The organism is Roseobacter sp. GAI101, from assembly GCF_000156335.1.
In the GTDB taxonomy this organism is placed as follows: Bacteria; Pseudomonadota; Alphaproteobacteria; order Rhodobacterales; family Rhodobacteraceae; genus Sulfitobacter.
Map to the genome: position 1 here is coordinate 1,862,830 of NZ_DS999213.1, position 57,671 is coordinate 1,920,500.

Annotated in this window: 44 protein-coding genes and 1 tRNA gene (1 of these 45 running past the window's edge); 12 read left to right on the forward strand and 33 right to left on the reverse strand. The window is 57.1% G+C overall.

The features are described 5' to 3' along the window. Positions 1–287: 287 nt before the first annotated feature. Complete coding sequence (gene lepA / locus RGAI101_RS08710; RefSeq protein WP_008226905.1) at positions 288–2,087, reverse strand: translation elongation factor 4; 1,800 nt, start codon at positions 2,085–2,087, stop codon at positions 288–290. Positions 2,088–2,443: 356 nt separating this feature from the next. Between lepA and RGAI101_RS08715 the strand changes: the two genes are divergently transcribed. Both RGAI101_RS08715 and RGAI101_RS08720 read left to right on the forward strand, forming a co-directional pair. Next, positions 2,444–3,541 (forward strand): porin, encoded by a 1,098-nt coding sequence (locus RGAI101_RS08715; RefSeq protein ID WP_008226856.1) that lies wholly within the window; start codon positions 2,444–2,446, stop codon positions 3,539–3,541. 141 nt (positions 3,542–3,682) lie between these two features. Then, positions 3,683–4,042, forward strand: coding sequence for a hypothetical protein (locus tag RGAI101_RS08720; protein WP_037227804.1), 360 nt, complete (start codon positions 3,683–3,685; stop codon positions 4,040–4,042). A gap of 19 nt (positions 4,043–4,061) precedes the next feature. On the opposite strand, the gene RGAI101_RS08725 is transcribed toward RGAI101_RS08720, so the two are convergent. From RGAI101_RS08725 to RGAI101_RS22245, 8 genes are all read right to left on the reverse strand, one after another. Continuing rightward, positions 4,062–4,643: a GNAT family N-acetyltransferase gene (locus tag RGAI101_RS08725; RefSeq protein ID WP_008227692.1), complete on the reverse strand. Its 582-nt coding sequence runs from the start codon at positions 4,641–4,643 to the stop codon at positions 4,062–4,064. After that, a complete protein-coding gene (locus RGAI101_RS08730) occupies positions 4,640–5,032 on the reverse strand; it encodes a ketosteroid isomerase-related protein (RefSeq protein ID WP_008229436.1) in 393 nt (130 codons plus the stop codon). Before RGAI101_RS08730 ends, RGAI101_RS08725 begins: the two co-directional genes overlap by 4 nt. 9 nt (positions 5,033–5,041) lie before the next feature. Continuing rightward, the gene (locus RGAI101_RS08735) at positions 5,042–5,506 is read right to left on the reverse strand and encodes an arsenate-mycothiol transferase ArsC (RefSeq protein ID WP_037227805.1); all 465 of its coding nucleotides are present in this window, start codon (positions 5,504–5,506) and stop codon (positions 5,042–5,044) included. Continuing rightward, positions 5,507–5,986 carry a UPF0262 family protein gene (locus RGAI101_RS08740; protein WP_008227280.1) on the reverse strand — a complete coding sequence of 160 codons (480 nt, stop codon included), beginning with the start codon at positions 5,984–5,986 and terminating at the stop codon, positions 5,507–5,509. A 75-nt stretch (positions 5,987–6,061) separates the two neighbouring features. Continuing rightward, positions 6,062–7,363: a histidinol dehydrogenase gene (gene hisD / locus RGAI101_RS08745; protein WP_037227807.1), complete on the reverse strand. Its 1,302-nt coding sequence runs from the start codon at positions 7,361–7,363 to the stop codon at positions 6,062–6,064. Positions 7,364–7,464: 101 nt separating this feature from the next. Further along, positions 7,465–7,935 (reverse strand): DUF2948 family protein, encoded by a 471-nt coding sequence (locus RGAI101_RS08750; RefSeq protein ID WP_008226256.1) that lies wholly within the window; start codon positions 7,933–7,935, stop codon positions 7,465–7,467. Further along, a complete protein-coding gene (gene murA / locus RGAI101_RS08755) occupies positions 7,932–9,203 on the reverse strand; it encodes a UDP-N-acetylglucosamine 1-carboxyvinyltransferase (protein WP_008226450.1) in 1,272 nt (423 codons plus the stop codon). The genes RGAI101_RS08750 and murA overlap by 4 nt, the downstream gene beginning before the upstream one ends. 3 nt (positions 9,204–9,206) lie before the next feature. Then, a complete protein-coding gene (locus tag RGAI101_RS22245; RefSeq protein ID WP_037229317.1) occupies positions 9,207–9,407 on the reverse strand; it encodes a hypothetical protein in 201 nt (66 codons plus the stop codon). An 84-nt stretch (positions 9,408–9,491) separates the two neighbouring features. Between RGAI101_RS22245 and RGAI101_RS08765 the strand changes: the two genes are divergently transcribed. Beyond that, positions 9,492–9,566: transfer RNA gene (locus RGAI101_RS08765), tRNA-Thr, on the forward strand. On the opposite strand, the gene RGAI101_RS21535 is transcribed toward RGAI101_RS08765, so the two are convergent. Together RGAI101_RS21535 and RGAI101_RS08775 are read right to left on the reverse strand one after the other, a co-directional pair. Continuing rightward, a complete protein-coding gene (locus RGAI101_RS21535) occupies positions 9,545–11,089 on the reverse strand; it encodes a recombinase family protein (RefSeq protein ID WP_008228004.1) in 1,545 nt (514 codons plus the stop codon). The two genes, RGAI101_RS08765 and RGAI101_RS21535, sit on opposite strands and share 22 nt — an antisense overlap. Further along, the gene (locus RGAI101_RS08775) at positions 11,074–11,370 is read right to left on the reverse strand and encodes a hypothetical protein (RefSeq protein ID WP_037227812.1); all 297 of its coding nucleotides are present in this window, start codon (positions 11,368–11,370) and stop codon (positions 11,074–11,076) included. Before RGAI101_RS08775 ends, RGAI101_RS21535 begins: the two co-directional genes overlap by 16 nt. 209 nt (positions 11,371–11,579) lie before the next feature. Between RGAI101_RS08775 and RGAI101_RS08780 the strand changes: the two genes are divergently transcribed. Beyond that, positions 11,580–12,335, forward strand: coding sequence for a hypothetical protein (locus tag RGAI101_RS08780; RefSeq protein ID WP_008229329.1), 756 nt, complete (start codon positions 11,580–11,582; stop codon positions 12,333–12,335). A gap of 19 nt (positions 12,336–12,354) precedes the next feature. Here the strand turns inward: RGAI101_RS08780 and RGAI101_RS08785 are convergent, their stop codons facing one another. Beyond that, positions 12,355–13,362: a hypothetical protein gene (locus RGAI101_RS08785; protein WP_008225442.1), complete on the reverse strand. Its 1,008-nt coding sequence runs from the start codon at positions 13,360–13,362 to the stop codon at positions 12,355–12,357. A gap of 648 nt (positions 13,363–14,010) precedes the next feature. Here RGAI101_RS08785 and RGAI101_RS08790 point away from each other — a divergent pair. From RGAI101_RS08790 to RGAI101_RS08805, 4 genes are all read left to right on the forward strand, one after another. Beyond that, complete coding sequence (locus RGAI101_RS08790) at positions 14,011–18,159, forward strand: Eco57I restriction-modification methylase domain-containing protein (protein WP_008227318.1); 4,149 nt, start codon at positions 14,011–14,013, stop codon at positions 18,157–18,159. Positions 18,160–18,282: 123 nt separating this feature from the next. Further along, a complete protein-coding gene (locus RGAI101_RS08795) occupies positions 18,283–20,361 on the forward strand; it encodes an ATP-dependent nuclease (protein WP_008227827.1) in 2,079 nt (692 codons plus the stop codon). Next, complete coding sequence (locus RGAI101_RS08800; RefSeq protein ID WP_008229449.1) at positions 20,354–22,195, forward strand: UvrD-helicase domain-containing protein; 1,842 nt, start codon at positions 20,354–20,356, stop codon at positions 22,193–22,195. The genes RGAI101_RS08795 and RGAI101_RS08800 overlap by 8 nt, the downstream gene beginning before the upstream one ends. Before the next feature lie 380 nt (positions 22,196–22,575). Next, positions 22,576–23,478, forward strand: coding sequence for an ArdC family protein (locus tag RGAI101_RS08805; protein ID WP_008225985.1), 903 nt, complete (start codon positions 22,576–22,578; stop codon positions 23,476–23,478). 496 nt (positions 23,479–23,974) lie between these two features. Here RGAI101_RS08805 and RGAI101_RS08810 read toward each other — a convergent pair whose 3' ends face one another. The 9 genes from RGAI101_RS08810 to RGAI101_RS08850 all read right to left on the reverse strand — a co-directional run bounded on the left by RGAI101_RS08810 (position 23,975) and on the right by RGAI101_RS08850 (position 33,519). Further along, positions 23,975–24,574 (reverse strand): DUF7678 domain-containing protein, encoded by a 600-nt coding sequence (locus tag RGAI101_RS08810; protein ID WP_008228912.1) that lies wholly within the window; start codon positions 24,572–24,574, stop codon positions 23,975–23,977. A gap of 92 nt (positions 24,575–24,666) precedes the next feature. Then, on the reverse strand, positions 24,667–26,454 hold the full coding sequence (locus tag RGAI101_RS08815) for a type IV secretory system conjugative DNA transfer family protein (protein ID WP_008228738.1): 1,788 nt from the start codon (positions 26,452–26,454) through the stop codon (positions 24,667–24,669). A 98-nt stretch (positions 26,455–26,552) separates the two neighbouring features. Then, positions 26,553–27,848 carry a relaxase/mobilization nuclease domain-containing protein gene (locus RGAI101_RS08820; protein ID WP_008226295.1) on the reverse strand — a complete coding sequence of 432 codons (1,296 nt, stop codon included), beginning with the start codon at positions 27,846–27,848 and terminating at the stop codon, positions 26,553–26,555. Further along, positions 27,845–28,201: a plasmid mobilization relaxosome protein MobC gene (locus tag RGAI101_RS08825; RefSeq protein WP_037227815.1), complete on the reverse strand. Its 357-nt coding sequence runs from the start codon at positions 28,199–28,201 to the stop codon at positions 27,845–27,847. The genes RGAI101_RS08820 and RGAI101_RS08825 overlap by 4 nt, the downstream gene beginning before the upstream one ends. Before the next feature lie 474 nt (positions 28,202–28,675). Beyond that, entirely contained in the window at positions 28,676–29,644 is a 969-nt protein-coding gene (locus RGAI101_RS08830; protein ID WP_008227866.1) for a Gfo/Idh/MocA family oxidoreductase, read from the reverse strand. A 208-nt stretch (positions 29,645–29,852) separates the two neighbouring features. Beyond that, a complete protein-coding gene (locus RGAI101_RS08835) occupies positions 29,853–31,253 on the reverse strand; it encodes a M20 family metallopeptidase (RefSeq protein WP_037229319.1) in 1,401 nt (466 codons plus the stop codon). Positions 31,254–31,383: 130 nt separating this feature from the next. Further along, a complete protein-coding gene (locus RGAI101_RS08840) occupies positions 31,384–31,902 on the reverse strand; it encodes a DUF421 domain-containing protein (protein WP_008228064.1) in 519 nt (172 codons plus the stop codon). Positions 31,903–31,927: 25 nt separating this feature from the next. Then, a complete protein-coding gene (locus RGAI101_RS08845; protein ID WP_008225744.1) occupies positions 31,928–32,575 on the reverse strand; it encodes a DUF998 domain-containing protein in 648 nt (215 codons plus the stop codon). Continuing rightward, positions 32,572–33,519 carry a mechanosensitive ion channel family protein gene (locus RGAI101_RS08850; RefSeq protein WP_008225911.1) on the reverse strand — a complete coding sequence of 316 codons (948 nt, stop codon included), beginning with the start codon at positions 33,517–33,519 and terminating at the stop codon, positions 32,572–32,574. Before RGAI101_RS08850 ends, RGAI101_RS08845 begins: the two co-directional genes overlap by 4 nt. Positions 33,520–33,860: 341 nt before the next feature. Here RGAI101_RS08850 and RGAI101_RS08860 point away from each other — a divergent pair, with 341 nt between their 5' ends. Genes RGAI101_RS08860 through RGAI101_RS08870 form a run of 3 tightly spaced genes read left to right on the forward strand, consistent with a single transcriptional unit; the run spans position 33,861 to position 40,460 of the window. Next, on the forward strand, positions 33,861–37,175 hold the full coding sequence (locus RGAI101_RS08860; RefSeq protein WP_008228027.1) for a transglutaminase family protein: 3,315 nt from the start codon (positions 33,861–33,863) through the stop codon (positions 37,173–37,175). A 3-nt stretch (positions 37,176–37,178) separates the two neighbouring features. Further along, positions 37,179–39,578 carry a circularly permuted type 2 ATP-grasp protein gene (locus RGAI101_RS08865; protein ID WP_008226714.1) on the forward strand — a complete coding sequence of 800 codons (2,400 nt, stop codon included), beginning with the start codon at positions 37,179–37,181 and terminating at the stop codon, positions 39,576–39,578. A 3-nt stretch (positions 39,579–39,581) separates the two neighbouring features. Then, positions 39,582–40,460: a transglutaminase family protein gene (locus RGAI101_RS08870; protein ID WP_008225198.1), complete on the forward strand. Its 879-nt coding sequence runs from the start codon at positions 39,582–39,584 to the stop codon at positions 40,458–40,460. 171 nt (positions 40,461–40,631) lie between these two features. Here the strand turns inward: RGAI101_RS08870 and urtE are convergent, their stop codons facing one another. The 9 genes from urtE to RGAI101_RS08915 form a co-directional block, all read right to left on the reverse strand. After that, entirely contained in the window at positions 40,632–41,327 is a 696-nt protein-coding gene (gene urtE / locus RGAI101_RS08875) for an urea ABC transporter ATP-binding subunit UrtE (protein WP_008228961.1), read from the reverse strand. After that, the gene (gene urtD, locus RGAI101_RS08880; protein ID WP_008228089.1) at positions 41,320–42,072 is read right to left on the reverse strand and encodes an urea ABC transporter ATP-binding protein UrtD; all 753 of its coding nucleotides are present in this window, start codon (positions 42,070–42,072) and stop codon (positions 41,320–41,322) included. Before urtD ends, urtE begins: the two co-directional genes overlap by 8 nt. Next, positions 42,069–43,235 carry an urea ABC transporter permease subunit UrtC gene (urtC, locus tag RGAI101_RS08885; RefSeq protein ID WP_008228626.1) on the reverse strand — a complete coding sequence of 389 codons (1,167 nt, stop codon included), beginning with the start codon at positions 43,233–43,235 and terminating at the stop codon, positions 42,069–42,071. Before urtC ends, urtD begins: the two co-directional genes overlap by 4 nt. Before the next feature lie 3 nt (positions 43,236–43,238). Next, a complete protein-coding gene (urtB, locus tag RGAI101_RS08890) occupies positions 43,239–45,173 on the reverse strand; it encodes an urea ABC transporter permease subunit UrtB (RefSeq protein ID WP_008229008.1) in 1,935 nt (644 codons plus the stop codon). A 61-nt stretch (positions 45,174–45,234) separates the two neighbouring features. Next, entirely contained in the window at positions 45,235–46,524 is a 1,290-nt protein-coding gene (gene urtA / locus RGAI101_RS08895) for an urea ABC transporter substrate-binding protein (RefSeq protein ID WP_008226024.1), read from the reverse strand. Between the two features lie 775 nt (positions 46,525–47,299). Further along, entirely contained in the window at positions 47,300–50,071 is a 2,772-nt protein-coding gene (locus RGAI101_RS21250) for a methyl-accepting chemotaxis protein (protein WP_083792036.1), read from the reverse strand. A gap of 76 nt (positions 50,072–50,147) precedes the next feature. Then, positions 50,148–51,302, reverse strand: a complete 1,155-nt coding sequence (locus RGAI101_RS08905; protein ID WP_008225193.1) for an ABC transporter substrate-binding protein — start codon at positions 51,300–51,302, stop codon at positions 50,148–50,150. A 384-nt stretch (positions 51,303–51,686) separates the two neighbouring features. After that, on the reverse strand, positions 51,687–52,790 hold the full coding sequence (locus RGAI101_RS08910; RefSeq protein WP_008228215.1) for a mandelate racemase/muconate lactonizing enzyme family protein: 1,104 nt from the start codon (positions 52,788–52,790) through the stop codon (positions 51,687–51,689). A gap of 11 nt (positions 52,791–52,801) precedes the next feature. Continuing rightward, a complete protein-coding gene (locus tag RGAI101_RS08915) occupies positions 52,802–54,418 on the reverse strand; it encodes a GMC family oxidoreductase (RefSeq protein ID WP_008228577.1) in 1,617 nt (538 codons plus the stop codon). 266 nt (positions 54,419–54,684) lie between these two features. Between RGAI101_RS08915 and RGAI101_RS08920 the strand changes: the two genes are divergently transcribed. Beyond that, a complete protein-coding gene (locus tag RGAI101_RS08920; protein ID WP_008227228.1) occupies positions 54,685–55,662 on the forward strand; it encodes an MBL fold metallo-hydrolase in 978 nt (325 codons plus the stop codon). Positions 55,663–55,701: 39 nt separating this feature from the next. On the opposite strand, the gene RGAI101_RS21540 is transcribed toward RGAI101_RS08920, so the two are convergent. The 3 genes in view from RGAI101_RS21540 to RGAI101_RS08930 are tightly spaced (at most 11 nt apart) and all read right to left on the reverse strand, a layout consistent with a single transcriptional unit that may run on beyond the window. Beyond that, positions 55,702–55,812: a DUF2474 family protein gene (locus RGAI101_RS21540; RefSeq protein ID WP_083792037.1), complete on the reverse strand. Its 111-nt coding sequence runs from the start codon at positions 55,810–55,812 to the stop codon at positions 55,702–55,704. Continuing rightward, positions 55,812–56,813, reverse strand: a complete 1,002-nt coding sequence (gene cydB / locus RGAI101_RS08925; protein ID WP_008227415.1) for a cytochrome d ubiquinol oxidase subunit II — start codon at positions 56,811–56,813, stop codon at positions 55,812–55,814. The genes RGAI101_RS21540 and cydB overlap by 1 nt, the downstream gene beginning before the upstream one ends. Positions 56,814–56,824: 11 nt before the next feature. Beyond that, on the reverse strand, positions 56,825–57,671 hold the 3' portion of the coding sequence (locus RGAI101_RS08930) for a cytochrome ubiquinol oxidase subunit I (protein ID WP_008227440.1). It continues 563 nt past the right edge of the window; the window shows 847 of its 1,410 coding nt (coding positions 564–1,410); the start codon falls outside the window, past its right edge; the stop codon is at positions 56,825–56,827.

Genomic DNA, 57,671 nt, shown 5'->3' on the forward strand with positions numbered 1-57,671 from the left:
CAGAGCAATCGCCGTAAAGGCGACGCAGGCATCTGGCAACGGCGGTTTTGGGAGCGTTCCATCATCTGCTCCGTCGTTTCCATTTTGCTGGACGCATTGAGCCAATGGTCTAAGACAATTCGGCAAATGGAGACCCGCGAATAACCATTCGAGCAGAGGGCCTAGGCTTTGCCTAACTTCTGCATCGGGTTCATAAACACAGTTCTTATCCGCACTGGAAGGGACCGCATCCCAGTGCGCAGGACGCTCACCCCACCGCGCTTTATATCAACCCGAGATGGACCGCGTTAGCCATCCATCTTCAGCGCGGAAATGAACGCTTCCTGAGGGATATCCACCTTACCGAACTGGCGCATCTTCTTCTTACCAGCCTTCTGCTTGTCCAGCAGCTTGCGCTTGCGCGAGGCGTCGCCGCCGTAACATTTTGCAGTCACGTCCTTGCGCATCGCAGACAATGTTTCGCGAGCGATGACCTTGCCGCCGATGGCCGCCTGGATCGGGATTTTGAACATGTGGCGCGGGATCAGGTCTTTGAGCTTTTCGACCATTGCACGGCCTCGCGTTTCGGCGCGGTCGCGGTGGACCATCGTTGACAGGGCATCAACCGGCTCGTCGTTCACAAGGATCGACATTTTCACCAGATTGTCCTGACGGTAGCCGATCATCTGATAGTCAAAGGACGCATAGCCCTTGGTCACCGATTTCAGGCGGTCGTAGAAGTCGAACACCACTTCGTTCAGCGGCAGGTCATAGACCACCATCGCGCGGCTGCCCGCATAGGTCAGGTCCAACTGGATGCCACGGCGGTCCTGGCACAGCTTCAGCACGTCGCCCAGATAGTCATCGGGCACAAGGATCGTCGCCTTGATGCGCGGCTCTTCGATGTGGTCCACAAAGGTCAGGTCGACCATATCCGCAGGGTTGTGCAACTGCGTGACGGTGCCGTCTTTCATGTGGATGTCGTAAATAACCGACGGGGCCGTGGTGATCAGGTCAATGTCATATTCGCGCTCGATCCGGTCGCGGATCACCTCGAGGTGCAGCAGGCCAAGGAACCCGCAGCGGAAACCGAAACCAAGCGCGGCCGAGGTTTCCATCTCGAAGCTGAAGGACGCATCATTCAGCGCCAGTTTTTCGATACTGTCGCGCAGGTCTTCGAATTCGGCGGCGTCCACGGGGAACAGGCCGCAGAAGACCACAGGCTGTGCAGGCTTGAAGCCCGGCAATGCCTTGTCGCAGCCTTTTTTCTCGTGGGTGATGGTATCGCCGACGCGGGTGTCGCGGACCTGTTTGATCGACGCGGTCAGGAACCCGATATCGCCCGGCCCCAGCACGTCAATTTCGGTCATTGCGGGACGGAACACGCCGATGCGGTCAACGTGATGCACGGACCCGTTCTGCATCATGCGGATGCGGTCGCCCTTTTTCAGCTGACCATCCATGATGCGCACCAGAACGATCACGCCCAGATAGCTGTCGTACCACGAATCAACCAGCATCGCTTTGAGCGGTGCGTCCAGCGTGCCTTTGGGCGGCGGCAGACGGTGCACCACAGCCTCGAGGGTTTCGATGATGCCGACGCCGGTCTTGGCAGATACGCGGATCGCTTCGGAGGCGTCGATGCCGATCACGTCCTCAATCTGTTCCGCGACGCGGTCGCAATCGGTGGCGGGCAGGTCAATCTTGTTCAGGACGGGCACGATCTCGTGATCCGCATCCAGCGCGTGATAGACGTTGGCCAATGTTTGCGCTTCGACGCCCTGGGTGCTGTCGACAACCAGCAGCGACCCTTCGACGGCGCGCATGGAACGTGACACCTCATAGGCGAAATCGACGTGGCCGGGCGTGTCGATCAGGTTGAGAACGTAATTCTCGCCATTGAGCGCGGTATAGTCGATCCGCACGGTTTGTGCCTTGATCGTGATGCCGCGTTCGCGTTCGATGTCCATGCTGTCGAGCATCTGCTCTTTCATATCGCGCAAGGCGACTGTGTTCGTCTCTTGAATAAGACGATCAGCGAGCGTGGATTTACCATGGTCGATATGGGCGACGATGGAGAAATTGCGGATGTGTGAAAGTGCTGTCATGGATAGGGATATGGTGCGGATTCGGGCGCTGGTCAATGGGGCGGATGGCCTGCCGGCGTTGATGTTTGCGCCATGTTTAACGGCGGCCCTGCCCTGACGTCGTAATTCCCTTTGTCCCCGGTCGATCAATACAAGGGCTGGATGCGGGAAACACTTATGCAAAAACTGCATATCACCCTGAAATCCCAAGAAAATAAGGACCAATATCCTGCTCACTTTTGTTTGAGCAGGGCCTAGATGCAACACATCATCTTAGTTCGGCTACCTTATGGTTTCGTCGGCACGATCGGCGTTCTAGGTCCAGGGTCTCTAATGGCCTGCGACACTGTGGGCCGGGTGAAAAAAGGAATTTAGAGATGAAGATCAAACAACAGCTGGGAACTGTAACCGTCGCCGCGCTTGGCCTTGCGGTCGTACCTGCGCTGGCACAAGCCCAATCAGCCGGGCCGGTTTGGGACTTTTACGGTCAGTTGAACTTGGGCGTGGTCAGCGTTGACGATGGCGTCGACAGCAATTCCGCATTCACGGACAATGACAACTCCAACAGCCGCATCGGTCTGACGATGACGCAGGCGCTGCAAAACGGCTCCGAACTCAAGCTGACGCTCGAAACCGGCTTGGGCCTGACAGGGTCTTCCAGTCTGAACGGTCAGGACAACGATTTTGACGGCGAATACCGCCGGACCGAGTTGCGCAAGCTTGACCTGTCATACCGGACGCCGACCATGGGCACGTTCTCTTTCGGTCAGGGCAGCACGTCGACGGACGGTTCCGCCGAAGCCGATTTCTCGGGGACAGGCGTTGCCGCATATGTCGGCATCAGCGACATCGCGGGCGGTCAGTCCTTGCGGTTTGCCGATGGCACGCTGTCGGCTGTCAGCATCGGCAACACGAACAGCTCTTTCGACGGAAGCCGCCGCTTGCGCGTTCGCTATGACACGCCAGTCTTCAGCGGTTTCTCTGCATCGGTATCGGCGGGTCAGGAGGTCCTGAAATCGGGGGATGACAACGACTATTACGATATCGGGACGCGCTATGCGAACGACTACGGCGATTACAAGGTCGACGCACGTCTGGGCTATTCCTTCCGCGACAGCACGAATGATCTGGTCATGGGATCCACTGCCGTTCTGCACGAACCAACCGGCCTTAGCCTGGCTGTTTCGGCAGGTCGTCGCGTTGGCGGAGAAGGTGATTACGCCTACATCAAAGCGGGTTTGACGCGCGATTATCTCGCCATCGGCTCGACTTGGTTCTCGATTGATTACTACGACGGCAATGATTTCGTCGTGGCCGGGTCCAGCACGTCGTCTGTCGGCGTCGCGGTTGTTCAGCGCCTTGATCAGTACAACACTGAACTGTTCGCAACGCACCGCACCTATGAATTCGACAGCGCCTCTGCGTCCTATCAGGACATGGACGTGACATTTGTCGGTGCCCGCTGGAAGTTCTGAAAAACGCCTTTGCCCGATCATTTCGGGCAAAGGCATTTCATTATCGTGAATTGCCCCATCTTGCATTTTACGGCATAGTCGCGCCCAAGCAGCAGGGGCAGCAAACGGGATCAACCCGACGCGCCGAAGATGAGGCATCAAATGTTACGACTTTTAACCATGATCTGTGCGCTATCCGCGTTGGCCGCATGTGGCGGTTCGCGCGGATATAACCCCAGCGGAAACTATGGCGGCGGGGTGATCCTCTTCGCGACCGGCCCGATCAATTCGGCCTGCCTGCAAACCGGCCGCAAGCAGGCCAGCCGGGCACGGTGTGGCTGCATTCAGGCGGTCGCGGATCGGGAATTGTCGTCGGCCCAGCAGCGGCGCGGCGTTTCCGTGTTCAAGGACCCGCACAAGCTGCAGCAGGCACGCCAGTCAGATCGCTCAAGCGACAACGCGTTCTGGAGCGCGTGGAAAGCCTATGGCCAGACCGCCGAGGCCCTGTGCAGCGCGACCTGAGCCACATAGTCAAAGACCGCTAGAGATCACGCATCCAGAACTGGAGCGGCTTGGCCGTCTGGGATTCCAGGCCGACGTCTTTCCACTCAAACTCTGCCACGACGCCCGTCAGAGGCGCATAGCCGCGCGCGCGCCAGAACGGATCAAGCGGACGGGCGTCCAACGGTCTGGCCGGGTGATCCGCGGGCCGCTGCACCGCGCAAAAGCAGCATTTGGTGAACCCATGGCGGCGCGCGTGCGCCTCGCGCAGATCAAAGAACCGATGGCCGATGCCCCTGCCCCGATAGGCGGGCAGCAGCACGCTTTCGGCGCAGTAGAAGATCCGGTCAAGGTTCAGGCCCGTCGCCGCAAAGGCCCGTGAAAAATCATCGGCGTGGTCTGCCAGCGGCGTGCCGGTACTGGCCCCCACCAGCGCGTCCCCGTCAAAGGCCCCGACCACGATGGCGCGGGGGCTGGCACGATAGCTTTGCAGGTAGGTTTCCTCGTAGGCGAGGTCCCCGTCATAGAGATAGGGCCAGTCGCGAAACACGTTGACACGCAAACGGGCGACGTCAGGCAAGGCGGAGGCAAGGGCGTCGCCGGTCAGGGCTGCAACCCTCATGAGACCTGCGCGATCCAGTCGGTAAGGTTGTAGCGGGTGGTCACACGGGTGATCTTGCCGCCCTGGACGTCAAAAAACGATCCTGCGGAGATTTCATAGGTCTGACCGCGGGCTTCCGGCAGCCCCTCATCCGTCGCTTTATAGGTACCATTGACCACATATTCGGCCGCAGCTCTCGCGCCGTCTTCGGACGCGAAGATCACCATATCCGTCAATTGTTCGGCGTAGCAGCGGTTCATGTGGCTGCAAAAATCGGCGAATTTGTCGCGTCCGATGCGAATATCACCTTCGTTGACGTGGTGGGCCACATCATCCGACAGGCAGGCCAGCATGCCGTCCACATCGCCCGCATTGAATGCGTCAAAATAGGTCTTGATGATCTGCATCATGGGATTTCCTTACGTCAGACTGCAAGTGGGCGGACCGAAACGCGCGATCAAACGGTCCTTGATCTGGTCACGCGCCGCGCGATATTGCGCCATCTTGGCTTCGCGGGTTTCACCCAAACCCGTGGGATCAAGGATTGGCCAATATTCGACGGTTAGATGGTAAAACCGCGTCAGTTCAAGCGCACGGCGCTGGCTGGCGGGGCTTAGCGCGATGATCAGATCAAAGGAACTGAGGTCGTCGCCCCAATTCTCCATCTCGTCGAAGCTGCGCGAACGGTGGCGCGACAGTTCAACATCAAGTTCCTGACAGACGGCAATCGAAAAGCCGTCAATTTCAAGATCGTTCATCACACCGACGGATTGCACGTAGGTGCCGGTGCCAAAATATTTCTTCATCAACCCTTCGGCCATCGGCGACCGCACAGCATTGTGGTCGCAGCAAAACAGCACCGATTGGGGCAATGCGTCCTTCATCTAGCCGCCGTAATGCAGGACGCAGATCAGGGTGAACAGGCGGCGTGCAGTGTCGGTATCGATCTCTGCCTTGCCCTCAAGCCGCTCTTGCAGCACGCGTGACCCTTCGTTGTGGATGCCACGACGGGCCATATCGATGGTTTCTATCTGGGCGGGGGCAGATTTCTTGACCGCCTCGAAATACGATTCGCAGATCTGAAAATAGTCTTTGACGACCTGCCGGAACGGCCCCAGTGACAGGTGGAATTCCGCAGCTTTTTCATCATTTTCCGTGTTCACATCAAAGACCAGCCGCTTGTCCCGGATCGACAGGCCAAGGTGGTACGGGCCTTGGGGCGCAGGGCGATCCGCGCGCACTGGCAGGGCGAAAACGTTATCCTCCAGCAGATCGAACATCGCGACTTTGCGTTCCTGTTCTATCTCGGGGGTGGGCGGGGGCAGGTTCGCATCGTCAAGGACGATATGCGTGATGCGCGACATGGGCTTCTCAATTCTATCAGATCTTTGGCAGACCTTAGCCCGCCCACCGGTTTTGATCAATCTGCGTCGCTGCGTCTAGTCGTTCAGCTTGCGCAAACGCGCCGTGACGGACAGGCCATGCGCCTCGAGGCTTTCTGAGCGCGCGAGCCGTTCCGCCGATGGCCCGATCGCGCGCAAGGCGTCAGGGGTCATGCGGGCAAGGGTCGTGCGCTTCATGAAATCCAGCACGGACAGCCCCGAAGAAAACCGCGCCGAGCGCGCCGTTGGCAGCACATGGTTCGGCCCGCCGACATAATCGCCGATGGCTTCGGGGGTCCACTGGCCAAGGAAAATCGCACCGGCATGGGTGATCTGCGCGCTCAGCGCATCAACATCCGCGACGCAAAGCTCCAGATGCTCCGGTGCGATGCGGTTGCTAAGGGCGGCCGCCGTGGCGATGTCAGGCACGGTGATGATCGCCCCGTTGTCGCGCCAGCTGGCACCGGCAATAGCACGCCGTTCAAGGGTTTCGAGACGTTTATCGACGGCTGCAGCGACCGCTTGCCCGAAAGCCGCGTCGGTGGTGATCAGAATGGATTGCGCACTTTCGTCATGTTCGGCCTGGGACAGCAGATCAAGGGCGATCCAGTCAGGGTCGTTGTCCTGATCGGCAATCACCAGAATTTCCGAAGGGCCCGCGATCATGTCGATGCCGACCTTGCCAAACACGCGCCGCTTGGCGGCGGCCACGAAGGCATTTCCCGGACCGGTAATCTTGTCCACCGGCGGGATCGTTTCAGTGCCATAGGCCAATGCGGCAACCGCCTGCGCCCCGCCGATGCGGTAGATTTCGTCAACGCCCGCGATGCGCGCCGCCAGCAGGACCAACGGGTTGAGGATACCGTCGGGGGTCGGCACGACCATGGCAAGCCGCGCAACGCCTGCGACCTTGGCCGGGATCGCGTTCATCAGAACAGAACTGGGATAGCTCGCCAAGCCGCCGGGCACATAAAGCCCCGCCGCCGAGACTGCCGTCCAGCGCCAACCGAGTATCGCACCAGCCTCGTCCGTCCATTCGGCGTCTTCGGGCAGTTGACGCGCGTGATAGGCGCGGATGCGGTTTGCCGCCAGTTCAAGCGCCGCACGGTCATCGGCCGAGACCTGAGCAACGGCAGCGTCGACTTCGGCCGCAGTAATTCGAAGCGTCTGTGGCGTCAGCGTGATGCGGTCGAACTTTTCGGTCAGCGCAATGACAGCGGCATCGCCCGTCGCGCGGACCTGTGCGATTATATCCGCAACAACGTCGTCCACATCGGGGCTGTCCTCACGTTTGGCTGACAACAGGGCGGTGAATGCCTGTTCGAAATCGGACTGCGCATGGTCAAGAAACTGAGGCATGGAATCTCCTGTTCCGCCGGGGGCCGAACATTGGCCGGGCATGGTTTGGCATTGGGGTGCAAGCGCTTCGCGCGAGGATATTTAAGAGCCAGAGAAGGGGATCAGGCCGGATGTTCCGGCAGCTTGCGCGAGGGGGCCATGTAGGGGCGTGTCACGTCTTTGAGGGTCACTTCGAGCGCTTCGACGCTGAGCCGGATCGCGCCGTCGCCTGCAAGGGTCAGGATCACGTCGCCAGAGGGGGCATCAGTTTGCGTGAACTCGATTTGCAGCAGCGACAGGATTGTATCGGTGTCGCCTTTGGCGACGCCCTGGCTTGATACCCGCTGGACGTTGTTGAACATCAGGACCGATTGCACACGTTCGGCCGCGTGGCGGGTTTTGCCTGCGTCTTCCCAACGGACACGGTTCAGCAGCAGTGCAAAGCGCGCGCCCTTCTGGTGCCAGCGCATTTCAGAGGCAGGGAACACGGCATCCTGCGCCAAGGAAGAGATCACCTTGAGGTCGTCACTGTCCAGGGCACCCAGGTTCAGGGGGGCCTCGCGACCGTCTTCGAAACGTGCGTCCTGGGTCATTGTTCTTTTATCCGTTCAATGTTTGCGCCCACACCGCGCAGCTTGGCCACGACATGTTCATAACCGCGGTCCAGGTGGTAGACGCGGTTGACCCTGGTTTCGCCTTCTGCCGCCATCGCCGCAAGGATCAGCGACACCGAAGCGCGCAGGTCGGTGGCCATGACCGGTGCCCCTTTCAGCTTTTTCACGCCGGTTACCGTGGCCGTGCCGCCGTGAACCTCAATGTCGGCCCCCATGCGGATCAGTTCAGGCGCGTGCATAAAGCGGTTCTCGAAGATTTTCTCTTCGAGAACCGAGGTCCCGTCCGCGGTACACAGCAGCGCCATCATCTGCGCCTGCAAATCGGTCGGAAAGCCGGGAAACGGTTCCGTGGTCACGTCGACGGCACTGATCACACCATTGCGCCGCGCCACCTTGAGGCCGTTTTCGGTTTCGGTCACGTCAATGCCCGCCGCATCCAGCTTTTCGCAGAACGCTTGCAGCAGGTTGATCCGGCCGCCCAGCAATTCAACTTCGCCGCCGCAGATGGCCGGGGCCAGCATGTAGGTGCCCAGTTCGATCCGGTCGGTGACAACGCGGTGTGTCGCGCCCCCCAGACGGTCAACGCCCTGAATTTCGATCCGGCTGGTCCCGTCCCCGTCGATCTGTGCCCCCATGGCGCGCAGGCAATCGGCAAGGTCAACGATTTCAGGTTCGCGGGCGGCGTTGTTGATGACCGTTGTCCCCTTGGCCAGCGTCGCGGCCATCATGATGTTTTCCGTCGCCCCGACCGAAGCAAACGGGAAGTCGATGACAGCCCCCTTGAGCGATCCGCCCTGGGCTTTGGCATGCAGGTAGCCATCGCGCAGATCGATTTCGGCCCCCATCAGGGCCAGACTGTCTGTGTGAATATCCATTGGGCGCGCGCCGATCGCGCAGCCGCCGGGCAAGGACACCTGCGCATGACCTTCGCGGGCCAGCAGCGGCCCCAGCACCAGATTGGAGGCGCGCATCTTGCGGACGATGTCGTATTCGGCGCGGGTGTTGATGGCACCGTGACACGAAAGCGCCAGGACCTTGCCCTCTTGCATCGTTGATACTTCGGCACCGAGCGAGCGCAAAAGCTCTGTCATGGTGCGAATGTCTGACAGGCGCGGTGCGTTCGTCAGCGTCAGGGGTTCTTCTGACAGCAAGGTTGCCGGCATCAGGGTCAGGCAGGCATTCTTGGCACCCGCGATCGGAATTTGCCCTGACAGCGCGCCGCCGCCCTTGACCACAATCGAATCCATCCTTCAGCCTTCCTTGTCTAGGTCGTCACGACCATTGTCTGCCTGCGCTTCATCAGACTGCGTGTGATCAGCCTGCAACTTATCGGTCCGTGCACGCGCCTGAGCTTTGCGCCGACCCATGTTGGCCTTGAGCGCAGCCTTCAGCCTGTCTTCCCGATTTTGCTTCGGAGTGCGTGGCTTTTGCGGGGCGGTATCGTGTGACATTCGCATTGTCTAGCGTAGCGGGCGGATATGGTCCAGATTACGCTTGCACCAATTTGCGAATGGGGCTACTCAGCCGCCGATAGTGCTGGAGTAGCTCAGTGGTAGAGCGCGTCATTGGTAATGACGAGGTCGGGAGTTCAATCCTCCCCTTCAGCACCATTAATCATTTGACCCCCTGAAAACATGCCCAAAGCCTTGAAGGGCAACGCTTTTTGAGGTGTTCTATGTGCTCCATTTCGATGGTACGCAAATCCCTCTGTAAATGCCAATCTGAGCAGCGTTCTGCGCAGAGCAATGTCTCCGCTTTCCCATATTTTCCAGGGGCTTGAGAGAAATTTCAGTGAGAGTTCTATCATCTCCTCAAGCATGCCAGCCTTTGGCTCACTTTTTGAGAGGTTTTCACGCATGCGAGCCTTGTCTTTTTCAAGCTGATCGAGCTTGCTTTCATACGCGACGATCACAGGGTCGCTTGTCGCGTTCATGATACGGCCAAGCAGCGTTTCAATTTGCTTCTCGATATTGACAATCTGGCGTTGCGTTGAACGCTTCGCGTCCTTCGCCTGTGCCAAACGTGCATCCCAAGCTTGTCTGAACATGGCCTTCGTCAGAGCAAAGAGCTTTGGGCTAGGTTCAAGTGTTCTGACGACCTCACCGAACGCATCTTCGAGTTTGTCGCGCGGAATTGATTTACCGTAGCTGTCACAACCCTTCGTATGACATGCATAATATGGGTAGCTCTTATATTTGCCTTTGGACCAAGAAGACCGCAGAGACGCGTTGCAATCGCCGCAGGTGGCAAATCCTCTTAAAGCAAAGTCCACACCGGTATTTTTTCGTTCTGGTGCATATCCAGTTATTTTCAGGCGCTCTTGCACCTTATCGAATGTCGCCATTGAGATAAGAGGAGCATGTTGACCTTTGAGCCAACTCAGCCCGTAGACTTTACTGCACACATAGCCAGCGTAGAGAGGTTGTCTTAAAAGGTCTGAGACACGCTTATCACGAACCTCCCCTTGAAGGTTGTGCGGGTAGTCAGGCTTGGTTTCTAAAAAACGCTTCACTTCCGTCTGCGTTTGAAAGCGTCCAGCGGCGAAACCTTCCAGCGCTTCGCGCACAACGCTTGCATGTGGTTCATCAGGAACAAGTAATTTGCCATGCCCCTTCACCGTCATGTAGCGATAACCGACAGGTGCGTTATGCACCCAGTAACCCGACTGCATACGAGCCTTCATTTTTTGTGCAACTTGCCGTCCATTTTGTTTACGTTCTAACGCACCTTGGGCCGCCATGATCGTCTCGATGAATTCACCTTCCGGTGTCTCATCAAATTTGAAGTTCAGGCATTCGATGGATGCGCGCCTCGCACGGAAGGCCTCGCGCAAATCCAGATGAAACCGTGTGTCACGCGCAAAACGTTTAAGGTCATCAAAGATCACGACAAAGCGCGTATCAGGTTGCGCATCAAGGAATGACAACAAAGCCACCATCCCCGGACGCTTCATGAAATCCCCGCCACCGGAGATGGTATCAGGAAACACGGCTGCTACGTTGAAGCCTTTAGATTGAGCAAACTCGCGGCAACGAGTCTCTTGGCTTTGAAGGCCATGCCCGTCCTCTTCTTGCGCCCGTGACGACACACGGCAGTAAATAACGGCCTGTTGTTGATTTACTGATCCTGCCATGGGTCCTCCTGTTCTGATTGTTCGCTCTTAAATAATGATAGCAGATCAGGCGGCGTATCACTCAGAGGATCATCGTCTTTTCCACAAGCCTGTTGGACAGGGTGAACGCCAAAGCCGAGATCAACAAAGCTGACGACGATGGACCATAGCGCTTCGATCAACTCAAGTTTGTCTTCCTCGGAGATGTCGTCATCTTCAAAGAACGGCAGATAGGCGTCCCAATCAATGGTCAGTGACGGCGGTGCCGTCTCGGGGTTAAAGTTTGGGGGTGTATCACGCATTGTGTTGTCCTTTCTGCCGCTGTGGCTTTTGCCTTGTTGATCCCTCCTTTCTTCACGCATTATACGTGAGAACATAAAGTGAACATTATAGGATAAAAGTCCTATATCTCAAAGCATTATCTGCAAAAATGATAGTCGTACTCTGACAGAATAAGGGGTATCCAAGGGCACAACATCAGGTAGAGCGCGGGTTGAAACGGGTATTGGACATGGATAAAAATTCTGGGGATATCGACTGGCGGGCACTTCCAAAGGAAGAACGCGTCACATTTACACTCAGACTTTATCGCGCCGTTAGTGGCGTTGCTGATGCTCAAAGGATCACAATCAGACAGGTGATCGACCAAGCCTTCAAAGGCTTGCCCGAAGTGGGAACCGATTATGAGTCAAATTTTAGAAGGGGTAACACCTCGGTAGAGAAAGCTCAGCTGGTGCATCAATGGTTGGAAGTAAACCACTTTGATCTGGCAAAGATTTTTGCACCAGAGTTATTTCAGATGAACCCTGCACGCGCCTGGGATCGTTTCCTTGAGAAACGCCGCGTTGATACTGGATTGCGCATTGTGCGCATGCAAAATGAATTTGGGATTGCACAGCGCGCCGCGAATGTCAGTGACGTTTGCGATGTCCTGCAGTTTGGCCAGGAGTATTGTCTGGAGCTGACCTCGGATCGCTCAGGTCACGCCATCGCGTTTCAGGGGTATCGAGGAAAATGGTATCCGCTGGCGCTAGGCAATGATGAAGGACGCTGGCGCATTCCCATCGTGGATGATGTTCAGCTCTTACCGCGTGACCACAAAGGAAAACCAATTCCCCTTGTCGAGCTTGATGATGCTGGCGACCACAGCTTTGTCGTTATTACCGCACCTGACAGAGATTTGCCGTTGGATCAACCAAGTCTTGCAGCACGGTTTGAAGATGAATTTCTGAGGGTGTTTCAAATCAACGTTCGATTTGTGACTTGAGGTTTTGGGCGCAAAGCACCTACCAGCCAAGTATTTTCAGCAGTCGGTCATTGAGCGGTTTCAATGCCGCCCATTGCTTGGCGCACTCGGTTTTGAATTCTGCGATATCACTCTGACCTCCAAGTACAGCTGTTTGGATATCAGCAAAGAACGCCTCAGTGCCGCCAAGCTCATCTAGAATATTAGGCAGCTCGACTGCCTCAGCGATAATTTCGCAGGCAGCAAACACCGGACCAACAACGACCTTACTGTATTGCTGGACCTCGGTCTTATCGGGAAGATATTCTTCCGGCATATGCTCCAGCCCCTCTTGAGCTGCCCGCTTATAAGCTGGAATGTATGGAAGCTCGACAAGATAGGCGAGCAACATGAACAGCCGTGTTGATGCCTTGGGGTGACTGATTTCTCGATTACCCTGTTCGCGGTCAATTCGCTCAATCACGAAAATCACAAGCGCGATGCAAATTGCATAATATCTGAACAGCTCATGGTTCTCGTTGAAGTACGCGCCAAGGACAATTTCTGTGGCGTCGTGGTCGGCCTGCAACTCAAGACAGAGTGGAGCAAGCTTTCGATCACTAGCATTGAGCTGATCAAGTGGCGAAGCGGGTCTCTGCTTTTGGGTCGCCAACGCAAATTGCGTCAGCCCGCCGCCCTCTACAATTCCAGCTCCGGCGCTCAATTTGAAATGGCCGACTGCGACGTGGTTGAGCTCGTGCTGCATCAGCCATCGCAAAGCGATATCGACCACATGGTCATGATCACCCAGCAACGCGATCTGGCTGTCGTTAGGTAAGGCGTTTGAGAGGTCCAGCGCCGCCGCCCAAACCTCTTCTATGAGTGTAACGACCGCCAGCGTTGCCTCGATGCTGATGCCCGCCCCATCGGGGCGCACAATCGCTAAAAATGCATCGTCGGGATTGATCAGCAGACCAACCTCATAAGGGAATGTTTCTCCGACCCGATCATCGTAACGCTCCAGCGCAGCAGCAAGCGCATGCCGTAATCGAGCCTCTCGATCTATCATTGGCCTATGACCCTTGTTCTGGCATCAGTGAAACGAATCTGACCATGCAGTTTGATGGCTAGAATGTACGATCTCAGGGTTCAGGCTATCGCGCCAAGATGTGTGCGGTAGTACCGCACATCTTGAAAAGGGGGCTGCTGCGCTCCCCCGTTTTATCCCCCAAAGCCAATGGTCATGATTTGGCATTGAGCCTTTCATGACCATGTAAACGTATCGCCGTTTCATCACTCGCAGGGCTTGGAGAGTTCCCTCTCCACCTGCACCGGACCATGGATCAAAGGGTGTATCGCCACCCCTTGAAACCCGCTCGCGGGAGACTTCGCTCTCCCTACCCCCATCGACTTGGAGGGCGTTCCTGCCCCCAATACCCCAGACCAACCCTACGCGGTTTGGATGCCGTCAGCGTATCGACGCTGAACCTGAACAAAAGGCTATCGTGCCCCTTGTAACCGCACTGGTGGCAGCCAGAGACTACTCGGCTCAACCTTAACCGCACTTGTCGGCATGACTAACCGTTGTATGGGTGCATAGGATCGGCGAGGTTTCCCGCCTATCATTGACAGTCTATGCTGTGGACAAACGCAGTTTTCGATGTGTTCTCCATCGCTTTCCCTGCTATCCTGATCCAAAATAAAATGGAATATTGATTTGAGCAGCGAAATTGCAAGCCAGGGTAGCCTGTTTACCTCCGACTTTTTGACCGAATCCATTCAGAACGTTTCGGAGTGGACTACGCTTGGTGATGCTGATCTTGAACAGTTTGGCGAGAGCGTTCGTGGCCATTTTGACGGCTTCCCAATTGCTCAAACACCGAATGAAAGCCAGACAGAAGACGATCTAATCTGGCCAATTCTTGAAGCCCTTGGCTGGACGGAGTCGCTGCGTCAGCAAAACCTGTCACCAAAGGGGCGCGAAGACGTGCCCGATGGTCTGTTGTTTGAAAGCGTTGATTCGAAGGCCAAAGCGAATGGCTTCCCAGAAGAATGGAAGCGCTATGAGTTCGGCCGCGCCGTGGTCGAGTCCAAAAGATGGGCGCGCCCCCTCGATAGGCGATCTGGCCGACGCGGGGAAGAAACTGCGCCCTCAACCCAGATGCTTCGCTACTTGCGCCGCATCGACGACATCACAGGCGGCACGCTCCGTTGGGGCATTCTGACCAATGGCTCTAAATGGCGGCTCTACTTTTCGGGCGCGAGATCTGTCTCCGAGCAGTTCTTCGAGCTCGACATCGCCGCGATCCTCAATTTGCCAGGCCACAATGACGGGCTTTTCGCACTCAATGAGGACGATCGCCGTCACTGGCTGAAGGTCTTCTTGCTGATCTTCCGGCGTGAAGCCTTCGTGCCTGCGGGCGCTGATCCGCGCACCTTCCACGAGAAAGCCCTCGAAGAAGGCAAATTTTACGAAGAGCGCGTTGCTGAAGACCTCTCCAACAAGGTTTTCGGGGAGGTGTTCCCCGACCTGGTGCGCGCGATCGTCAAGGCCGCGCCCGAGGCCGATTTACAGGCTGTGCGCGAAGCAGCCCTTATCCTACTCTACCGTCTCTTGTTCATCCTTTACGCCGAAGACCGTGATCTCTTGCCGGTCAAAGACACGCGCTATGACGACTACGGACTGCGCAACAAAGTGCGCATCGATGTCAAAGACCGCAAAGACAAGAACGATGTTTTCTCGGAAACCGCCGCGCGCTATTGGGGCGCGCTGGCCGATCTGTTCATCGCGATCGACCAGGGGGACGCCTCGATCGGCTTGCCGCCCTATAATGGCGGTCTTTTCGACCAGGAGCGCCATGCGATCCTGGCCAATATCCGCCTCCCTGATGCCGTCATGGCGCGCGTGATCGACGCTCTGTCCTTCGAGGTGACGCCAGACGGGCGGAAATATATCAACTACCGAAACCTTTCGGTGCAGCAGCTTGGCTCGATCTACGAGCGGCTTCTCGAATACGAGGTGAAGCGCGACGGTGATGATATCACCGTTCAGCCCAACATTTTCGCGCGTAAAGGATCGGGCAGCTACTACACGCCCGACGACCTGGTGCAGCTCATTTTAACCGAAACCCTTGAGCCGCTTATCGAAGAGCGCAAGCGTGCCTTCAGGGACAAGATCACGGAACTGGAAGACAGCACTCGCGCTGATGATCGCAAGATTGGGCAACTCCGTTTACATGACCCCGCGACAGCGCTTCTTGATCTAAAAATCTGCGACCCGGCCATGGGCTCTGGCCACTTCCTTGTGAGTCTTGTCGATTTCATGGCCGACCAGGTGATCACCGCCATGGCCGAGGCCGAGCTCGACGCGCCCGAGGAATGGGGAGACTACATCTCGCCACTTGGCGAACGGATCGACACAATCCGCAACACCATCCTTGCCAATGCCGATGAACGGGACTGGACGATCGACGAGGAACAGCTCGACGATCGGCACATCATCCGCCGCATGGTGCTCAAGCGCTGCATCTATGGCGTGGACAAGAACCCGATGGCCGTGGAGCTCGCCAAGGTGGCGCTGTGGCTGCACACCTTCACCGTGGGCGCGCCGCTTTCCTTCCTCGATCACCATCTTCGCTGTGGTGACAGCCTTTTTGGTTCTTGGGTCAAGAAGGGCATCGACAAGGCCGCGACCTATGGCACGCCGCTCTTGCTGCATGAGCCGATGAAGCGCGCCTTGCGGGCGGCATCCAAGATGCAGATCGTCGAAGGGCTAACTGACGCTGAGATCGCCGAAGCGCACCGATCGGCAGACGTGTTTGCCGAGGTTGAAGACATGACAGCACCGCTTGATGCGCTGCTAAAGCTGATCCATGCGATCGACTGGCTCGACATCAAAGGCAAGGAGAAGAAGACTGCGATGCAAGCCTTCTTCGATGGCGAACTTGGTGATCCGCTCGATATCGTCTTGGGCAAACGAAAGCTCACAAGACCCAAGGCAAAGGCCGCAGAAGAAACCCTCAAAGGGCGCATGAGCGCCGCTGAAAAATTTGATCTGTTTTCTGATATCTTTGCGCAAGCGCAGATGCTCATCGCAGAGGAAAACTTCCTCAACTGGCAAGTGACTTTCCCAGGCATTTGGTCGGATTGGGAAGTAGATGATTTGACCGGCGGATTTCATGCCGTGATCGGCAACCCACCATGGGATAAAATGCGGTTTGAAGAGATACCGTGGTTTGAACAGCGTGTCCCCGAGATTGCTAAACTTGGAAGCGGTGCAGAACGAAAAGAAGCGATCAATGAGTTGATCGAAAGCGCACCTGAGCTGCACCGACAATTTGAACAGGCACGCGAACGTAGCACTTTGGCGACCACTGTTGCTAGAAAGACTGGAGATTACCCACTGCTATCCGGCGGTGACACAAACATCTACTCTCTATTCGTAGAACAGGCTCGCCGTTTGCTTAATGCTAATGGTCGTTCTGGCTTACTTGTACCATCGGGCATCGCCTCTGACGGTACATCGGCCAAATTCTTCGAGCAGGTTTCAACTGGCGGTCAGTTGCGCACACTGATCGACTTTGAAAATAGGCGCACCCGCTATGGGTTAAGGCCATTTTTTGAAGATGTAGATAGCCGATATAAATTCTGTGTTTTTGTTCTTAGTAAGGTGGCCTTGGAAGAAGCGGCTAAATGCGCGTTCTTTCTTCAAGCCGTCAGTGAACTTGAACACCAGGATGTTATTTTTGAGTATCGCGCGGAAGACTTTAATCGTGTGAACCCCAATACGAAGACTGCGCCAATATTCCGCTCAAGAAGAGACGCTGAAATTTGCGCGCGAATTTATGAAGCTGCGCCAGTCTATAGCCATCACGACTCAGGGGAAAAACAGTATCCGATCAAGCTTGGTGTACCGATGCACGTCACGCATGATTCCAAGCACTTCCAGTCTAGGGCGAAGTTGGAAGCTATTGGTTTTTATCACATAGGAAATCATATTCTTGAGAAGGGAAGCCTTCAGGCGCGCCCGCTCTACGAAGGTAAAATGATGATGGACTACGATCACCGCTCGTCGGATGTCGTGGTGAATCTTGCGAACTCAAAAAGACCTGCGCAGCCTAAAGAAATTCCTTCGGACCAGAAGACTGATCTTGATCGCATGAGCGTACCCCGATTTTGGGTTCAAGATGATGCTCCGAAGCGCCCAATTTCTCTTTCGTGGTTGCTAGCATATAAAAATGTATGTTCTCCCACGAACCGCAGAGGAATGATAAGTTGTGTTGTGCCAACAAATCGTTGCGGGCACTCACTTCAAATTCTTGTTCCGGATCAAGATGAAAATGGCCTTGAATCATATAAGTCTTGTGTTTCCAACCTTCTGGCGAACATCTCATCTATAGTCTTCGACTTTGTTGCTAGAGCAAAAATTCAAGGTAACAATTTAAGCTGGTACATCTTTGAACAGCTTCCTGTGATACCACCGGATCGGCTTGCAAGTGAGCGCTTTGGAGAAAAAAGTGCTGCTGAAATCGTGCGAGAAGCCGTTCTTGAACTCACCTATACGGCCCATGACATGGAACCGTTTGCGCGGGACATGGGCTATGTGGATGAAGCTGGAAATGTGAAGCCGCCGTTCACCTGGGATGAAGAACGACGCCTTGTTCTGCGCGCCAAGCTCGATGCCGTCTTCTTCCACCTCTACGGCATCACCGACCGCGACGACATCCGCTACATCTATTCGACGTTCCCGATCGTCGAGCGTGAAGAGAAAGCCGCCTATGGTGGCAAGTATCGGTCGCGCGATCTTTGCCTCGCCTACATGAACGCCCTCGCCGCCGGAAACCCCGACGCGGAGATCAAGCTATGAGAAAGCAATATAATTGGAAAATAGTAATACGTACAAATGCTCTGCAAAGCCGAGAATGTACGCGTGTAGCTGGAGCGAATAAATCTAACGGGTTTGTTTCAGCGCGGGAAGATTGAGGTCAGTATGCATCTAAAGAAGATCACAGTAAGAAATTTTCGACGTTTAAAAGACGTGTCCATTGATTTCGAAGAAAGTGAAACCGTTTTTGTGGGCCCAAACAACAGCGGTAAGACATCCGCAACTGCGGCGATCAGGAGCTTTCTAAGTAGCCGGGATTTCAAAATTCACGATTTCTCACTTTGCTCCCTGACGGCGATCAATGCATACGATCCCGCTGCTCAGACCGCCCACCCATGTATCCAGCTTGATCTTTGGTTTCATATTGACCCTGATGCCATCGAGTTTGGAACAGTTTTTGCGCTGGCAACTGATCTTTCGGGCGACTTTACGGAAATTGGTATTCGATGTTCCTTGGAGGTCGAGGATGCAGTCGAGCTCTGGACCAAGTATGATCAAGCATTCCCCGTCCAAGGCGACGGGCAACGCAAGAAGACACTGGTGGATTTCCTGGCTCTTGACGGAAATCTTAAGGCGCACTTCAAGCCCCGATACTACTCCCTTGAGAAAAGTGCTGCGGGGGTTGTCCAGACGCCCCTTGAGCCAAGCGAGGGGAAAAAGACGCTTCGATCATTGCTTCGTGTCGATTTCGTCGATGCACAGCGGAACATCGACGACGAAAATGCCACCCGCAGTAACAGGCTCTCGGAGGCATTTGCTGCCTACTACCAGCGGAATCTGGAGCAAGCCGAGGCCGCCGAAGAAGCAGTCGCGGTGATCGAAGAGAACAACCAGAATCTGACGGCGCACTATGATCAGCATTTTCAGCCCCTGATGGGCATCATCGCTGACTTGGGACTGCCCTCTCACAACGATCGAGCGATGAAGATCGTTTCGACGCTTAGCTCCGAAGTTGCTCTGCGGGGCAGCGCCGAGCTCTTCTATGTAGACGCCACATCCAGCCATGAGTTGCCCGAGGCCTATAACGGTCTTGGCTTCAAGAACCTCGTCTTCATGGCCATTCAAATCGACAACTTCTACAAGCAGTGGCTGGCAACCGACGAAAATCGCCCGCTCTGCCAGATGATCTTTGTCGAAGAGCCCGAGGTTCATCTGCATGCGCAAGTGCAGCAAACCTTCATCAAGCAAATGTGGAAGGTACTTACACAAGGTGCAGGCGAGGCGGAGCCGCGTCCGCAGCTCACTGTCACAACCCACTCGTCCCATGTGTTGGATGCGGTGGACTTCTCAAAAATCCGCTACTTCCGCCGCGTCGATTTGGATGATGAAGGCACTGGGAACACCTACCCAGGGTCGATCGTCAAAAGTCTGAAGGAATTTCAACCCGACGCAATCAATGTTGGTGATCTTGAGGTCAGTGTGGAGGAAGCGCTGGCATTTCTGAAAAAGTATCTTCGGCTGATACATTGTGACCTGTTCTTCGCCGACGCTGCGATTTTGGTCGAGGGGGCTGTTGAAAAACTACTGTTGCCAAAGATGATCGATCTGGCGGCAGGAGGATTGAACGCGAAGTACATCACCATTCTTGAAGTTGGCGGCGCATACAGTATGCGATTCGCAAAGCTGTTGGAATTTCTTGGAATTCCTTATTTGGTCATCACCGATATCGACTCCGTCGATCCAGCCAACAACCGAAAAGGATGTAAGGCAACGGATGCAGGAGCTGTTACATCGAACGCGTCCATAAAATACTTCTTCGATGGCAGCGATCTTGTCTCCGATCTAACGGCCAAGCCTGATGCTGATCATATCCAAGCCGACAATATGCGCTTCGTCTCTTTCCAGAAAGCGGTTGCGATCGAGTACGGAGGAGCTTCTCACAATTTCCACGGCAGGACGCTTGAAGAAGCTTTTGTATATGAAAATCATGGACTTTTCTCCAGTGGCGCGTTGTCGATCGGAAAGGACATCCCTGCTGACGCCGCAGAGTTTCATCAGCTGGTATGGGAACGGATAAAGAGCTCTACATTTAAGAAGACTGAGTTTGCCATGGATGTTTTGGCGCGTGATCCGGACGTTGAAGGCACTGCACCTTGGGCGGTTCCGGACTACATAGCAGTCGGCTTGCGCTGGCTCGAAGCTCGTGTAGGCGATCAGCCGGTTGCAGGAGAGTTGAATGCCTGACCTCCAGCCAACCGAAGCAGATATCCAAATTGCCAAGTGCATCGGTGAGGAGACATCGTTCGCGGTCATAGCTGGTGCAGGCTCTGGCAAGACCACGTCATTGATTGAAGCCCTCAAGAAAATTCGCGAAACACAAGGACGTCAGCTGCGAGAGCGTGGCCAGAGTGTGGTTTGTATCACCTATACCAATCGGGCTGTGGATGTGATTTCCTCACGTTTGGAATTTGATGAGCTCTATACGGTTACGACCCTGCATGGGTTCCTCTGGGGTGAGGTATCTAGGTTTCAAGCTCCTCTAAGAGAGGCATTGGCCGAACATGTTATTCCTGCCCATATCGAGAAGGCTCAACTAGACGACAATGGGGGAAATTCGAAAAAGGCGATTTCTGCACGGAAGAAAATTGAACGTTTGCACGCTGAGCTAGCGGAGCTTGTCGAGAATAATCCGCCAGTAAAGTACGAAGAGACGACGGTAAGCGATTACTCGAAATGCGTACTCAACCATGATGACATCATAGATGTCGCCTCGCACTTAATCGCAACGAAGCCGATCCTTCAAAAAGGTCTTGGCTTTAAATACCCTTATATCTTCGTAGACGAAGCGCAAGACACTTTTCCGCAGGTGATGGCTGCGCTGAACTCTATTTGCGCTAGGGAAGGTCTCCCAATGATAGGGTATTTCGGTGATCCCATGCAGCAAATCTATGACAAGCGTGCGGGAGACTTTGCCGGACCAGAAGGCTCAGTGACAATCGCAAAGCAAGAAAATTTCCGCTGTTCGGTCTCGGTTATCAATCTTCTCAATAAGTTCAGAGATGATGTCGAGCAATTCCCGGCAGGTAAGAACGCGGATGTCGAGGGTAGTGTTGAAATCACTATTGCTCAGGCCCCCAATCCTGAGGGGCCCAGAAAAACATACACGCCAGAGCAGCTTGATCATGTGTCCGGCATGTTTCACCAGGCGCTGGAAAATTGGGAATGGCAAGACATCCCGTCTGTGAAGAAGCTGTTCTTGGCACGGCAAATGATTGCAAGGCGGCTGAACTTCTCGACGCTACATAGGCTTTTTACTGGTGTATACTCGTCGTCTCGATCGCAATCCGACTACGAAGACGGAACGCATTATCTTCTAAAGCCTTTTGTCGAAGGAGTTTATCCTCTCGTGTCGGCTTCGACCAAGGGTGACCCAAAACGCGTTCTTGAGGTCTTGCGCCAAACAAGTCCCGCGTTCTTTCCAGATGGCGTCAACAAGCGAAAATCTCTGAAGCAAATGCTCGATCGCGCCGACGAGGCTTCCGAGAAGTTGGCTGAGTTGTGGGTCGGGGCGACAACCAAGGAAATTTTCAAATACTGTGAGGACAGCGGCTTATTGCCGATTTCGGATCGCCTTTCTTCGCAGCTGGGACGTGATGCGCGCGAAGGTTTCGATGCCGAGAATGAGGACCATCAGCGCGACAAGGGAGACTGGCTGGCTGATGAATTCTTCAAAATGGATTGCAGAGAAATTGGCCCGTATGCCGAATTCCTCGATGAAAATTCCCCCTTCAGTACCCAGCATGGCTCTAAGGGCGAAGAGTATCCGAATGTATTAGTGATGATCGACGACATCGAAGCGTCGTGGAATACCTACAGCTTTGGGAAGACACTTACTCCTGGCACCGCTGGCGAGCCGACTGAGCGTCAAGCTGAGCTAACCCGAAAATTGACCTACGTTTGTTTTTCTCGCGCTGAAGTGAACCTGCGTATCCTTTTCTTCTCTCTGAACCCGGAGGCCGCGGGGCGGGAACTCATCGAAAAGGGTTTATTCATTGAGGATCAAGTAACTTATATTTAGTTTGAACGCCGCTTCCAGAAAGAAAACGCTTTCGCACCCTTCGGGCCGGGCTGTCATGAACCTAGCCATCCTTCGTCTGTCTCGGCCTTTCGGCCTCCATCCCTTGCGTAGTAAGTAAGCTGTCAGCCCCATTGGGCTGGCGGCTTTTTCTTTTTGGATTGGGGGTCTAGTGACCCCATCAGCTATCAAGACCAAGCCCTTCGTTGCCTGCGGGCGATGACGGCGGTCTCCCCATCCTTCCTTTTTTCGCGTTGCTCACGTCGTGCAGGACGGGTGATCCCCCTCCGCCGCCTTCGGTCTTTGACAGCCTCCCCCCACTCATTGGCGTGGGCCTAGTTCGGTTGCATGCGCAACCAACAAACCAAGAGGAAGAAAAGACAATGAAACAAGATATTTACCAGAAAGTGACAGACAAAATCATTGCTGATTTAGAAAAGGGTCAGCTCACTTGGCTGAAGCCTTGGAGCACTGGCAATCTGGACGGGCGGATCGTGAAACCGCTACGCCATAATGGCATGCCCTATAATGGGATCAACGTACTGATGTTATGGGCGGCAAGTGTTGAGGCGGGTTATGTCTCACCCCACTGGATGACCTTTAAGCAGGCGAAAGAGCTTGGCGCAAATGTGCGCAAGGGCGAGCGTGGGTCTTTGGTTGTCTATGCCAACAGCATCACCAAAGCCGAAGAGCAGGACGATGGCAGCGAAGAAGAGCGAAAAATCCCGTTCATGAAGGGCTATAGCGTCTTTAACGTCGATCAGATCGAAGGATTGCCCGAGCAGTTTTGTACCAAGCCGGAACCCATCATCGACGGCGTGGAGCGGATCGCGCATGCAGATGCATTCTTTGCGGCAACCAATGCCGATCTTCGCCATGGTGGCAACCGTGCCTTTTATAGCGGTGGGTCTGATCATGTGCAGATGCCAGCCTTTGAAAGCTTCCGCAGCCCTGAGGCCTATTATGCGACCCTTGCGCATGAGCTGACACATTGGACCAAGCACAAAACCCGTCTTGATCGCGAATTCGGTCGCAAAAAGTGGGGTGATGAAGGCTATGCTAAGGAAGAGCTGGTCGCAGAGCTTGGCGCGGCATTCCTTTGCGCTGATCTGGCCCTGACCCCTGAGGCAGGCGAGGATCATGCGGCCTATATCCAAAGCTGGTTGAAGGTTCTCAAAGATGACAAGCGCGCGATATTCAGCGCGGCGGCCCATGCACAGCGCGCGGCTGATTTTTTGCACGGCTTGCAATCAAGCGGAGACATCAAAGAGGAGGTTGCCGCGTGAGCGGTAACTTTCCAAACATGAATAGCAAATCTTGCGTCCGCCGCTGGCGGTCGCAATTGCGCTCTGCGCTCAAAATTTGATTGGGCGGACCCGTCGGTCCAACCCTCATACCCCGCAGGCGGATAGCAATGCGGCGTTGGAAGGCCTTCACGGAAGCGGTTGCACTCATCTGTCCAGAGCCAATACATCAGCAGATGCGAGAGTGTGTAGCCCTCTGATGGGTTGCTGTCGCAATGGACGACCCATTCGGCAAAGCTGTTTTCGGTGTTGGCTTCTAGCCATTCCACATAATCCCAATTGCAGCGATGAAGATGGATGATCTCATCAATGCCTTTGGCATTTTTATACGCGCGGGCCACGACATCGTAAGTCGTTGTACTTGGCGTTCTGGTGCGCATGTGTGTCATGTATTCTTGGTGGTTCATATGCAAACAGGATAGCATTTTAAGGTGCTATCCTGCCATAAGATCATAATCCTAGATTGTGGATGATGGTTTTAAATGTCCATGCCGTGATCCTTGTTCGCGCCTTTATCAAAGCCTTTGAAGGGTTTTTGTGGGCTGTCATCCAAACCATTGCGGATGCGCTGAAGGGCCTCTTTGTGCTCTGGCGTTTGTGGGTCTTTGTCCCAGCCGCGATCATAACGCATGACCAACTCGCCGTCCTTGCGCACGTCCAGCTTTGATATCTTGCCGCCATCAATGCCGAACTTCGAGGGTTCGTCATACATCTTGGCTTGGAACTCATAGCCTTTCATTGTGGTGATCTTGCCGTCGATCCACAGGCTGGTCTCTCGTTGCCCAGCGTCTTTGGTAATGATGGCTGGCTTATGTGGCTCAGGGATGCGCTGCACGGGCTGTTTTAGCCCCGTCCTGATTCCTTGCATGCCCGGAGGTGCAAGGTTGGGCGCAGGTCTTGTGACGCCCTGTGGTGGCTTTGGGGTGAGTTGTGCGTTGTCCTTATCCCGAATGGGCGAGCCATCCGGATTTATGACTTCAACGGCCTCTGTTTTATTCTGCCAGAAGGATATCTTCTCCGCAGTTGCGCTCTTGCGAAACGCGATCTTGCTGGATTCTTGGGGGTTGTTCTCGACCATGGGAAACACCTCTTTGAAAGCTGGTTGCTGTAATCTTGGGGGATGGCAAAACGGCGGAGCATGATGCCCCGCCGCAGATGTTCATATGGGTATCAGCCCTGATGGATATTGACGCCTTTGGTGCTCATCACGGGGTCTTCATACCACTTGATCTTCTTGGCCATGATCGGATTGGTGTTTTCGATTAGGATCAATTGCTGACCCTCACGCAGCCGCATCAGCTCATCGGGATAGGCCAACTTGCGCTGCGTTGCCGCCCGATTGTCGGTATTGGTGGTGGAGTTGCTGCTTGAGCCACCATTCATTCCAGAGCTTGAGCTGAAGGCCGTGGCAACAGCCGTGCTGAAGTTCCACACGGTGGTCACACCACACATGGCCGAGAAGTATTCTGCCGAAGTCTTATCCGGCGATCCAAAATATGCCACGGCACCAGAGTTGCCGATGAAGCTTTCGTAATCTTCACCGTAGACCTTGCGCAATTGGCACAGGTCCTGAGTGATACCCCATAGCTGGATTCCGAAACCTGCCATCAAGCCATAGGCTTGCTCGACCATGGTAAGACGCCCGAGGGCAGGCATTTCATCCAGAATGAACAGGACCGGCTTTTTGGGTTTGTCTTCGATGTTGCGCGCATTGACCGTAATGGCTTGCTGTACCAGCAGGCGCAGGAACCGACCAAAAGCACCCAGCCGGTCTGATGGCAAAATAAGATAGATGGTCATTGGCTTTTTCTTGAGGTCTTCGAAGGTGAAGTCTGATGCTGACAGGCTTTCACGCAACCGCGCAGAATCCAGCATGTGCGTTTCAGCTTGCGCTGAGGCTAAGACGTTGGCCATCAGCTTCGCTTCTTTTTGAAGACTACGTGCCCCAGTGCTGGCGATGATGTGGTGCGGAGAGTTTGCCATTTGCTGAAACAGGGCTTCCAGCTCTTCACCGCTGAGCAGCAGCAAATCCCGAACCGTTCCCAGGTGACGTTGCCCCTGATAGGCTTCATCAAAAGCAACCAGCAGGATCAGGCCTTGCAGCAATGCTTTGGCCTCTTCTGCCCAGAAACTATCGCCGTGGCTGTCTTTTTGCACCAAAGCATCAGCCAGCAACATCGCGTTTTCGACGGCATCGACATCCCCGAGCTCCAGCCAATCCAATGGATTGAACCGCGAGACCTCCCCACCAGAAATATGCCATGGATCAACACGGTGAACCTCTTGGCCCATATCGATCCGGGCTTGCGCTGTAATGCGAGCATTCTCTCCTTTTGGATCGATCACCAACATTGAGCCTGGGTAGCATAGAAGATTGACGATGATGTGCGACACACCCTTGCCCGAACGCGTCGGGGCCGAGGTCAGAAGATGCCGATCCCCTTTATAGGAAAACACCTTCTCGACGGCGTCCTCGATGACCGAGCCCAAGATGATCCCATCCGTGCCGAACAGGCTTTTCTCCTTCATATGCTCAATGGTCGCCCATTCACTGGACCCAAACGTGGTGGGCATTTCCAGCATGGCTTTCACACCGCGTCCGATCCAGTAGCCAAGCGCTGCAAAAAACCCAATGAACGACACAAGCCAAGCTGCGCTCCAGCCAAGCAAGCCTCCGTTAAAGACTGCCAGAATGACCGTCACACCCGCCAAACACAGCATGATGATGCGGCGAAGTTCTTTGGCTTGAGGTGAAAGAAACCAGCCAATGCAAAAGCCTGATCCGACGGAGACCATCATCATGATGATGCGCGCCATGGTCATCTCGAACATGTAGTCATTGTAGTAGTTGTAGTTGCTCCCACCGCCAAAGAGGTTTTGAGCGAAAGCCGGATGCGGCTCTATGGTCGCCGCGAGTATGACAGCCGAAAGGGCTGTTTTTAGTATTTGCCAATTCATGACACTTCTCCTTTGAGAAAGGTTGCAAGTGCCAATTGGTTAGGAAAATTCGGTACTACCGCGCGTGGGTATAGCGGAGGTCAAAACGGGTAATTGATTTACAGCGATAGATCGGGACCGCGCGACCGACGGAGTTCTGGCATCACATCAAGCCCTTTCTGCAAGCCCCTGTTTTGATTGCGTTTACGCTGCGTCATGAACTGGCTGATAGAACGAGCGAGAATTTTGCGATCTTCTTTTTGTTTGGATCGTAACGCCACAAACTGCACTTGAAGCACTTTGCGATCTTTGGATTGTGCCAGAACCAGATCATCCCGTTGCGCCTGATCACGCTTTGCAGCTTGATAAGCCTCAGCTTCAATCTGATCTTTGGTCTTGCTGTTCTTGCCAGTGATGCGATCAAAGAGACCGCGCAAGCCACCATTGAGCCGGGAAAGTCGGGCTTTGGTTTCTTCCTTCCAGCGTTTCTCTTGGCCGTCCTTCAGGGCTTTGCGCTCAGCGCGATGCTTGCTGACCATCTCTGCTTTTTGTTCTAAAAGCGGCTGCGCATCCCGAGCATGCTTGGAGCGTGTTTCGGCAATGTAGGATTTCAGCTGATCCGTCACGCGAGATTTGATATCGGCCCTGACATCAGATACGGACGACAATCCATCCGGCGATCCAAGCTTTTGCGTGACAGCTTTTGACTTCTCACCGATCCACTTTGGCAGGGAATAGATTGCGCCGTTCACATCGACAGCAACAAAACCGCGTCGATCCCCCTTGGCCAGAAAATACCCGCGTTCTTGCAAGGCATTGCTAAGGGATTTGATATTATCCGACCTTTCCCAAGCATCGCGAAACACTTGCTTGATTTCGCGGGGGTCGAGGCCGATGCGTTTGGCTTGCTGCCATTCCGCCAATGAGAAATTGAGAGGGCTTTTGCCGCCATGGGTTTGCAAGCCTTCCGGCAACACCCAGCCATGATCAAGATAGAGTTCGCGTGACAGGCTTGTCAGCTTGTTCTTGAAATGGGGCAGATTGATCGCTTTCATCGCGTCACCATCAATGCGCGACCAGACAACATGGGCGTGACGCCGCCCTTCCTTTTCGTGCATGATGATGGCGCGAGGCTGACCAGTTAGGCCGAGTGCATTTTCGGCACGATCTGCCGCATCAAGAAAATCTTGCTCTGATCCAACATGATCTTGAGGCGGGTTCAGACTTAGCGAAAACATGAACTGCGTGCATTGTGTTGCATTTGAAATCGCATACGCTTCTGAAAGAGCGCCATGCAGATCATCTGCCATGAAGCCGCTCACTTCCAAAACGGTGACATGGTCGTTGTCGCGATCATTCATCAGATGATCAGCCAGTGCTTTTGCACCAGCCCTCTGGGAGCCCTTGAGGATCATGACTTGATCCCCAAGGCTTGCATTAGCGTCGCGCGCATCCAAGCCACTTCGGCACAGGCCTGCTTTAGATCAGCTTCAAGTTCATCATCAACATAAAGCGTGCCCTGATTGATCGCTTTGGCAATTTGATTCAGATTGCTGGCTGAGCGCGTCGCACCCAACCGAGCCAGAACCTCAGCCAAAAGCTGTTGTTCCGCAACAGGTGGCTTTGATCGCTTTCGGTATTTGGGAGCATCGTCGGCCAAGATTACAGATTTGATATATGAGGCCAGTGGCATTGAGCCTGCTTTGGCTTCAAGTTGCTTGCGCTCATCATCAGTGAGGCGAAGTGAAAACGGTGCTGGGCGGGTCATGGCCGTGGCCCTCGCAGTACGTCAGAGTTTAATACGGTTGTTGATGATGTGTCGTCATCAAGTGCGCGTAACCTCTGAGACAGCTCCGGATCAGACTGCAAATATCGTTCCCAGTCCTCCAAATTCTCAAGCATTTTACAGGGATCAAGGTGTTCTAGGTTTTTGTTCTCAAGGGCACCATTAATCCATCTTCACCTAAGATATATTGGTAGAGCCATTCTGGTTATCGCACTGCCGCGCGAGCGTTTGCCCTTGCAAGACAAGGCGGAAATGCGCTGTCGTACAACCGAAAAGCGCTTTTGGAGCTACGATCAGGCAAGGCCAGAGGCATGTGAAGGATCGGAAAGGATCAGGCATGCGATCGCTTGGACCGGGTGGCGCGCCCGACAGAATCGGACCGCGCCCTGATCGCCGCACGTCTGAAACATGCGGCGATCCTTTTGAATTTGAAGGGGTGCGCACGAATACGCGATTTTATCCCGCGGTTTTGCCCGCCAGGATACCCTCGACAAGGATTTGCACCCGCAAGGCTTCGTCAAGAGTTGCCAGACGGTTCGGCTTGCCCGCCACCAACAAGGCCAGATCATCCAGTTGCGCCCTCAGGCTGGTCGCTCGCGGGTCTGCCACGTCGCCGGTCACAGGCACGAATTCACCCCCGTCAGATTTGGCATCCCGGTAGAATTCACTGATGCGGCGGCTGGTTTCAGCCCCCTTGATGGTAAGCTCCTGACGGTCGGGCTGTGCGCCGCCAACCGCCCCCATGATGGTGACGGGTGCGCCGTTTTCCGCGACCAACCTTGCCGCCACATGCGTTTCGCAAAGGTCGCTGCCTGCGGGGTAATCGGCCCGTGCCCAGACCAGTTGCAGCGGGCCAAGGATACGCTCCGAGAAGAACAGGAAATGCGAGATCACCTCGCGGGTCATGCCGCCCTCGGCCGCAAAGCGCAGCCAGTCCGCTGATTGCTGCCATGCGCGCGGCCAATGGGCATAGGTCACGACGATATCCGCCCCCATCAGATCGCCCATTTCGCCAGCTTGCGCCGACGCCGATACATCGGTCAGTGCTTCCCCTGCGGCTTGGGTAAAGTTGACGGCGGCAGGCACCCCCAATGCCGAAATTTGCGCCACAAGATCACGGCTTTCGGCGATATCGACGCCAAGCGGCTTTTCGAGGAACACGGCCTTGCCTGCCCCGGCTGCGGCCAAGGCATAGGCCTTGCGCGGCACTGGCGGACAGGCCAGATAGACCAGATCGGCGGCCGCGATTGCAGCATCCGCATCCGCCGAAATTTGTACATCCGGCGCGACGGCTTTGGCCGCGTGGCACGCGTCCACGTCAGGGTCCCAGATGGCCACAACCGTGAAATCAGGGTGCAGGACCATGTGTTCCAACATGCGTCTCCCCATGATACCCAAGCCGATAATTGCTGTTTTGATGGTCACTCGAAATTCCCTTCAGTGGTGCGGGCCTGCTTCAAAACCAGCGGTGCCCTATGGTCAAGCGCAGAGTGTCATGCTGCCGCCGGCTGTGCCAGCAGGGATTTCTTCTTACCCCCGCGTCCAATGGTCGAACGCCGCATCCGTCGGCTTTGATTGCTTCACACACGTCCACCACGAGACTGCCTCAAAGGAACGGCATGACCGGTATCCTTTAGGTGGCCGCAGTTTCCGGCGTGCCGGTTCCGATGTCCCAGAACAGCCCGGCCATCACCTGCATTGCCTCGCGGCAGACCGGCTTCAGGACGTGTTCGTCGGGCGCGTGCTGATTGCAGCCCAGATAGCTGTGGGGAATCCAGATGGTCGGCAGGCCCAGCACATCGGCGAAACAATCATTGGGCAGCGATCCTGCCAGATTGGGAAGGACATGGGGGGCCTTGCCAGTGGTGCGTTTCAGCGATTCGCGCACATAGGACACCCACGGGTGGTCCGGGTCCAGACGGGTGGCCGGAAAACAGCCCTTGTCCAGCGGCTGGATCTGCACCTTTTCGAACCCGTGCGCATCCAGATGGCGGCGCAAGGCGGGCAGCACCTTTTCGACGTCGGTGCCCACCACAAAGCGCAGCGCACAACGCGCCCATGCGGTGGGTGAAATCGCATTGACGGGGGCTTCGGTATTGCCTGATTTCATCGCCAGAACGCTGAAGCTGTTCCAACCATAGGCGCGCTCGGCAGGGGTCAGGTCTGCTTCGCCCCAATCCGTATCGACCGTAAGTTCCTCGTTCGTGCCGACCGGCAGATCGCGCAGCGCTGCGCGCAGCTTCGGGGTCAGACTGGCGGGCCGCCATTCGGGTATCTGCAACTGGCCGCGGGCATCCGTGATGGTGGCCAGGGCATGGGCCAGAATGATCGCAGGGTCGGCCAAAAGACCGCCCCAGTTGCCCGAATGATGCGCCCCCTTGCGCAGATCGACCACCAGATCAAAGCCAAGCCCGCCGCGCGCGCCCATGAACATCGTCGGCTGCGTCGCACTGAGCCGCGGCCCGTCCGAAGCGATCAGCACATCGGCCTGTAAGGTGTCGCGGTGCAGTTCCATCATCTCGGACAGACCGGGCGATCCGATTTCCTCGCTCATTTCCAGAACGATCTTGATGTTGAACCCCAGCCTGCCGCGCAGCGACAAAACGGTTTCAAGCGCTGCGATATTGATCAGATGCTGGACCTTGTTATCCGCTGCCCCGCGCCCGTACAGGCGGTCGCCGTCCGGCGTCAGTTCAAACGGGGTCAGACCGTCACGCCACTGGGCGTCCTGCCCCCAGATCACATCACCATGGCCATAGGTCAGCACTGTGGGCAGGTCCGGATCTTCGATCCGCATGCCCAGCAACAACGGGCCACCTGTCGTTTCCGCGCTGGGATTATCATGGATCGTGCAGTCAAATCCCATGGCCTCAAGCCGCGGCTGAATGGCATGGGTCAGGTATTCGTGCAGCACCGGGGCCTGATCAGGGTTCTGGCTTTCGCTGCGATAGGCCACAAGAGCGGCAAGTTCGGACTGTAAACGCCCGCTTTCAAAATAAGCAGTCGCTTGGGCAATCGCATCGTTGCGGGTCATCAAATCAAGGTCCGTTTGTTGGGTTTTCATCACGGCCAGACTGCGCGCCTGACTTTGGGCGGCATGATCATGCGCCCGAGCCCGGCATGCAAGATCCAAAGTTGACGCCCGCCGCCGGCAGCGGACGCCGTCAACCGATCCGCGTTACACCACGCAACATGATCTCGTCGACCTCGGGTCCGTGCAGCACCGATATGTCCCCTGTGGTTTCCAGCACAACGGCGCGGACGTTCGACATCTCAAGGGCGTTCGCCTCGCGCAGTTTCGCGATCAGGTCGCCTTGGCTGACGCGCGTGGTCCTCAGGGCGTTTTCACAGATCACCCCGTTTTCCAGCAACATCACAGGATCATTCTGGATCGCCGTAAGAAATGTTTCCGACCGCTGCCGCAGGTACGCCGCGGTGAACTGCAAAATGAAAAGGGCTGTGATCGCCGTCACGCTTTGGACCAGCGACCCCCAGCTGGTTGATTGTGACACGCCCGCCAGCAACGACCCCACGGCGATCGTCATTACAAAGTCGAAATTGGTCATCTTGGAAAATGACCGCAGGCCGAAAACACGCACCAGCAGGATGATCCAGACAAGGCCCACCGTGCTAAGCACCAATCCGCACGCGAGGGCGTCGGGAATTTCACTGTCGAAAATCATGGGGTATCCTGTGTATGTAAAATAATTAAGTGCGGGCGTCAGCGCGCCGGGCGACGGTGATCAACATCCAGCCAAAGCTGCACACCCAGACCATCGTAACGACCCCCAGCCCGCGTTCAAAAGCGCCATCAATGTTGGTTGGCAGCACGAAAAAGATCGGCGCACCGGCCCCCCAAAGCATGGCACAGGCATAGCTGATGTAAGCGAAAGACTTGTCCACGGCCGCCATGCCCTGCGCCATCAGCACAAACAATGCGGTAAAGAAAACGCCCAGTACATAGACCAGATACACATGGATCACGATGCCGTCGCTATCCTGATCGCCGTATTCGTTGCGCGCGCCGATGACGATCACACTGGCCGCTAGGATCGCAAGGCTCAGGATGCCCCCATTCCACCGCAAGGTGTGTGCATGGAAATGCGCAGCCCCCAAGGCGCATGCGATCAGCGCGGCGGCGTAGCCATAAAGGGCCACATCCTGAATGATCTCGTACTTGCCCGCGGCAAGGTCACTGACGGTATCCGCCACCCAATCGTGGTTCGGGACCACCATGCTGCCCACGATATTTCCCACCAGCAGGCAGATGGACCCAAAAATGGCGATCCCCCCTGCCCCAAGCAGCAGATGCCGATCGCGTTTCTGGTCACTGTCGCTGTGAAAGGGATGGCTCATGCGGTTTCGCCTTGCTTCTGCGCGCGGGGTTTGGGCACGTCACCGCGCCCGGCGGGCCAGCCTTCGCGCTGGCGGGTGCGGTCGCCATCAGTTTCTTCAGTCTGGTCGTGGAACAGATGCACCTGGGTCGGATAGGGCATGTCGATCCCTTCGGCATCAAGCGCCTTGTAAACCGCGACCAAAACATCACCGAACGTATGGATTTGCGAGGCGCGGTCGGATTTCGTCCACCAGCGCAGGCGCACGATGTTGGCAAAATCGCCCAGTTCAATCGGAATGGTTTCGGGTGCGGGGTCGCTGACCACGCCAGTTACGCTGGCGCAGGCATCCTCCATCAGCGTGCGGGCCTTGTCCCAGTCATCGTTACAGCCGATGCCGATATCATATTGCGACCGGCGGATGTCGAACGCGGTATTGACCACGACGCTATCGGTATAGATGTCGGAATTCGGGATCACCACACGTCGCCCGTCATAGGTTTTGATCATGGTGGCACGGGTCTCGATCTTTTCGACAGTGCCTTCGTGGCCGCCCGACACGATCTGGTCGCCGACCTCGAACGGTTGGCGCAGCAGAATCAGGATTCCCGCCAGCATGTTTTGCAAAATATCCTTGAAGGCGAAACCGATGGCGACCGAACTGACACCAAGCCCTGCAAACAGGTCACCGGGTGTGATCGACGGCGCGACGACCGTGATCGCCAACATAAATCCCACAACCACAAGCGTCCAACGGATCAGCGAACCGCCGACATCGCCCAGATTGCCACGGCCGCGCCTGTCCAGCGTACGGCGCACCAAGGCACCGATGCCCAGTCCCAACAGCCAAAAGATGATCGCCACGACGATCGCAACGCCGATATTCGGCAAGAGCTTGAAAAACCCGTCAAGCCAGGCGTCCAGCTTGTGAAAAATCAGGCCGGGGTTTGCGTCGACTTCTTCCATTGTCTCGAAATCCAATCATTGTATCGGGTCGTTTTGAAATGCACTTGTCCCGCAAACAGGATCGCCCCCATTCAGGGCGCACACGCGGGTGTGATCACAGACCAACCCGACGCAGTCCGCTTCGGTTCCGGCCCATGCCTATTTTTTATGCACAGGCGTGCGGTCATGCCGGATTGACCCGGCCGCGCGCATTCCGGCGAAATCACAGCGCGGGCAATGCCTTGCGGCATCTGCAGAAACCGGCAACAGGCCGGAAACCGGTACGTGATCTGCGCAATGGCCCTAATCTTGTTGCTGCCCCGCAGCAGAACGGCCATGCTGGACCGCAGGAGCACCCACATATGTCAATTACCGCCAGTATCTATCACCTTACCCATTACAAATACGACCGTCCGGTCACCTTGGGGCCGCAAATCATCCGGCTGCGCCCTGCGCCGCATTCTCGCACGCGCGTCATCTCGCATGCGCTGAAGGTGTCGCCGGAAAACCACTTTGTGAACCACCAGCAAGACCCCTACGGCAACTGGCTGGCGCGTTTCGTGTTTCCCGAACCGGTGATGGAGTTCAAGATCGAGGTCGATCTGGTCGCCGACATGTCCGTCTACAACCCCTTCGATTTCTTCGTCGAAGAGGCCGCGACGAAATTCCCCTTTACCTATGGCGATGAAATAGCGCCGGACCTGAGCATCTACATGCAGCCCGAGCCTGTCGGCCCGCTGTTGTCGGATTTCATGAAGTCAATCTCGCGCAATCCGATGGTCACGGTTGATTTTCTGGTAATGCTCAACAGCCGTCTGGCGTCCGAAATCAACTACGAGATCCGCATGGAACCCGGCGTCCAGACCGCCGAGGTGACCCTTGGCCGCGCCTCGGGGTCGTGCCGCGACAGCAGTTGGCTCTTGGTGCAGATCTTGCGCAACCTCGGCCTCGCCGCGCGGTTCGTGTCGGGGTATCTGATCCAGCTGAAACCGGACCTCAAGGCGCTGGACGGGCCCTCGGGGACGGACACCGATTTCACCGATCTGCATGCCTGGGTCGAAGTTTACCTTCCCGGTGCCGGCTGGGTTGGCCTTGACCCGACATCGGGGCTTCTGGCGGGCGAAAGCCATGTGCCGCTGGCCGCCACGCCGCACTATCAGAACGCCGCGCCCATCGCCGGTGTCGCGTCTTACGCCGAGGTCGATTTCTCGTTCGACATGCAGGTCAGGCGCACGGCCGAACACCCGCGCATCACCAAGCCGTTTTCGGACACATCGTGGGACGCGCTGAACCAGCTGGGACAGGACATCGACAAACGGCTTGAAGCTGGCGATGTGCGCCTGACCATGGGCGGCGAGCCGACATTCGTGTCGATTGACGATTTCGAAGGCCCCGAATGGAACACCGACGCCGTTGGCCCCACCAAACGCGGGCTTGCCGACAAGCTGATCCGCCGGTTGCAGGATAAATTCTCGACCGGGGGACTGCTGCATTACGGTCAGGGCAAGTGGTATCCGGGCGAAACCCTGCCGCGGTGGACGTTTTCGATGTTCTGGCGCAAGGACGGGCATCCGATCTGGAACGACGCCGATCTGCTGGCCCGCGAAGACACCCGCGAAGATGTCGGCCCCGATGATGCACAGGCCCTGTTGACCGAAATCGCGCGCAGCCTGTCTGTGCCGGGCGAAAACGTGCTGCCCGCTTTCGAGGACCCTGCCGAGTGGATCGTCAAGGAAAGCAACCTGCCCGAAAACGTCACGCCAGAGAATTCAAAACTGAAGGACCCCGAGGAGCGCGCCCGCATCGCGCGTGTCTTTGAACGCGGTCTGACCACGCCTGCGGGGTATGTCCTGCCCGTGCAGCGCTGGCAGGCGCGTGCGGAAAGCCGCTGGATGTCAGAGGTCTGGAACCTGCGGCGTGGCAAGGTGTTTCTGGTCGCGGGCGACAGTCCGGTCGGCTACCGCCTTCCGCTGGGCACCCTGCCCCATATCCCCGAAAGCGACTATCCTTTCGTCTATCCGCAAGACCCGTCTGAACCCCGCGCGCCCCTGCCCCAGGATATGACACAGCGTCCCCAGGCCATCGCCAGCCGGACCGAAGACGCGACCCAAAGCCAGACCCAGAACGAACAAAGCCTGAAGGCCGATCTGACAGGCAAGGTCCGCACCGCGATCTCAGTCGAGCCGCGCGATGGCAAGCTGTGTGTATTCCTGCCGCCTGTTGAGACGCTCGAGGATTACCTTGAACTGATCTCGGCCACGGAAAACGCCGCCAAGACGATTGGCCGCAAGGTGTTGATCGAAGGGTATTCACCCCCCAGCGACCCGCGCATCGACGTGATCCGAGTGGCCCCCGACCCCGGTGTGCTTGAGGTCAACGTGCATCCTGCCGCATCTTGGGCGGAATGCGTAAACACCACAGAAACGGTCTACGAGGAAGCCCGACAGACCCGTCTGGGCACTGACAAGTTCATGATCGACGGGCGGCATACCGGGACCGGCGGCGGCAACCACGTGGTTGTCGGCGGGGCAACCACTGCCGACAGCCCCTTCCTGCGCCGCCCCGATCTGCTCAAAAGCCTGATCCTGTTCTGGCAGCGCCATCCCAGCCTGTCCTATCTGTTCTCGGGCACCTTCGTCGGACCAACCAGCCAGGCCCCCCGCATCGACGAGGCACGGCATGATGCGCTGTACGAACTGGAAATCGCGCTGGACCAGATCTGGCCACCGGCCGAAGGCACCCCGCCCCCGCCATGGCTGACCGACCGTTTGCTGCGCAACAGCCTGATCGACGTGACCGGCAACACCCACCGGACCGAGATTTGCATCGACAAGCTGTTTTCCCCCGATGGTCCCACAGGCCGTCTTGGCCTTGTCGAATTCCGCGGCTTCGAGATGCCCCCGAACCCAAGGATGAGCCTTGCGCAGCAGGTCTTGATCCGCGCCATCATCACGCGCTGCTGGGAACACCCGATCAGTGGCAAGCTGACCCGTTGGGGCACCACACTGCACGACCGTTTCATGCTGCCCGCCTGTATCTGGGACGATTTTCTGGATGTGCTGGACGACCTCAAGGGGCACGGCATGGCGCTGGACCCCGCGTGGTTCACAGCACAGGCCGAGTTCCGTTTCCCTTTCTGTGGCGACGTCACCTATGAGGGCATGACGCTGGAATTGCGTCAGGCGCTTGAGCCGTGGCATGTGCTGGGTGAAACCGGCGCAATCGGCGGCACGGTGCGCTATACGGACAGTTCGGTGGAGCGGTTGCAGGTCAAGCTGACCGGTCCCAACCCTGACCGTTACCGTGTGACGGCAAACCAGCGGTTTGTCCCGTTGCAGCAGACCGCCAAGACCGAAGAACGCGTCGGTGGCGTGCGGTTCAAGGCGTGGAAACCCGCCGTGTCGCTGCATCCGGTGCTCGAGGTTGACGCACCGCTGACCTTTGACATCTACGACACATGGACGGGGCGTTCCCTGGGCGGGTGCCGCTATCATGTGGCGCATCCCGGCGGGCGCAATTTCGATACCTTCCCCGTGAATGGTAACGAGGCAGAGGCGCGCCGCCTGTCGCGGTTCGAACCCATGGGGCATACCACGAACAGCTACACCCCACCGCAAGAAACGCCGCACCCCGAATTCCCCATGACGCTTGATTTGCGGCGGCGTCCCGGTTTTTAACGGATGAACAACTCGCGCCACACACAAGGGGCCTCCAGCCCGCGTGACCTTCTGACCGGGTACCGCCAGCAGGCGGGTAACCGTGATGAAATGCTGGACGGCGCGGGCAATGTGAAACCTGTGTGGCAGGAGTTTCTGGACCATCTGCAACGGCTTGGCGACACCGATCTGACACATCGCTTTGCCCGTGGGGATCAGTACCTGCGGGACGCAGGCGTGCTTTACCGCCAATATGACGACACGGTTTCAGTCGATCGTGGCTGGCCGCTCAGCCACTTGCCCGTGATGCTGAGCGAAGCGGAATGGCGGGAGATTTCGGCAGGGTTGATCCAGCGCGCCGACCTTCTGGAACATGTGGTGCGCGATCTTTACGGCCCCGGCGAATTGGTCGCCTCGGGCCAGTTGCCAGCAAGCTTGCTGACACAAAACCCCGCCTGGCTGCGGCCCATGGTGGGGGTCACACCAGCCAATGGCAATTTCCTGAACCTGCTGTCCTTCGAGATAGGGCGGGGACCGAATGGCAAATGGTGGGTGATCAGCGATCTGGTCGAAGCGCCCTCGACCGCCGGGTTCGTGATTGAAAACCGGGTCGCGATGACCAAGGTGTTCCCGAACTTCTTCAACGGCTCGAATGTGCACCGCATCGCAGGGTTCTTTCAGGATTTCCAACAACAGCTGTTCAATCTGCGGGGCAATTCAAAAGGACAGATTGCCTTGCTGTCGTCGGGACCGGCGAACCAGAACTATGCTGAACACGCCTATATCGCGCGGTATCTGGGGATGCTTCTGGTCGAAGGCGAGGATTTGATCGTGCAGGACGGCCATGTGATGGTGCGCACGGTTGCGGGGCCAAAACCGCTTAGTCTGCTATGGAACCGGGTACCGAGCGCGCTGTGCGACCCGCTTGAGCTGGACCAGACATCGCTGATCGGCACCCCCGGACTGGTTGACGCCTTGCGCCAGCAGCAGTTGCATCTGGTAAACGCCATCGGTGCTGCGGTTCTGGAAACCCGTGCGCTGATGGCGTTTCTGCCCAAGATTGCACGGCAGCATTTTGGCGCGCCGCTGAAACTGCCCAACATCGCGACATGGTGGTGTGGCCAGGAAACAGCACGCGCTCATGTGATCAAGCATCGCGATACGATGATGGTGGGGTCGGCCTTTTCCACGGTGCCGCTGATGGCGGACAGTGCCGACCAAGGGGCACCCGCAGCGCCCACGCAGCAAGAGATCGCAGCGCTGCTGCAGCGATCGGGCCGCGAATTGGTTGGTCAGGAATCCATCACCCTGTCGACCACACCAACCTACGAAGACGGCGCATTGGTCGCGCGACCGATGTGCATCCGCCTGTTCCTGGCCCGCACGCCTGACGGTTGGCAGGTTATGCCCGGCGGCTATGCGCAGGTCAGTGCAGGCAATGACGCCAAAGCCTTTGCCATGCAGCGCGGCGGCAAAGTGGCCGATGTCTGGATCAGAGGCGAACAGCCCGTCGAAACCCCCAGCCTGCTGGAGTCCGGCGCGGCGGAAAACCGTGCGGCAACTTCGCGCGCGGCCCTGCCCAGCAGGGCAGCGGATAACCTGTTCTGGCTGGGCCGGTATGTCGAACGCGCCGAACAGAACATCCGCCTGTTTCGCGCCTATTTTGCCCGGATCAACGATGGGGCGAGCCATGATGCCCCCCTGCTGGCCTTCATGCGCAGCCATTTGATGCAGGACGTTGCCGCCCAGCCCGCGGCCATGGCCGAACGGTTCGGCGCGCCGCTGGATATGGCGCTGAATGCCGCACGCAAAATCGGGGACCGGTTTGCGCCGGACGGTCTGATGGCCCTGCGTGCATTGGTTGCCACCACCAGTGATCTGGATCAGCGCGATATCCCCCTTGAAGAATTCCCAAGAGAGACCAGCCAGTTGTTGCGTCAGATCACCGGCTTTGCGGGACTGGTGCACGAGAACATGTATCGCTCCGACGGCTGGCGGTTCCTGAGCCTTGGCATCTCGCTGGAGCGCGCCGCCAACATGGCGCAGCTTTTGTCGCAGCTGGTGGGGCCGGATGCCCCCGACGGCGCGCTGGATCTGGCGCTCGAGGTGGGCGATAGCGTGGTGTCATATCACGCGCGTTTCTCGATCCTGACCAACAAGGTGGCGATCGCCGATATCCTAGGTGTTGACGATCAGAACCCCAGATCAATCCGCTATCACGTGTCCCGTGCCAAGCGGCATATCGCGGAACTGCCGGGCCAAAGTGACAGTCATGTCCTGTCGGATGTGGCGCGGCAAATCCTCCTGCTCGAAACAACCTTGGCCGCCAGCGCACCTTCCGCCCTGACGCCAGAGATGCTCGGGAAGGTCAAAACCGACATCTGGGACATCGCCGATGCCCTGACCCTAGCGCATCTGGTTTAGGCGATGCTGTATGATATCCGCCTGACGATTGCCCACCGGTATGCAGGCTCTGCCGGAAACGGTCGGCATCTGCTGCGGGTGCTGCCCCGCCCGCTGACGGGTCGGCAACGGGTCACGGCCCATCTGGTCGACGTCACGCCCCTGCCGGACCAGCGCCATGACAGCGTCGACTTCTTTGGCAATGCCGTCACAACGGTCACCCACCTTGAGGCACATTCCAAAATGTCGATCCGCATGTCGTCGCGGGTCGAGATCACGGCACCAGTTGCCTTTTCGGGCCCCCATCTTGGCCTGGGCGACCTGCACCGGTCGCTGACGGTTCACAACGCATTGGATGCCGCATCCCCGCTGCATTTTCTTGGGCCGTCCCCGCGTCTGCATCCGAACGCGGACATCGCAGAATTCGCGCGCATGAACTGCGATCCAACCGCCACTGTCACCCGGATCGTCGCGCAACTGGGCGAAGCGCTGCATCGTTTGATCACCTTTGATTCAACCGCCACCACCGTCGACACCGACGCAGCCGAAGCCTTTGCCCAACGGCGCGGGGTCTGTCAGGACCTGTCGCATATCATGATCCTTGCCTTGCAATCCCTTGGCATTCCGGCAGGCTACGTCAGCGGCTATCTGCGCACCCTGCCCCCTCCGGGCGGTGTACGGCTGGAAGGCGTCGACGCGATGCATGCCTGGGTACAAGCCTGGTGCGGCCCCGATCAGGGCTGGGTCGAATACGACCCCACCAATGCGACCTTTGTGGGGACGGATCATATCGTTGTAGCCTACGGGCGCGATTATTCTGATGTCAGCCCCGTCATCGGGTATCTGCGATCCTCTGGCAAACAGACCAATTCGCAATCAGTGGACGTCGCCTGCGCCGACTGACCGGCACCCATCAACGGGCGCGTGGTGCGTTCAATGAGGTTTTGTGGGCTGCCATCGAAGGACGTCACGCCACTTCTTCGCTATCGCTGACCTCGAAGACTTGCTCCGGCCTGAGCGCTGATTTTTCTCAGCGAACAGCCCATGCGCTTTGATCCTCGGCATGGAGGGGCATCACAGCGCCAGATCGGCAATCAGCATCTCTTTTGAATAGTCAGCCTTCAACTTGCGTGGCGCTGTCCGCCCGCCTTCGACCACGATGAAACTGTCCCCGAGCGCGTATGCGAAATCGGCGTTCTGTTCGACCAGCAAGATTGCCATCTCTCCTTGCGACCGCAACAGGCGCAGCGCGTCGCCGATCTGTTCGATCACATTGGGCTGGATGCCCTCTGTCGGCTCGTCCAGCAACAAGACCGTCGGTTTGGCGATCAGCGCACGGGCGATGGCCAGTTGCTGCTGTTGCCCGCCCGACAGATCGCCCCCGCGCCGCGCCCGCATGTCGCGCAGCACCGGAAACAAATCAAAGATGGCATCGGGGATGAACCGTTCGGCCTTTGGCAGGCAGGCAAATCCGGTCTCGAGGTTTTCAAGCACCGTCATCATCGGAAACACCTCGCGCCCCTGCGGCACATAGCCGATCCCGGCACGGGCCGCCTGAAACGCGGTGCTAAGACGCACGGGCCTGCCGCCAATCGTGATCGTGCCACCAGACGCCGGATGCCGCCCCGCAATCGCCTTGAGCAGACTGGTTTTACCCACGCCGTTATTGCCCACAACCGTGGTAATCTGCCCCTGCGGGGCTTCGAACGACATCTCGTACAGGATGCGGCTTTGGCCGTAATGCAGGTCAAGGTTTACTACATCAAGCATGACCACGCCCCAGATAAACTTCGATCACTGTAGGGTTCGAGGTGACGTGATCCAAGGACCCTTCGGCCAGCACGGACCCTTCATGCAGCACGGTCACCTTGCAGTTCAGGCGGCGCACGAATTCCATGTCATGTTCCACCACGACAACCGCACGGGTTTCAGCGGCACGCTTCAGGATATCAGTGGTTTTTTCACGCTCTTCGACGGTCATCCCCGCTGCGGGTTCATCGACCAGCAACAAGCGCGGTTCCTGCGCCAGCAGCATCCCGATTTCCAGCCATTGCTTTTGACCGTGGCTCAGCTCTCCCGCGATGCGGGGCAAGCTGTCGGATAGGCCGATTTCTTCGGCAATCGCTTCGATCCGCGCGGCGTTGGAGGGCGTCTTGCGGTGCAGCAGAACCGCCAGCGGTCCACGCGGGTTTTTCAACGCCATGGCAAGGTTCTGCCGTACGGTCTGCGCCTCGAACACCGTGGGTTTCTGAAATTTGCGCCCGATACCCGCATTGGCGATGTCGGCCTCGGACAGGCCCAGCAGGGAAATGTTACGCTCGCCCCAGATCACCTTGCCCTCGTCGGGTTTGGTCTTGCCGGTGATGATGTCCATAAAGGTCGTCTTGCCCGCGCCATTGGGCCCGATGATGGCGCGCAACTCGGGTTCGGCGATCTGGATCGACAGGCTGTTGATCGCCTTGAACCCGTCGAAACTGACCGAAACGCCCGACACTTCCAGCAAGGTGTTGTTCATGACGGCTTCCTAATCAGGTAATCGAACAGGCCGCCGATCCCCTTGGGAAAGAACAGCGTGACGCAGACGAAAGAGACCCCCAGCAGGACCAGCCACCAGTCGGTCCACAGGATCGTGTAAAATCCAAGGTCGATCGCCGGCGCACCGCCGCCCGTGAACCAACTGGACAATAGCGATACGAAAGCGGCACCGATCACCGCGCCGTACAGCCGCCCGCGCCCGCCGATGGCGACCCAGACGGCCAGATAGATCGACGCGATCGTGGCCAGTTCAGCAGGGTTGATGATACCCGCCTGAGGGTAGTACAGCGCGCCCGCGATGCCCGATACCACGGCCGTCAGCGTGAAGATGAACAGTTTGTAGCTTTCGACGCGGTAGCCCAGGAACCGCACCCGCGCCTCGTTGTCGCGAATGCCCTGAACGACGCTGCCCATCTTGCCCGACACGACCCATGCAAACAAAAGATACCCCAGGGCCAAGGCAAGCGCCGAGCCCAGAAAGAATACCAGACTGATCACCGCCTGCGGGGTCTGTTCAAATCCCGGAATGTTTTGCAGACCCGAAAGGCCGTTGTTGCCGCGCAAGCCGCTGTCGTTTTGAAACAGCCACAAGGACAAGGCCAAGGTCATCGCCTGTGTCAGGATCGACAGGTAGACGCCGGTGACACGACTGCGGAAGGCGAGCCAGCCAAAGACCAGTGCCAGCAGGCCCGGCACAAGCGCGACCATCAGAAGTTGCAGGAACAGACTGTCGGAAAGGGCCCACAGCCACGGAAATTCCGAACTGCCGACCACGCCGAAAATCTGGTTCCCGATGGCGTCTGTCACCTCTTGGGACGTGGGCGGGATAATCTGGCCCTCAAGGCTGTTGAGCACGATGATTTCGGTGCGCGCATACATCAGCCACATGCCGATGGCATAGCCACCGATGCCGAAAAACGCAAAATGGCCCAGCGAAAGGATGCCGCAATAGCCCCAGACCACATCCATCGCGATGGCGATCAGACACAGGCACAGCGTCTTGCCCAGTGTCTTGACCATCGAAGTGGAAATCAGGCCGGTGCCCGTTGCCTCTGATCCGACGACGACCGCGAGGGTGAACAGCCCCAGCAGACCGATGAACCATAGGATGGAAGGGTTTTCGGAGATAAATGTCTTGCGCATGGGTTAATCCGCCGCCGCCCGGCCTTTTTGGGCGACGATGCCCTTGGGCCGGAATTGAATGAACAGGATGATGAACAGCACCATGTAGGTCTGCGCCGCCAGCGTGTTGGACGGGTTGAACCATTCGATCCCCTTTTGCAGGAAGCCGATCAGTGACGCCCCCGCAAGCGTGCCCCACACGTTGCCGACCCCGCCAACGACCACGGTCATGAAAGATTGAACGATGTAGTCGGCCCCCATTTCCGAGGTCACCTTGGCATAAAGACCGATCGCGACCCCCGCGATGCCCGCAATGCCCGACCCCAGCCCGAAGGTCAGCATGTTGATGCGGTCGGGGTTGATGCCCATGCTGGCGGCCATGCCGGGGTTTTGCGTCACGGCACGCACCTCAAGCCCCAACCGGGTGCGCTTGAGCACGAACAGGATCAGCCCCAGAAACAGCAGCGCCAGCACGAAGATCGCAATGCGGATATAGCTGATCTGGATCACATCCGAGAATACCAGCGCCCCGTCCAACCACGCGGGCGACGTCAGCGGGCGGGCCTGCGTGCCAAAGATGTTCTTGGCCAGCTGCTGCAGCGCGATTGAAATGCCAAACGTGGCGAGCAGCGTCTCAAGCGGGCGATGGTAAAGATGACGGATCACCAACCGCTCCATCACGACCCCCGCCGCAAAGGTGATTGCAAAGGCCAGCGGCAGGGCGACGATGATCGACACGGTGTAATCGGGCACGAACAGTTGCACGACATAGCCGGTATAGGCCCCCATCATGATGAATTCGCCATGTGCCATGTTGATCACCCCCATCACCCCGAACGTGATGGCAAGACCAATAGCCGCAAGAAAATAGATCGAGGCAAGCGACAGCGCGTCCAGCGTCAGATCAACGGTCTGCGCCACGCCGACACGGGTTTCGATCCGGTCCAAGGCGGCGCGCGCCGCTTCGGTGATGGCAGGTGTCTCCTCGGTGTATCGCTCGAAAAAGATGTGATTTTCGGTGGCTGCGCGCTGCTCGTCCATTGTGACCAGCGGCGGCACGGTCCCGGCTTGGGCCAGCGCGGCATAGGCTTTTTCGCGCGCGGCCTGGGTATTCAGTTGTGCTGTCGGCATCCCGCCAGCGCGACCATCAACCACGTTGGCCGCTAATGCGTCACGGATGTCATTGGGGGCGATCACGGGCGGGGCAAGCCCGGCGTCGACCAATCGGCCGTAAGCCTCTGATTGGCTCAGGTCACCGCCCACAGTCAGAATGCGCGCCACGTTTCCCTCTGGTTCGGTGGCGGATACCGACGTCGTGACCGTCAATATCTGGTTCAGAACCGCGCGCGCCTCGATCGAGGTGTCAGTGGACATGCTGTTGATCGCGGCAATCCGGTCAGACGCATCCGGCGCAAAGCTGGCCGACAGGAAATTCGCAAGCTGGATCTTGCGCGCCTTGAGCTGTTTGTCAGCCTCACCGTCGATCGACTTAAGCAAGGGGGCAAGCTGGCTCTCGTCGGGCCTGCGGGCGATAGAGTCGACCGCTGTGCTGCGGCGGTCCGCATCAGGGTCAGTCAGTTGGAACTGCACAAGGGCCGTGCCGATCAGACGGCGCACACCGCCATTGGGTTTCAGCTGGGTAAAGCCGTCTGCCGGCACAACCAACTGCGCCCCGCTGTCGATATCTTGCAGCGCCAGATCATCGCCGGATTCGTCTGCGAAATAGAAAATGCCGTCATCGTCGCGCTGCCACACGCCTTTGTTCTGCCAACGTTCCAGAAAGTCGCTGACCTGCGGCGCGCCGGTTGCGATCAGATCATCCAGGGCGATGGACACGCTGCCACGTGACGGTTTGGCGATCTCGTCTGCGTGGGTCTGCAAGACAGGCTGCAAGTCCTGAGCCTGCACCGCACCGGCAAGTCCAAGCCCGAGCGCGAGGATCAATAAATGACGAAACATGCGAAACCTTTGTCAGAAAGGAAACCGGGCGCGAGGGGGTCCGCGCGCCCGGTCGGAAGGCTTAGTAGTTCGAGGTCAGCTGGACGCAGGACTTGGTTTCGGTGTTGTACATACCGCAGCCAAGATCTTTCCAGTCGGACATCAGCACTGCGGATTCAGGCAAGAAATCTGTCCACGCATCGCCGGGGACCGGATCGGTCTGGCTGATGATGTCGAACTGGCCGTCTGCCGTGATCTCGCCAATCAGGACAGGCTTGCTCAGGTGGTGGTTCACCAGCATTTCAGCTGTGCCGCCTGTCAGGTTCGGGAACGTCTGGCCATACATGGCTGTGCGCACCGCATCCACATCCGTGGTGCCTGCCTTTTCGACTGCATTCACCCACATGTTGAAGCCGATATAATGCGCCTCCATCGGGTCATTGGTCACGCGATCCGTGCTGCCGATGAAGTCCTGCCATGTCTTGATGAATTCGGCATTGGCAGGCGTGTCCGCAGACATGAAGTAGTTCCACGCCGCCAGGTGGCCGACAAGGTTCGTGGTATCCAGACCCGACAGTTCTTCTTCCCCGACCGAGAAGGCAACAACCGGAATATCATCAGCCGACACGTCGGCCGCGGCCAGTTCCTTGTAGAAGCCAATGTTGGCGTCGCCGTTGATGGTGGAAATCACGCCGACCTGCTTGCCGTCCTCGCCAAGGGCAACAACGTCGCCAACGATTGTGGCCCAGTCAGAGTGACCAAAGGGCGTGTAGTTCACAAAGATATCTTCGGCAGCAATTCCTTTATCTTTCAGATACTGCTCAAGAATATTGTTCGTGGTGCGCGGGTAGACATAGTCCGTTCCGAGCAATGCAAACTTTTCGACGCCAAGTTCTTCGAGGAAGTAGTCAACCGCCGGGATCGCCTGCTGGTTGGGCGCGGCCCCTGTGTAGAATACGTTTTTCGACGATTCTTCGCCTTCGTATTGCACTGGATAGAACAGCAGACCGTTCAGTTCTTCGATGACCGGCAAGACGGATTTACGCGACACGGATGTCCAATTGCCAAAGATCACGTCGACTTCATTCACGGTCAGCAATTCGCGCGCTTTTTCAGCAAACAGCGGCCAGTCAGACGCGGGGTCAACCACAACCGCTTCGATTTGACAGCCCAACACGCCGCCCTTGGCGTTTTGCTGTTCAACCAACATCAGCATGGTGTCTTTCAATGTCGTCTCTGAAATCGCCATTGTCCCCGACAGGGAGTGCAAAACGCCAAGCTTGACCGGATCTGCACATTCCGCCAGCGCGATCGACGTTGACCCCATCAGCGCGACGGTGGCGCAGGTGGCAAATTTGTTAAAGTATTTCATGTCTTATCCCCTATTGGCGCTGCGGAAACCCGTGCTTAAATGCACTTTCGCCAAATCCCCGATCACGATAGATTGGGGCCGCAGCAGTTTTGTTGTGGTCGTCGCGCAGCGGGAGGTATCTTGCAGGATAGCCCGTCGTGCGGCGATGTTGCCGTGTAGGCACGTCGCAACGATGCATAGGTGATTGGCAAACTTGCCAGCCAAAATAGTGCTAGCCGAAGTGGCCACGGCTGATAGCGCCCAATTTACAGGCACCCGACTGCACAACCGCCCTCATTTTAATCACTCAAGTCATGTGAAGGGGTGTTGGGGCATGGACGTTGTGTAGGGCCAACCAGTCGCGTGACGATTTTAGCGGCACCAGTTGGTGCCCGCGCCCAGTATTTGGGCCACCCCTAAGAATCACGGTTTTGCAATACCTCGGGGTTCCGGCCCACAGTGACGTCCTGAGGTCACTGCGCAGGGTTAAAAATCTTCAAGCTGAGGTCAATTTCATTATGTTTACAGCGGTTTAACACAAATGATTTTGGGATTTTGCACAAAAGGCCATCCCGCCATCTGTCTGGATACCCTGTTTTCGCAGCTTTGCTGCGGTGTGGCTGGTTTTTGGCAAGGTAACTTGAACGCACCCAACCATTATCGACCCGGCTCACGTCTGCAAATATCTGAGCCCGCAACATGACACCCGTTTCACTTCAGGTGAACGAAACACCGAAAGCCCCAAGTTTCGATGGACCATGGGGCTTACGCGATTTACCCGGCCGCCATTCAGAAATTAAGCGACCGAAGATCTTTTATGTTTTGCAATTTGATTAACATTTCCGCTCTCAGCAGTGGTCTGGAAAGCTGAAACGATGTTGGTCAAAGCTTTGGCCTCCTGCGCCAAAGACTGGTTCGTCGCCGCCGTCTCTTCAAACATAGCCGCATTTTTTTGCGTCGATTGATCAAGTCTGGTGACCGCTTCATTTACGTCCGATACGTTTTTGGACTGCTCGGTTGCGGATAGGGCGATGGTATTCATGGCCTTTGAAACCCGTCCGATACCTTCCAAAATCGTTGCAATCGACACATCAGCTTTGCTGGTTAATGCAACCCCCCGTTCGACAGTTTCATTCGTCTCTTTTACGACGGCGTTAATTTCTGACGCGGCTTCGGTACAGCGTTGTGCCAGACTACGGACTTCCGACGCAACGACGGCAAACCCTTGTCCCGCCTGTCCCGCACGTGCCGCTTCTACGCCAGCGTTCAGTGCCAGCAAGTTTGTCTGGAACGCAATTGAATCAATGACATCAACGATCGAAATAATCTTTGAGAATGACATCTCGACTTCGGCCATCGCTGATGTCGTTTCCATGACAACATCCCTGCTGATCGCTGCATCCTGTTCAACACCGCGCGCTGCAACGTCTGCACTTGTCGCACCTTCAGCCGATATCGAAACGCTATTCGCCAGTTCACGGATTGCGTTCGCAACTTTTTCAAGCGTAGCCGCGTTTGTTTCCGTGCGCCGCCCTAAATCGCCGGACGCCATGGCAAGATGCGCAGAACTATCTTCAATGATCGCCGAACTCTCCCGCAAGCGGATAATATGTTCTGCAAGTTGTGAGACGGCGGTATTAAAGTCTTGACGCAGCGCTTCATACGGGCCGGGGAACTCGGTCTTAATTTGATAGGTAAGATCGCCGGCGGAGAGATGCGTGAGCCCCTGCGCCAACGCTGAAACGATCGTTTCTTGCTCTTGCATGCGCTCTTTTCTCTCGGCTTCGATCATAGCCTGGGCTTTTTGGGTTTTTTCGGCCTCCAAAGCTTTACGTTCGCTCTCTAATCTTTCGCGTTCGGCAGTCTCATCCTTCTGCCGCTTTTCATCTTCTTGTCTTAGCCTTTCGGCCTCCCGTTCTGCTTCGATGGCAGCTTGGTCCCTGCGCTTTTCTTCTTCCTGAAGCGCGATGGTTTTCAAAGCTCCGTCACGGAAGACATGCAAAGCTGACGCGAGGCGTCCAAGTTCACCAGAGCCTTGGCGCAAACCTCTAATTTCGGAAAGGTCACCCGATGCTAATCGCTCGGTTACAGACGTAACACGGTTCAGTGGGCGCGTTACCATAGCCCAAACAAGAACAGGGGCAGCCAAACCCAACAGAACACTTATGAGAGCGATTTTGCCGAGCTGTAATCCAGCGCCATCAACATCCGACTGTAGTGTTGTCGCAGTCAAGGCGATCTGCTCCAAGGCAAGATCGGAGAATACGCTGGTTTCCAATGCGATTGCATCCACTGCAGCGGCTGCGTTCTTTGCCGCCAGTGATGCCGCAGCCACAGCAGAGAAAGACTGCCTCCGAAGCTTTGCGATCCCGCTATCGACGGATGCAAAAGCAATGAGTTGGTTTACAAGCTCAGCCATTTGCGCGGATTCTTTGGATGCAAGTTCTTGGATCAGGGCGGACTCGGCCGTCAATTCACTTTGACGCTGGGAGAGTTCGGCCTCACTGCGTGCAAGCGCTGCTGTCAGGATTGTCGCGAAGAATTGTTTTGTAGCCGCGTCAAGCTGGGCTTTTTCACGCATCCCTTTGACTTCAACATTCAGCAATGTGTCGATCGACTGTGAATTCGCTGTCTTCGCATCATCTGTTCCGAGGATCAGATTGAAGTGGATATCGTCCAATGCCGGTGAGAGAACACGATCTACTTCCAGACGCGCAGCCAAAATATCATTGGAATTTGCTGCGATGCCCGTCTCGGTAAAGGCAGATTCAAAGATATCAGTTGCGTTTATCAGGGCAGGCAAAAGTTCTGCAAATTCGAGAGTACCAGCGTTTTCGTCTGCCTTGGTGCGAAGTCGGCTGATTGACGACGTCGCGAGGTCTGTAACGATCGATTTCAAACCCGAAGAGTAAGTCTGTGACATTGTAAGAGCCAGACCAGACAAAAGGCCGACATCCGCACGAATTTCCAGTACCGTCTGATACATGTTGAAATCGTCTTCGACGAGCTTGCTCAGTGTTTCGTCGATAACCGTTATGGTCTCTTCGCCGCGCAGGGACATATCAAACAGTGCCGCATCCGAAGCCTCTTCCAGAACGACGCTGACCGAAGTGGCAAGTGCAAACGCGCTCTCGACCATAGCGGCCAAATCTTGCGCTGTCCGCAATTCAGTTTCTCTCGCAACGAGAAGGTTCGCAAGGGACTGCTCTACTTTTGACAGGTTCGATGCTTCCACATCCGTATCCGAAGCAGGGAGCTGTGCAAGGGCATCGGAAAATGAGGTCATAAGAGAAGCGACTTCCCCTTTCTTACCCTCCCATGCTGCTTCTGTTTCGACGATCAATAAGTCGGACAACAATCTGCGGGTCTGGTCTGCGGCTTCCTTGACGACGGCAGTCGCGCGCAATTCGGGCAGACGATCATTTGTCAGTGCCGTCATGCTTTCATCAATCGATTGGAAAATCATCCAACTGATCACAATGGCTGCAGCTGTCATTGCAACCATCGCCCCAAGGATGAAGGCAAGGCGCGCCATGATGGAATTGAACACTCGACTGATGAACCGCATGATTAACCAAACCCTACTACTTGAATGAAAATATCGCGGATGACACTGGTGCAATCAGTGCCATCCGACCGTTGGTTTAGCTGCCGGGCATCATGGCTTCGAAAGAGCCATCTGCGCGAATACGCGTCAGGAACACACTGTCTGACCCTTGGTTGTCGCCAGGGCCGTAGCTTAACGCCATGCCGCCCAAATCAATCGTCCCAAGGCCACTCAGCGCCTCGAGATAACCCGCGCGGGTCACATCGGCACCCGCATTTTCCAACGCCTGGATCGCAAGGCGACCGGTGATATAGCCCTCGAGCGATACAAAGCCGGGTTCCTCGTTTGCATCAAACGTTTTCATCGCGGCTTGATACGCAGCAACAACAGGCAAAGAGGCATCCCAAGGTTGAGGGACGACCTGGCTGACGATGACGCCGTCACCTGCTTCGCCAAGCTCCGCCGCCAAGGCCTTTGAGCCGACAAAGGAGATCGTGACAAACACCGGGTCCATCTTCATTTTCTTCGAAAGCTTGATGAATTCAGCAAGCGGCTTGTAGGCACCGACCATGACAATCGCTTCGGGTTCCGCCTTGCGAATCTCAAGCAAGGCGGATTTCACCGCGAGCGTGTTTCGGGTGTAGGTCCCTTCTGCCGACAGGGTCATCCCACGTGCTTCAAGCGCCTTGTTCACACCGGAAAGCCCCACGCGACCAAAGCCGTCGTCCTGATACAGGATCGCGATATTATTCAAGCCCAGATCATCAACCAGATAGTCGACCCAAGCCTGCGTTTCCGCATCATACGTGGCCCGCATGTTGACCACGTTTGACAGCGCCGGATCGCGCAAGAAACCCGCCCCTGTGAACGGGCCGATCAAAGGCAGGTTTGCGGCAGTTGCAAGCGGCTGGGTCGCTTTTGTCGTCGGCGTCCCGACGGTGCCGATCAGCGCAAGGTAGTCGTCGCTTTTGATCACGCTCGTGACCGCCTCGATTGATCGGCTGGGTTCATACCCGTCATCCATGCTGGTCAATTCGAGCGTTCGACCATGGACACCGCCTGCAAGGTTTGCTTCGTTGAATGCCGCCAAAAGACCTTGCCGCATGCCCGTGCCAAGGGCCGCCGCCGGGCCATCAAGGGCCGCAACCTGGGCAAAGCGGACAGACGTCTGGTCGACCCCCTGATCCGCCAGAACCGGTGACGCCAGGGCCATTGCCGCCGCGCACGCAATCGTATGAGTGATTTTGAACATTTCTCTTCCCGCAATTTGGACACATCTACGGGGTTGGTGATTGATCAATCTCTACATTACCTTAATCCTGACAGCTTATTTTCAGGGTTAACCAGCAGTAAGTCGTTGATGGCGGTCTCATCCGCCTTGCCTTAAACACGTGTTTACAATGCATTACGCCAGCGGTTGGCGTGTTTACGCTGCTAAATAAATGTGCCGACTTTTAAAAACTCAAAATTGAGCCGATCACCGAAACACTACAATGTTCAACCATGACAGGTGCGACCAAGGTTACATCAGCCCTCACAATGCCGCGTCCGAACGTGGCAAGAGCGTGCACTTCGATGATTCCGTCTTCGGTATTGCGTGAGGCCATTCAGACTGTGGACCGGCCAAGTTTGCCCCCTATGGCAGTTCGCTGATCTGATACGTGGATTTCGCCAGCCACTCGGGGTTGATCTCGACGCCCCAGCCCGGCGCATCGGTGACCCGCGCATGGCCGTTTTCGATCGCGTAAGGCGAAGCGACGTACAACCCGTCTTGCCAAGGGTAGTAATCCGCGCCTTCGATCGAAAATTCCAGATATTTTCCCGCGTTGGGGATCGCGCGCAAAAGGTGCATCGTGAACAAGGTCACCAGCGATCCGTTCGCGCAATGGGGCGTCACGGGCAGGTCCGCCGCCTTGGCCATGCCAGCGACACGGAGCGTGCGACAAATGCCCCCCAGATACAGGATGTCTGGCTGTACGATATCCACGGCACGCATGTCGATCATGCGCTTCCACGTGGTCAGATCGCAATCCTGCTCGCCTCCGGACACGTCGATATCAAGGGCGTCGGTGACCTGTTTGGTCTGGTCCAGTTCCCAATAGGGGCACGGTTCTTCGTAGTGGCAAAAGCCGTGATCTTGCAGCATATGCCCGACCTCGATTGCGCGGTCGGGGGAATAGCAGCTGTTGGCGTCAATCAGCAGATCGACGTCATCGCCCAGCGCGCGCCGCATGGTGAGAATGATCTCTTCCGTGCGGCCAGGCCATTCGTCCTTGTTGCGCCCGACCTCTGATCCTGCGCGAACCTTGAAGGCGTCAAACCCGTGGGTGTCGCGCAATTTCTTCAGGCGCAGCGCCTCGTCGGCGGGGGTGATGTCGCGCTTCATCGACGACGCATAGGCGCGGATCGGTCCGGCAGAGCCGCCCAGCAATTCCGCCACGGGCTTGCCTTGCTGCTTGCCGCGCAGATCCCAGATCGCCGTATCAACCCCTGCCATGGCACGGCGCAGGTACGATCCGGGAAATTTATGCTCACGCTCGGTCACAAGATCAAGCAGATCATCAAGGTCGGTGGTGTCCTGCCCCAACATCCATGGGGCGACCTGGCGGTGCAGAACCTGACAGGTAATATCGGAATGATAGGTAGACACCTGCCCCCAACCTTGCGCGCCATCCTCGGCCGTGACGCGCACGAAACCGACGAATTCATTGGTGAAAGTCTCTATTGATTTCAGCTTCATCGGGGATCCTTTCAGGATTTTGCGTCTTCAAGAATAAGGTCCGACGCCTTTTCACCCACCATGATTGCAGGGGCATTGGTGTTGCCCGTCGGTATGGTCGGAAAGATCGACGCATCTGCCACGCGCAGCCCTTGAATGCCGTGCACCCGCAGCCGGGCATCCACAACGTTGGCCGAGGCATCAGCCCCCATCCGGCAGGTCGAGCATTGGTGAAACACGGTCCAGGCAGTCCTGCGCAGGTAGGCCGCGATATCCGCATCATTGGTAACATCGGCACCGGGCGACAGTTCGGACTGGATCACGGATTTCAGCGCTGGCATATCGGCAATCTGGCGGATCAGTTTCGTGCCGGCCAACATCACGGCACGGTCATGATCCGTGTCCAGATAATTGGGATGCAGTTCAGGGGCGACCATCGGATCGGGCGACTGGATCTGTAGGTACCCCGCGCTGGTCGGCTTGCACGGATTGAACCCCATCAAGAAACCTTGGAACGGGTCCGGATTCATCAGCGGGCGCACCCCGACAGGGGCGCGGGTATAGCTGACGGGCGAGAAGTACAGTTGCAGGTCAGGACCTTCGGACTCCTCCGAAAGACGGACAAAACCACCGCCCTGATTAAGGCTCAGCGACAGCGGACCTTTGCGTTTCAACGCATATTGCGCCGCGGCAATCGCCTTGCCCCACAGCGGGCGCAGCTGCTGGTTCAGGCTGGGCACCTTCGAGACATAATAGTTATCCGCCCCCAGATGGTCTTGCAGATTGCGCCCCACCTGCGGGGCGTCCAGCAGCACCGGAATGCCGTGGTCCTGCAACACCGCCGCAGGGCCGATCCCCGACAGTTGCAGCAGTTGCGGCGAATTGATTGCGCCGCCCGACAGGATCACCTCGGCGCGGGCCGATGCGGTTTTGGTCTGACCGTTCTGGCGATATTCAACGCCGGTTGCGCGCGTGCCGTCGAACAAGATCCGCGTCACATGGGCATTGGTCTGGATGTTCAGGTTCTGCCGTTTGCGCGCGGGCCGCAGGTAACTGCGCGCGGCAGAGGCGCGCCAGCCGTCCTTGGTGGTGATCTGATAGCAGGCTGCGCCTTCCATCACCGGACCGTTGTAATCGGGGTTGGTGGGGATACCGGCCTGCGCTGCGGCCTGCAAATAGGTGTTGGTCAGCGGATGCACCTCGTCTGTCACATCATGCACGGACAACGGACCGCCGACGCCCCGCGCATCGCTGGCCGGACCATCCCAATCTTCCATGCGGCGGAAAACCGGTTCGATATCGTCCCACCCCCACCCGGGGGCGGCGGCATTCCATTCGGCATAATCGCGAGGGTGACCGCGCACATAGACCATCGCGTTGATCGAACTTGACCCGCCCAGAACCTTGCCGCGCGGCCAATAGGACCGCTGGCCATCCAGACCCGCAACTGGTTCGGTCGTGTATTTCCAGTTCACCCGCGCGTCGTAATAAACCTTGCCGTAGCCAATCGGCACCTGCACCCAAGGGCTGCTGTCAGCGCCGCCAGCCTCAAGCAGCAATACGCTGAACTGACCGCTTTGGGACAAACGGTTCGCCAGCACCGACCCTGCCGACCCTGCGCCGACGATCACATAATCAAATTGGTCCAAATCACTTCTCCGACGGGCAACCCAAACATCCGCCAAGGGATCATCATTGTGCCCCTGATGACAATCACAAACTTCAAACTTTCCTTTGAAAGTGACCGTTTCAGAACTTCTTTGCTGACGGACGGCCCCGCTTTGAAGGCGAGTTGCCCCCGGTTACGCCACAGGTCGGAAATTAATATTCGGATTGGACGCGCGACGGCCTAAATTATCAGGTATCACCGCTTCAATGCTCTTTGGTTATCTACATTAGAAATGGGAATAACACCTTGAACCGCTATTACTCCGGCCCTGCCAGCCACAATTTTGATGGCACCCGGTTTCATTCGCCAGGGCAACCCTCGGCTGACAAGACCTTGGGTGATCTGTTCCGCTGGCGGCGCAGCGGGGGCAAGGCAACATGGCCCAAACACGTCCCCGTCTCCCCTCAAACTCCGCCCGAGCGAAGCGATGTCGCGCGCATCACGATGGTCGGCCACGCGTCAATGCTGATCCAGGTGTCAGGGGTTAATCTGTTGACCGATCCGGTCTGGTCCGACCGCGCCAGCCCGCTCAGCTTTGCCGGGCCGAAACGCGTCACGGCACCGGGAATAGCCTTTGACGATCTGCCCCCTATCGACGCGGTTCTTCTAAGCCACAATCACTACGATCACCTTGATCTGGCGACGCTGCGTCGCTTGCAGATCGGGCACCGCCCCTTGATGATGATGCCGCTTGGCAATGACACGATCGTCCGCAAGACCGTGCAGGACGCGCAGATCAAGACAGGCAACTGGCATGACCGGATCGTGGTCACCCCCGACGTCACCGTGACGTTAACCCCCGCCAACCATTGGTCGGCGCGCGGCGTCGCGGACAGGCGCATGGCCCTCTGGAGCGGGTTCTGGATACACACCCCCCACGCGCAAATCTGGTTTGTCGGGGACACCGGGTATGGTGACGGAGCCATCTTTCACGACATCCGCAGCCGCCATGGCCAGCCGGATATCGCCCTAATCCCGATCGGAGCCTACGAGCCGCGCTGGTTCATGGCCGCGCAACATGTCGCCCCCGAGGAATCGCTGCGGATTTTCCAGGATGTCGGGGCCAAACAGGCCCTCGGGATGCATTGGGGAACCTTCCAGTTGACGGACGAGGCACGAGACGCGCCCAAGGAATTGCTGAACGCAACATTGGCCGCGGCAAACATTCCGCCAGAGAGCTTCGTCGCCCTGGATGCCGGCGAAGTACATGTGCAACGAAGCTAAACGCGTTTTACACCGGTCATCACGGCAGGGCTCCTTGGGTCAGACGTAGATCGCGAGCCTGATGGCATAGGCGACAATGCCAAGGGCCAGGACGCTGGCCAGCCAGATCGCGATGAACCAACCGATCCGGCGCAATGGGCCTTGCGCCATCAGTGATACCCCTCGGCGGGGTCGATCTTGCCGCGAAAGACCCAGTAGGCATAGGCCGTATACGCAAGGATCATCGGGACCAACACGACAGTGCCGACCAGCGTAAAGCGCAAGCTTTTATCCGGCGCGGCAGCCTCGACGATGGTGAGGTTTGGCGGCACGATGTTGGGATAAAAGCTGATCCCGATGCCGATGAAGCACAACACGAACAGGCTGATGGCGGCCAGAAACGGCTGCGCATCCTTGCCCGCGTTCAGCCCGGTGAACAGCGCCCAGGCGGCAGCCAGAACCGCCCCCGGCATCAGAAAGCTGAAGATGCTGCCAGGCAGGCTTAGCCAGCGGTTGAAGTATTCGGGGTCCTGAAACGGCGTCATGATGCTGACAACACCGATAAAGCCAAGGGTCACGGCCCCAAGCCACCAGGCATGACCCTGCATCTGGCGTTGCAGACGGCCCTCGGTCTTCAGAATGACCCAGGTCGCCCCAAGCAGGGCGTATCCGACAACAACGGCCAGACCTGTCAGGACGGAAAACACACTTAGCCAGTCCCACCAGCCGCCCGCATAGGCCCGGTCAGCCACCTTGATGCCTTGCACCAAGGCCCCCAAGGCGATCCCCTGCATGAAGGCGGCGACGACCGATCCGCCAAAGAAAGCGGCATCCCAGACCGGCTTCCAACGTTCCGTCCGCCAGCGATATTCAAACGCAACGCCGCGAAAGATCAGCGCCAGCAGCATCAGGATGATTGGCATGTAAAGTGCAGGCATGACCACGGCATAGGCCAGCGGGAAAACGGCGAACAACCCGCCGCCGCCCAACACCAGCCAGGTTTCGTTGCCATCCCAGATCGGCGCGATCGAATTCATCATCGTCGCCTTTTCCTGTTCATCGTCGGCAAGGGGGAAAAGGATGCCCACGCCAAGGTCGAACCCGTCGAGGATCACGTAGGTCAGGACTGCAAATGCGATGATTCCGGCCCAGATAAAGGAAAGTTCAAACACCGGTAGGCTCCTTATTCGCCTGGGGTTGCATCGGGGTCGACCTGTTGGACCGGCGTGATCCCCGCTGTGCGGATCGGGCCATCTTTCAGACCCGGAACAGGGGCACCCGCCGGGCTGTTCATCATGCGCAGCAGATAGAAGGTGCCCGCACCGAAGATGAAGAAATAGACCAGAATGAACGCAGTCAGCGACGCGGCAACGGCAGGGGCCGCCACGGGGGCAAGGCTGTCCGACGTGCGCAACATGCCGTAGACCGTGAACGGCTGACGCCCCACTTCGGTCGTGATCCAGCCCGCCAACACGGCGACAAAGCCCATCGGCCCCATCACGATGGCCGCCCGGTGCAACCAGCGGTCCTCGTAGAGCCGGCCCCGCATCCGGCGCAGCACGCTCCATGCGCCAAGGCCAAGCATCGCAAAGCCAAGACCGACCATGACGCGGAAGCTCCAGAATATGATCGCGACGGGCGGTTCGTCCGCGTCGGGTATGGTATCAAGGCCGGCAAGCGGCGCGTCCAGATCATGCTTGAGGATCAGACTGGAAAGCTTGGGCACCTGAATGGCATAGTCGATCCGCTTTTCGGCCGGGTTCGGGATGCCGAACAGGATCAGCGGTGCGCCATCGGGGTGGCTGTCATAATGGCCTTCCATGGCCATGACCTTGGCGGGCTGATGTTCCAGAGTGTTGATCCCGTGAAAATCCCCCGCGAGGATTTGCAGCGGGGCCACGAAGATCAACATCCACATCGCCATCGAGAACATCCGCCGCGCCGGTGCGTCCTCGCGGTTGCGCAACAGGTGCAGGCCTCCGACGCCCCCGACCACAAGCGCCGTCGTCAGATACGCGGCCAAGACCATG

Coding starts and splice junctions, on each gene's coding strand:
- RGAI101_RS08810 (WP_008228912.1), bottom strand. CDS start 24,574: ATGGTCGAGAACAACCCCCAAGAATCCAGCAAGATCGCGTTTCGCAAG.
- RGAI101_RS08750 (WP_008226256.1), bottom strand. CDS start 7,935: ATGACCCAGGACGCACGTTTCGAAGACGGTCGCGAGGCCCCCCTGAAC.
- RGAI101_RS21535 (WP_008228004.1), bottom strand. CDS start 11,089: ATGGCAGGATCAGTAAATCAACAACAGGCCGTTATTTACTGCCGTGTG.
- RGAI101_RS22245 (WP_037229317.1), bottom strand. CDS start 9,407: ATGTCACACGATACCGCCCCGCAAAAGCCACGCACTCCGAAGCAAAAT.
- RGAI101_RS08870 (WP_008225198.1), top strand. CDS start 39,582: ATGCTGTATGATATCCGCCTGACGATTGCCCACCGGTATGCAGGCTCT.
- RGAI101_RS08725 (WP_008227692.1), bottom strand. CDS start 4,643: ATGAGGGTTGCAGCCCTGACCGGCGACGCCCTTGCCTCCGCCTTGCCT.
- RGAI101_RS08805 (WP_008225985.1), top strand. CDS start 22,576: ATGAAACAAGATATTTACCAGAAAGTGACAGACAAAATCATTGCTGAT.
- RGAI101_RS08740 (WP_008227280.1), bottom strand. CDS start 5,986: ATGTCGCGCATCACGCATATCGTCCTTGACGATGCGAACCTGCCCCCG.
- RGAI101_RS21250 (WP_083792036.1), bottom strand. CDS start 50,071: ATGCGGTTCATCAGTCGAGTGTTCAATTCCATCATGGCGCGCCTTGCC.
- urtE (WP_008228961.1), bottom strand. CDS start 41,327: ATGCTTGATGTAGTAAACCTTGACCTGCATTACGGCCAAAGCCGCATC.
- RGAI101_RS08820 (WP_008226295.1), bottom strand. CDS start 27,848: ATGATCCTCAAGGGCTCCCAGAGGGCTGGTGCAAAAGCACTGGCTGAT.
- RGAI101_RS08860 (WP_008228027.1), top strand. CDS start 33,861: ATGTCAATTACCGCCAGTATCTATCACCTTACCCATTACAAATACGAC.
- urtA (WP_008226024.1), bottom strand. CDS start 46,524: ATGAAATACTTTAACAAATTTGCCACCTGCGCCACCGTCGCGCTGATG.
- RGAI101_RS08905 (WP_008225193.1), bottom strand. CDS start 51,302: ATGTTCAAAATCACTCATACGATTGCGTGCGCGGCGGCAATGGCCCTG.
- RGAI101_RS08840 (WP_008228064.1), bottom strand. CDS start 31,902: ATGATTTTCGACAGTGAAATTCCCGACGCCCTCGCGTGCGGATTGGTG.
- RGAI101_RS08735 (WP_037227805.1), bottom strand. CDS start 5,506: ATGAAGGACGCATTGCCCCAATCGGTGCTGTTTTGCTGCGACCACAAT.
- RGAI101_RS08835 (WP_037229319.1), bottom strand. CDS start 31,253: ATGACCCGCAACGATGCGATTGCCCAAGCGACTGCTTATTTTGAAAGC.
- urtD (WP_008228089.1), bottom strand. CDS start 42,072: ATGAACAACACCTTGCTGGAAGTGTCGGGCGTTTCGGTCAGTTTCGAC.
- RGAI101_RS08865 (WP_008226714.1), top strand. CDS start 37,179: ATGAACAACTCGCGCCACACACAAGGGGCCTCCAGCCCGCGTGACCTT.
- RGAI101_RS08785 (WP_008225442.1), bottom strand. CDS start 13,362: ATGATAGATCGAGAGGCTCGATTACGGCATGCGCTTGCTGCTGCGCTG.
- hisD (WP_037227807.1), bottom strand. CDS start 7,363: ATGCCTCAGTTTCTTGACCATGCGCAGTCCGATTTCGAACAGGCATTC.
- RGAI101_RS08730 (WP_008229436.1), bottom strand. CDS start 5,032: ATGATGCAGATCATCAAGACCTATTTTGACGCATTCAATGCGGGCGAT.
- RGAI101_RS08720 (WP_037227804.1), top strand. CDS start 3,683: ATGTTACGACTTTTAACCATGATCTGTGCGCTATCCGCGTTGGCCGCA.
- RGAI101_RS08715 (WP_008226856.1), top strand. CDS start 2,444: ATGAAGATCAAACAACAGCTGGGAACTGTAACCGTCGCCGCGCTTGGC.
- urtB (WP_008229008.1), bottom strand. CDS start 45,173: ATGTTTCGTCATTTATTGATCCTCGCGCTCGGGCTTGGACTTGCCGGT.
- RGAI101_RS08775 (WP_037227812.1), bottom strand. CDS start 11,370: ATGCGTGATACACCCCCAAACTTTAACCCCGAGACGGCACCGCCGTCA.
- murA (WP_008226450.1), bottom strand. CDS start 9,203: ATGGATTCGATTGTGGTCAAGGGCGGCGGCGCGCTGTCAGGGCAAATT.
- RGAI101_RS08780 (WP_008229329.1), top strand. CDS start 11,580: ATGGATAAAAATTCTGGGGATATCGACTGGCGGGCACTTCCAAAGGAA.
- RGAI101_RS08910 (WP_008228215.1), bottom strand. CDS start 52,790: ATGAAGCTGAAATCAATAGAGACTTTCACCAATGAATTCGTCGGTTTC.
- RGAI101_RS08845 (WP_008225744.1), bottom strand. CDS start 32,575: ATGAGCCATCCCTTTCACAGCGACAGTGACCAGAAACGCGATCGGCAT.
- RGAI101_RS08795 (WP_008227827.1), top strand. CDS start 18,283: ATGCATCTAAAGAAGATCACAGTAAGAAATTTTCGACGTTTAAAAGAC.
- RGAI101_RS08815 (WP_008228738.1), bottom strand. CDS start 26,454: ATGAATTGGCAAATACTAAAAACAGCCCTTTCGGCTGTCATACTCGCG.
- RGAI101_RS21540 (WP_083792037.1), bottom strand. CDS start 55,812: ATGGCGCAAGGCCCATTGCGCCGGATCGGTTGGTTCATCGCGATCTGG.
- RGAI101_RS08800 (WP_008229449.1), top strand. CDS start 20,354: ATGCCTGACCTCCAGCCAACCGAAGCAGATATCCAAATTGCCAAGTGC.
- lepA (WP_008226905.1), bottom strand. CDS start 2,087: ATGACAGCACTTTCACACATCCGCAATTTCTCCATCGTCGCCCATATC.
- RGAI101_RS08850 (WP_008225911.1), bottom strand. CDS start 33,519: ATGGAAGAAGTCGACGCAAACCCCGGCCTGATTTTTCACAAGCTGGAC.
- RGAI101_RS08825 (WP_037227815.1), bottom strand. CDS start 28,201: ATGACCCGCCCAGCACCGTTTTCACTTCGCCTCACTGATGATGAGCGC.
- urtC (WP_008228626.1), bottom strand. CDS start 43,235: ATGCGCAAGACATTTATCTCCGAAAACCCTTCCATCCTATGGTTCATC.